This window comes from Bradyrhizobium sp. Ghvi, assembly GCF_900115265.1.
Classification (GTDB): domain Bacteria; phylum Pseudomonadota; class Alphaproteobacteria; order Rhizobiales; family Xanthobacteraceae; genus Bradyrhizobium.
The window spans coordinates 624,654-681,328 of the sequence record NZ_FOVU01000003.1 but is presented as its reverse complement, the minus strand read 5'-3'; the positions used below and the strand labels follow the sequence as shown (position 1 = coordinate 681,328).

General features: G+C 63.8%; 51 protein-coding genes and 2 pseudogenes (2 of these 53 cut by a window edge). 25 read left to right on the top strand and 28 right to left on the bottom strand.

Going from position 1 to position 56,675, the window contains the following annotated elements; genetic code table 11:
* The 3 genes in view from BM374_RS14475 to BM374_RS14465 are tightly spaced (at most 46 nt apart) and all read right to left on the bottom strand, a layout consistent with a single transcriptional unit that may run on beyond the window.
* A protein-coding gene (locus BM374_RS14475; protein ID WP_092293103.1) for a carbon-nitrogen hydrolase family protein crosses the window boundary here: on the bottom strand, positions 1-517 show its 5' portion. It extends 374 nt beyond the left edge of the window; 517 of the gene's 891 nt are visible here — the first part of the coding sequence; the start codon lies at positions 515-517; its stop codon lies beyond the left edge, outside the window.
* The gene (grxC, locus tag BM374_RS14470; protein WP_092293492.1) at positions 514-789 is read right to left on the bottom strand and encodes a glutaredoxin 3; all 276 of its coding nucleotides are present in this window, start codon (positions 787-789) and stop codon (positions 514-516) included. The genes BM374_RS14475 and grxC overlap by 4 nt, the downstream gene beginning before the upstream one ends.
* 46 nt (positions 790-835) lie before the next feature.
* Positions 836-1,633 carry a ComF family protein gene (locus BM374_RS14465; RefSeq protein ID WP_092293101.1) on the bottom strand — a complete coding sequence of 266 codons (798 nt, stop codon included), beginning with the start codon at positions 1,631-1,633 and terminating at the stop codon, positions 836-838.
* A 187-nt stretch (positions 1,634-1,820) separates the two neighbouring features.
* On the opposite strand from BM374_RS14465, the gene BM374_RS14460 reads away from it, so the two are divergent.
* Positions 1,821-2,699, top strand: coding sequence for a methyltransferase domain-containing protein (locus tag BM374_RS14460; protein ID WP_092293099.1), 879 nt, complete (start codon positions 1,821-1,823; stop codon positions 2,697-2,699).
* Between the two features lie 115 nt (positions 2,700-2,814).
* Here BM374_RS14460 and BM374_RS14455 read toward each other — a convergent pair whose 3' ends face one another.
* The 3 genes from BM374_RS14455 to BM374_RS14445 all read right to left on the bottom strand — a co-directional run bounded on the left by BM374_RS14455 (position 2,815) and on the right by BM374_RS14445 (position 5,510).
* Positions 2,815-3,225: a (deoxy)nucleoside triphosphate pyrophosphohydrolase gene (locus BM374_RS14455; RefSeq protein WP_092293097.1), complete on the bottom strand. Its 411-nt coding sequence runs from the start codon at positions 3,223-3,225 to the stop codon at positions 2,815-2,817.
* Positions 3,226-3,230: 5 nt separating this feature from the next.
* On the bottom strand, positions 3,231-4,472 hold the full coding sequence (argJ, locus tag BM374_RS14450) for a bifunctional glutamate N-acetyltransferase/amino-acid acetyltransferase ArgJ (protein WP_092293095.1): 1,242 nt from the start codon (positions 4,470-4,472) through the stop codon (positions 3,231-3,233).
* Between the two features lie 102 nt (positions 4,473-4,574).
* Positions 4,575-5,510 carry a peptidylprolyl isomerase gene (locus BM374_RS14445; RefSeq protein WP_092293093.1) on the bottom strand — a complete coding sequence of 312 codons (936 nt, stop codon included), beginning with the start codon at positions 5,508-5,510 and terminating at the stop codon, positions 4,575-4,577.
* Between the two features lie 353 nt (positions 5,511-5,863).
* On the opposite strand from BM374_RS14445, the gene secA reads away from it, so the two are divergent.
* On the top strand, positions 5,864-8,704 hold the full coding sequence (secA, locus tag BM374_RS14440; RefSeq protein ID WP_092293091.1) for a preprotein translocase subunit SecA: 2,841 nt from the start codon (positions 5,864-5,866) through the stop codon (positions 8,702-8,704).
* A 212-nt stretch (positions 8,705-8,916) separates the two neighbouring features.
* On the opposite strand, the gene BM374_RS14435 is transcribed toward secA, so the two are convergent.
* A complete protein-coding gene (locus tag BM374_RS14435) occupies positions 8,917-9,351 on the bottom strand; it encodes a MarR family winged helix-turn-helix transcriptional regulator (protein WP_092293089.1) in 435 nt (144 codons plus the stop codon).
* A gap of 179 nt (positions 9,352-9,530) precedes the next feature.
* Between BM374_RS14435 and BM374_RS14430 the strand changes: the two genes are divergently transcribed.
* From BM374_RS14430 to BM374_RS14400, 7 genes are all read left to right on the top strand, one after another.
* The gene (locus BM374_RS14430; protein ID WP_092293086.1) at positions 9,531-10,715 is read left to right on the top strand and encodes a substrate-binding domain-containing protein; all 1,185 of its coding nucleotides are present in this window, start codon (positions 9,531-9,533) and stop codon (positions 10,713-10,715) included.
* Positions 10,716-10,878: 163 nt separating this feature from the next.
* Positions 10,879-12,393, top strand: a complete 1,515-nt coding sequence (locus BM374_RS14425) for an amidase (RefSeq protein WP_092293490.1) — start codon at positions 10,879-10,881, stop codon at positions 12,391-12,393.
* Between the two features lie 98 nt (positions 12,394-12,491).
* Positions 12,492-13,349 carry a branched-chain amino acid ABC transporter permease gene (locus tag BM374_RS14420; RefSeq protein WP_092293084.1) on the top strand — a complete coding sequence of 286 codons (858 nt, stop codon included), beginning with the start codon at positions 12,492-12,494 and terminating at the stop codon, positions 13,347-13,349.
* A gap of 4 nt (positions 13,350-13,353) precedes the next feature.
* On the top strand, positions 13,354-14,568 hold the full coding sequence (locus tag BM374_RS14415) for a substrate-binding protein (protein ID WP_092293082.1): 1,215 nt from the start codon (positions 13,354-13,356) through the stop codon (positions 14,566-14,568).
* A 6-nt stretch (positions 14,569-14,574) separates the two neighbouring features.
* Positions 14,575-15,696 carry a branched-chain amino acid ABC transporter permease gene (locus BM374_RS14410; RefSeq protein ID WP_092293080.1) on the top strand — a complete coding sequence of 374 codons (1,122 nt, stop codon included), beginning with the start codon at positions 14,575-14,577 and terminating at the stop codon, positions 15,694-15,696.
* Positions 15,683-16,417, top strand: a complete 735-nt coding sequence (locus BM374_RS14405; RefSeq protein WP_092293078.1) for an ABC transporter ATP-binding protein — start codon at positions 15,683-15,685, stop codon at positions 16,415-16,417. Before BM374_RS14410 ends, BM374_RS14405 begins: the two co-directional genes overlap by 14 nt.
* Complete coding sequence (locus BM374_RS14400) at positions 16,410-17,105, top strand: ABC transporter ATP-binding protein (protein ID WP_092293076.1); 696 nt, start codon at positions 16,410-16,412, stop codon at positions 17,103-17,105. Before BM374_RS14405 ends, BM374_RS14400 begins: the two co-directional genes overlap by 8 nt.
* A gap of 172 nt (positions 17,106-17,277) precedes the next feature.
* Here the strand turns inward: BM374_RS14400 and BM374_RS14395 are convergent, their stop codons facing one another.
* The 4 genes from BM374_RS14395 to BM374_RS14380 form a co-directional block, all read right to left on the bottom strand.
* On the bottom strand, positions 17,278-18,801 hold the full coding sequence (locus tag BM374_RS14395; RefSeq protein WP_244552587.1) for a L,D-transpeptidase family protein: 1,524 nt from the start codon (positions 18,799-18,801) through the stop codon (positions 17,278-17,280).
* Positions 18,802-19,252: 451 nt separating this feature from the next.
* Positions 19,253-20,215, bottom strand: a complete 963-nt coding sequence (locus BM374_RS14390) for an acetyl-CoA carboxylase carboxyltransferase subunit alpha (RefSeq protein ID WP_092293072.1) — start codon at positions 20,213-20,215, stop codon at positions 19,253-19,255.
* 190 nt (positions 20,216-20,405) lie between these two features.
* The gene (gene xerD / locus BM374_RS14385) at positions 20,406-21,374 is read right to left on the bottom strand and encodes a site-specific tyrosine recombinase XerD (protein ID WP_092293070.1); all 969 of its coding nucleotides are present in this window, start codon (positions 21,372-21,374) and stop codon (positions 20,406-20,408) included.
* 17 nt (positions 21,375-21,391) lie between these two features.
* Positions 21,392-21,538, bottom strand: coding sequence for a hypothetical protein (locus BM374_RS14380; RefSeq protein WP_035669499.1), 147 nt, complete (start codon positions 21,536-21,538; stop codon positions 21,392-21,394).
* A gap of 171 nt (positions 21,539-21,709) precedes the next feature.
* On the opposite strand from BM374_RS14380, the gene BM374_RS14375 reads away from it, so the two are divergent.
* The 3 genes from BM374_RS14375 to BM374_RS14365 are packed head-to-tail and all read left to right on the top strand — an operon-like array spanning position 21,710 to position 24,825.
* A complete protein-coding gene (locus BM374_RS14375; RefSeq protein WP_177248290.1) occupies positions 21,710-22,333 on the top strand; it encodes a shikimate kinase in 624 nt (207 codons plus the stop codon).
* A complete protein-coding gene (gene aroB, locus BM374_RS14370) occupies positions 22,330-23,478 on the top strand; it encodes a 3-dehydroquinate synthase (RefSeq protein WP_092293066.1) in 1,149 nt (382 codons plus the stop codon). Before BM374_RS14375 ends, aroB begins: the two co-directional genes overlap by 4 nt.
* A 42-nt stretch (positions 23,479-23,520) precedes the next feature.
* Positions 23,521-24,825 (top strand): HlyC/CorC family transporter, encoded by a 1,305-nt coding sequence (locus BM374_RS14365; RefSeq protein WP_092293064.1) that lies wholly within the window; start codon positions 23,521-23,523, stop codon positions 24,823-24,825.
* Positions 24,826-24,857: 32 nt separating this feature from the next.
* On the opposite strand, the gene BM374_RS14360 is transcribed toward BM374_RS14365, so the two are convergent.
* Positions 24,858-25,136 carry a BolA family protein gene (locus BM374_RS14360; RefSeq protein ID WP_502689434.1) on the bottom strand — a complete coding sequence of 93 codons (279 nt, stop codon included), beginning with the start codon at positions 25,134-25,136 and terminating at the stop codon, positions 24,858-24,860.
* 96 nt (positions 25,137-25,232) lie between these two features.
* Here BM374_RS14360 and BM374_RS14355 point away from each other — a divergent pair, with 96 nt between their 5' ends.
* Positions 25,233-25,865, top strand: coding sequence for a J domain-containing protein (locus BM374_RS14355; protein WP_092293062.1), 633 nt, complete (start codon positions 25,233-25,235; stop codon positions 25,863-25,865).
* Position 25,866: 1 nt separating this feature from the next.
* Here the strand turns inward: BM374_RS14355 and BM374_RS14350 are convergent, their stop codons facing one another.
* Positions 25,867-26,907 (bottom strand): sensor histidine kinase, encoded by a 1,041-nt coding sequence (locus BM374_RS14350; protein WP_092293060.1) that lies wholly within the window; start codon positions 26,905-26,907, stop codon positions 25,867-25,869.
* 166 nt (positions 26,908-27,073) lie between these two features.
* Positions 27,074-28,168, bottom strand: coding sequence for a citrate synthase/methylcitrate synthase (locus BM374_RS14345; RefSeq protein ID WP_092293058.1), 1,095 nt, complete (start codon positions 28,166-28,168; stop codon positions 27,074-27,076).
* Positions 28,169-28,249: 81 nt separating this feature from the next.
* On the opposite strand from BM374_RS14345, the gene BM374_RS14340 reads away from it, so the two are divergent.
* A complete protein-coding gene (locus BM374_RS14340) occupies positions 28,250-29,467 on the top strand; it encodes a citrate/2-methylcitrate synthase (protein ID WP_092293056.1) in 1,218 nt (405 codons plus the stop codon).
* A 162-nt stretch (positions 29,468-29,629) separates the two neighbouring features.
* Here the strand turns inward: BM374_RS14340 and BM374_RS14335 are convergent, their stop codons facing one another.
* Complete coding sequence (locus tag BM374_RS14335; protein ID WP_092293054.1) at positions 29,630-30,292, bottom strand: DedA family protein; 663 nt, start codon at positions 30,290-30,292, stop codon at positions 29,630-29,632.
* A 296-nt stretch (positions 30,293-30,588) separates the two neighbouring features.
* On the opposite strand from BM374_RS14335, the gene cobS reads away from it, so the two are divergent.
* The 5 genes from cobS (at position 30,589) to BM374_RS14310 (ending at position 36,558) form a co-directional block, all read left to right on the top strand.
* Positions 30,589-31,587: a cobaltochelatase subunit CobS gene (cobS, locus tag BM374_RS14330; RefSeq protein WP_092293052.1), complete on the top strand. Its 999-nt coding sequence runs from the start codon at positions 30,589-30,591 to the stop codon at positions 31,585-31,587.
* 180 nt (positions 31,588-31,767) lie between these two features.
* Positions 31,768-33,672: a cobaltochelatase subunit CobT gene (gene cobT / locus BM374_RS14325; RefSeq protein ID WP_092293050.1), complete on the top strand. Its 1,905-nt coding sequence runs from the start codon at positions 31,768-31,770 to the stop codon at positions 33,670-33,672.
* Positions 33,669-34,739: an esterase-like activity of phytase family protein gene (locus BM374_RS14320; RefSeq protein WP_092293048.1), complete on the top strand. Its 1,071-nt coding sequence runs from the start codon at positions 33,669-33,671 to the stop codon at positions 34,737-34,739. Before cobT ends, BM374_RS14320 begins: the two co-directional genes overlap by 4 nt.
* Before the next feature lie 167 nt (positions 34,740-34,906).
* Positions 34,907-36,019, top strand: a complete 1,113-nt coding sequence (locus BM374_RS14315; RefSeq protein ID WP_092293046.1) for an NADH:flavin oxidoreductase/NADH oxidase — start codon at positions 34,907-34,909, stop codon at positions 36,017-36,019.
* A gap of 128 nt (positions 36,020-36,147) precedes the next feature.
* Positions 36,148-36,558, top strand: coding sequence for a hypothetical protein (locus tag BM374_RS14310; RefSeq protein ID WP_092293044.1), 411 nt, complete (start codon positions 36,148-36,150; stop codon positions 36,556-36,558).
* 252 nt (positions 36,559-36,810) lie between these two features.
* Here BM374_RS14310 and BM374_RS14305 read toward each other — a convergent pair whose 3' ends face one another.
* Both BM374_RS14305 and BM374_RS14300 read right to left on the bottom strand, forming a co-directional pair.
* Positions 36,811-37,062 carry a PilZ domain-containing protein gene (locus BM374_RS14305; RefSeq protein ID WP_083514210.1) on the bottom strand — a complete coding sequence of 84 codons (252 nt, stop codon included), beginning with the start codon at positions 37,060-37,062 and terminating at the stop codon, positions 36,811-36,813.
* Between the two features lie 235 nt (positions 37,063-37,297).
* Positions 37,298-38,626, bottom strand: a complete 1,329-nt coding sequence (locus BM374_RS14300; RefSeq protein ID WP_092293042.1) for a T6SS phospholipase effector Tle1-like catalytic domain-containing protein — start codon at positions 38,624-38,626, stop codon at positions 37,298-37,300.
* Between the two features lie 300 nt (positions 38,627-38,926).
* Between BM374_RS14300 and BM374_RS14295 the strand changes: the two genes are divergently transcribed.
* The gene (locus tag BM374_RS14295) at positions 38,927-39,475 is read left to right on the top strand and encodes a hypothetical protein (protein WP_244552586.1); all 549 of its coding nucleotides are present in this window, start codon (positions 38,927-38,929) and stop codon (positions 39,473-39,475) included.
* A 331-nt stretch (positions 39,476-39,806) separates the two neighbouring features.
* Here BM374_RS14295 and ftsZ read toward each other — a convergent pair whose 3' ends face one another.
* The 9 genes and pseudogenes from ftsZ to rpmB all read right to left on the bottom strand — a co-directional run bounded on the left by ftsZ (position 39,807) and on the right by rpmB (position 48,407).
* The gene (gene ftsZ, locus BM374_RS14290) at positions 39,807-41,063 is read right to left on the bottom strand and encodes a cell division protein FtsZ (protein ID WP_092293039.1); all 1,257 of its coding nucleotides are present in this window, start codon (positions 41,061-41,063) and stop codon (positions 39,807-39,809) included.
* Positions 41,064-41,212: 149 nt separating this feature from the next.
* Positions 41,213-41,728: a hypothetical protein gene (locus tag BM374_RS14285; protein WP_092293037.1), complete on the bottom strand. Its 516-nt coding sequence runs from the start codon at positions 41,726-41,728 to the stop codon at positions 41,213-41,215.
* Between the two features lie 149 nt (positions 41,729-41,877).
* A pseudogene (locus tag BM374_RS14280) lies at positions 41,878-42,048 on the bottom strand (phospholipase effector Tle1 domain-containing protein); the annotation flags it as partial.
* A gap of 99 nt (positions 42,049-42,147) precedes the next feature.
* Complete coding sequence (locus tag BM374_RS37870; RefSeq protein ID WP_143270190.1) at positions 42,148-43,434, bottom strand: Eco57I restriction-modification methylase domain-containing protein; 1,287 nt, start codon at positions 43,432-43,434, stop codon at positions 42,148-42,150.
* A gap of 191 nt (positions 43,435-43,625) precedes the next feature.
* Positions 43,626-44,387 (bottom strand): hypothetical protein, encoded by a 762-nt coding sequence (locus tag BM374_RS14270; protein ID WP_143270189.1) that lies wholly within the window; start codon positions 44,385-44,387, stop codon positions 43,626-43,628.
* 481 nt (positions 44,388-44,868) lie between these two features.
* On the bottom strand, positions 44,869-45,510 hold the full coding sequence (locus BM374_RS37865) for a hypothetical protein (RefSeq protein WP_143270188.1): 642 nt from the start codon (positions 45,508-45,510) through the stop codon (positions 44,869-44,871).
* A 3-nt stretch (positions 45,511-45,513) separates the two neighbouring features.
* The gene (locus tag BM374_RS14260) at positions 45,514-46,572 is read right to left on the bottom strand and encodes a sensor histidine kinase (protein ID WP_092293028.1); all 1,059 of its coding nucleotides are present in this window, start codon (positions 46,570-46,572) and stop codon (positions 45,514-45,516) included.
* The gene (locus tag BM374_RS40270; RefSeq protein ID WP_092293026.1) at positions 46,521-47,819 is read right to left on the bottom strand and encodes an ATP-binding protein; all 1,299 of its coding nucleotides are present in this window, start codon (positions 47,817-47,819) and stop codon (positions 46,521-46,523) included. The genes BM374_RS14260 and BM374_RS40270 overlap by 52 nt, the downstream gene beginning before the upstream one ends.
* 282 nt (positions 47,820-48,101) lie before the next feature.
* A complete protein-coding gene (gene rpmB / locus BM374_RS14250; protein WP_092293024.1) occupies positions 48,102-48,407 on the bottom strand; it encodes a 50S ribosomal protein L28 in 306 nt (101 codons plus the stop codon).
* Between the two features lie 538 nt (positions 48,408-48,945).
* Between rpmB and BM374_RS14245 the strand changes: the two genes are divergently transcribed.
* The 5 genes and pseudogenes from BM374_RS14245 to BM374_RS14220 all read left to right on the top strand — a co-directional run bounded on the left by BM374_RS14245 (position 48,946) and on the right by BM374_RS14220 (position 55,616).
* Complete coding sequence (locus tag BM374_RS14245) at positions 48,946-49,755, top strand: DUF3108 domain-containing protein (RefSeq protein WP_177248325.1); 810 nt, start codon at positions 48,946-48,948, stop codon at positions 49,753-49,755.
* A gap of 583 nt (positions 49,756-50,338) precedes the next feature.
* Positions 50,339-53,686 (top strand): helicase-related protein, encoded by a 3,348-nt coding sequence (locus BM374_RS14235; RefSeq protein WP_092293018.1) that lies wholly within the window; start codon positions 50,339-50,341, stop codon positions 53,684-53,686.
* A 12-nt stretch (positions 53,687-53,698) separates the two neighbouring features.
* Positions 53,699-53,968 (top strand): annotated as a pseudogene (locus BM374_RS14230) (RNA-binding S4 domain-containing protein); the annotation flags it as partial.
* Positions 53,969-54,100: 132 nt separating this feature from the next.
* Complete coding sequence (gene fdxA / locus BM374_RS14225; protein WP_092293014.1) at positions 54,101-54,439, top strand: ferredoxin FdxA; 339 nt, start codon at positions 54,101-54,103, stop codon at positions 54,437-54,439.
* Between the two features lie 346 nt (positions 54,440-54,785).
* The gene (locus BM374_RS14220; protein WP_177248289.1) at positions 54,786-55,616 is read left to right on the top strand and encodes a CarD family transcriptional regulator; all 831 of its coding nucleotides are present in this window, start codon (positions 54,786-54,788) and stop codon (positions 55,614-55,616) included.
* A 78-nt stretch (positions 55,617-55,694) separates the two neighbouring features.
* Here the strand turns inward: BM374_RS14220 and BM374_RS14215 are convergent, their stop codons facing one another.
* Positions 55,695-56,228: a response regulator transcription factor gene (locus BM374_RS14215; protein WP_092293009.1), complete on the bottom strand. Its 534-nt coding sequence runs from the start codon at positions 56,226-56,228 to the stop codon at positions 55,695-55,697.
* Positions 56,218-56,675, bottom strand: the end of a protein-coding gene (locus BM374_RS14210; RefSeq protein ID WP_092293007.1) for an ATP-binding protein. Its footprint extends 928 nt past the window's final position; only the last 458 of its 1,386 coding nucleotides appear in the window; its start codon lies beyond the right edge, outside the window; the stop codon is at positions 56,218-56,220. Before BM374_RS14210 ends, BM374_RS14215 begins: the two co-directional genes overlap by 11 nt.

Genomic DNA, 56,675 nt, shown 5'->3' with positions numbered 1-56,675 from the left:
GGTACAACGCGGGGAAGCGCACGTCGTAGCAGATCGTCAGGCCGACGCGGCCCCAGGGCAGGTCGGAGATCACTGCGGTCTCGCCCGGCTGGTAATTGGCGGATTCGCGATAGCTCTCGCCATCCGGCAGCTCGATGTCGAACATGTGGATTTTGTCGTAGCTCGCGAGCACTTGGCCCTCGGGCCCGATCAGGAAGGAGCGATTGACCGCCTTTTCCGGCGAAAAGCGCAGCGCCAGCGAGCCGACATGGATGTGGATCTTCAGCTCCGCCGCGAGCGCGCGATACGCCTTCAGCGAGGTGTCGTCCTCTTCGCTCTGCAGATGCTCGAACAGCGCCTTGCGGTTCAGCTGCATCATGTTGCTGACCTCAGGGGTCTGCACGTAGTCGGCGCCCTTGGCAGCGGCCTCCCGGATCAGCCTGGTGGCCTGCGCAAGGCTCGGCTCGGGCATCAAGCCGGTGCGCATCTGCACCATGGCGGCGGTGAAGGTCCTGTCTTGAGCTTGATCCTGGCTCATGAGACCGCCTTGACGCTTTCGAGCATGCCGTCGAGCTTACCCTCACGATCGAGCGCATAAAGATCGTCGCAGCCGCCAATATGAGTTCCGCCAATCCAGATCTGCGGGAAGGTCGAGCCCTGGCCGGCGCGGTCGTACATCTCCTCGCGCCAGGACGGGTTCTTGGCGACGTCGAATTCCGTGAAGGTCGCCTTCTTCCGGGTCAGAAGCGACCTCGCAGCGGAACAATAGCCGCATCCCGGTCTGGTATAAATTTCGACAGCAGCGGTCATGGCGTCCAGCGCTCTCATGCGTGAATTTGTTGAATTATATGGGAGTTTACCTGGTCTCGACAACCCGGGCAAAGACCAGGACGTCGACCTGGGCTGCCTTGGCGCGCAGCAGAGCGCGCGCACAAGCGTCCAAAGTCGCACCCGATGTCAGGACGTCGTCGACCAGAATGATGCGCCGGCCCTGGACCTCGGTCTGACGGTCGGCCGATACCTGGAACGCACCCTGCACATTGGTGGCGCGCTGCGCCCGCGACAGGCCGATCTGCTGCTCGGTGGCGCGCACCCGGCACAGCACCTCGCTCCGTACCTTCACCCCGCTCTGCCGCGCGATGATCCGCGCCAGCGCGCCTGATTGGTTGTAGCGGCGGCGCCAGGCCCTCCGCCAATGCAAGGGCACCGGCACCAGCATATCGGCGCCGGCGAGCAATTCGCTACCTGCACGCGCCATCCAGCGGCCCATGGCGGGCGCCAGATCCGTGCGGTCCTGATATTTCAACGCATGCACCAGCGTACGCGCGACGTCGTCATAACGCACTGCCGCGCGGGCCCGCTGGTAGGCCGGCGGGCTGGCGATCGCCTCCATCGACAGCATGTCGGGCCCGGGATCATAGACGAAGGGGATGCCGAGCCGCGGGCAGTAGGGGCGCTCGATGAACGACAGTTTTGCCCAGCACGCCGCGCACACGCCTTCGCCATCGACCGGCTCGCGGCAGGACACGCACAAGGTCGGCAGAGCGATGTCGAGCGCAAGTCGCGCCGCACGCCCGAGCACGTAACGGCCGGCCATCCAGGCGGCTCGCAACGATGCGGCGATGGAACGGGTGGGGACCGTTTCGGCTTCCATGAGGAGAGGCTAGCCTTCTCAGCCAACCCGCTCAAGCCATGCTCTCGTGCCCCGAACAACGTGCAATGCGCAGCAATTGCACGGCCGAGCCGGGGCCCAGAAAGCCAAGCGCGCAGGACCATGTCGTCCCGGCTCTGCGCAGCAGCGCTAAGAGCGCCGCAGCGCGTCCGGGACACGAGAGATTGCAATGACCGGCACGATCGGCGTAACCAGCGGCATGGCTCAGACCCCGCAAACGCCGCCCGCCTTGTTTGATCGCGCCTTGCTACATGGACGGCAGCGGCGCGCGCAGGCACAGGGTGCCGTGAGCTTCCTGCTCGACCGGGTCGCCGAGGACATGTCCGACCGGCTGGCTGCGGTGATGCGGGAGTTTCACGCGCCGGCCGATCTGTGGACACCAGGTGAGGGGCTCGCAGGTCTGCGCGCGCGGCTGCCGTCCATTCAACGGATCGCGCTCGATGCTGCAGGCTCGGAGAAATTGCCGTTCGCGCCAGAAAGCCTCGATCTCGTCGTCTCGGCGCTGGCGCTGCAATTCGTCAACGATCTGCCGGGCGTGCTTGCGCAAATTCGCCGGGCGCTGAAGCCGGATGGCTTGCTGCTGGCCGCGATGATCGGCGGCGACAGCCTGACCGAGCTCCGGCAGGCCTTTGCGGCGGCGGAAGCCGAATGCGAGAGTGGGGTCTCGCCGCGCGTCGCGCCGTTCGCTGATTTGCGCGATATCGGCGCGCTGTTGCAGCGGGCGGGCTTTGCGCTGCCGGTCACCGACGTCGATCGTGTCGTGGTGCGCTATGGCAATGCCTTCGCGCTGATGCAGGATCTCCGTCGCATGGGCGCGGCCAATGTACTGATCGAGCGCCGACGCACCCCGAGCCGGCGCGCGACGCTGCTGCGCATGGCCGAAATCTACGCCGAGCGCTTTGCCGATCCCGACGGTCGCATCCGCGCCACCTTCGACATCATCTGGCTGTCCGGCTGGGCGCCGCATGCAAGCCAGCAACAGCCGCTGAAGCCGGGTTCGGCGAAAGCGAGCCTTGCGGAGGCGGTGAAGAAGGCTGGGAAAGAGTGATTTGTGTCCCGGACGCGCTGCAGCGTGAAACGCTGCTGCGCAGGGCCGGGACCCAGTCTGTCGCCTCTGGGCCCGGCTCTGCAGCGCTTCGCGCTGCGTCCGGGGCACGGCATCGTCACATCAGCAAATCGATCAAATGCGGGATCAGCGGAATGTCCGCGGGTGGCATTGGATAGTCGCGCAATTTGTTGGCCCGGACCCAGGCCAGGGTCTGGCCTTCGCGGGCTTCGACGATCCCCTCCCAGCGCCGGCAGATATAGAGCGGCATCAACAGATGAAAGGTCTCGTAGCCGTAGCTCGCAAAAGTGAGCGGCGCGAGGCACGGCTCGGCGACCGTGATGCCGAGCTCCTCATGGAGCTCGCGGATCAAGCTCTGCTCCGGCCGCTCGCCAAGTTCGCACTTTCCGCCGGGAAATTCCCAGAGGCCGGCGAGGGTCTTGCCCTCCGGGCGCTGCGCGATCAGGACGCGCTTGTCGGCATCGACGAGCGCGCAGGCCACCACCAGTGTGAGCTTGAGATCGGCCATGATCCTTAAGACCGGTAATCCCCGTTGATCGCGACATACTCCTTGGTGAGGTCGCAGGTCAGTACGCGGTCGCGGCCCTTGCCGAGGCCGAGCGAGACCTTGATCGCGATCTCTGGCGCCTTCATTGCTTCCGACACCTGCGCCTCGTCATAATCAGGATCGCGCGCGCCGCTCTTGGCGACGCGGATGCCGTTGAAGGAGATCGACAGCTTGTCGCGATCGGCCGGCTCGCCGGCCTTGCCGACCGCCATGACCACGCGGCCCCAATTGGCGTCTTCGCCGGCGATCGCGGTCTTCACCAGCGGCGAATTCGCGATCGACATCGCGATTCTGCGTGCGGAGACCTTGGTCTTGGCGCCTTCGACGGTGATCTCGACCAGCTTGCGTGCGCCTTCGCCGTCGCGGGCGACCTGCTCGGAGAGATTGGCGAGGATCTGGTTGAAGGCTTTCACGAAGGCCTTCAGGCGCGGATCGCTGGCGCGGCTGATCTTGGGTGCGCCGTGGGCGGCGGCAGCGCCGGTGGCGAAGGCCAGCAGCGTGTCCGAGGTCGAGGTGTCGCCGTCGATCGTCACCGCGTTGAAGGTGTCCTCGACGCCGGCCTTGAGCAGCGCCTGGAGCGCGGCGGGCGCGATCGGTGCGTCGGTGAAGATGAAGGACAGCATCGTCGCCATATCGGGAGCGATCATGCCGGCGCCCTTGGCCATGCCGTTGATGGTGACCTTGGCCTTGCCGAGCTTCACCGTTGCGGTCGCGACCTTGGGGAAAGTGTCAGTGGTCATGATCGCCTTGGCGGCGGCGAGGTAATCGCCCGGCTCCGCGGTCTCGGCGAGTCGCCCCAGCACGCCGTCGAACTTGGTCGCGTCCAGCGGCTCGCCGATCACGCCGGTCGAAGCCAGAAAGATTTCGTTCTCGCTGCAGCCGACCGCCTTGGCCGCGATCTTCGCGGTCAGCGCGGTCGAGCCGCGGCCGGTCTTGCCGGTGAAGGCATTGGCATTGCCGGAGTTGACGACCAACGCACGGGCTTTGCCGCCCTTCAGTTTGGCGCGACACCATTCGACCGGCGCGGACGGGCACTTCGACTTGGTGAAGACGCCGGCGACTGCGGTGCCCTTGTCCATGATCGCCAGCAGCACGTCGGTGCGGTTCTTGTAGCGGATGCCGGCCTCGGCCGTCGCAAGACGGACGCCCGCGATCACGGGCATATCAGGAACGTTCTTCGGGGCGAGAGGAGAGACGGCTGAGGACATCGTTGGGCGCCTTGGTGAGGTCTGGATATGCAGATGGCCGGGCGATGCCCGGCCATTGCGATGCTTAGATACCCTTGGCGTCAGCGAAGTGACAGCAAATTCTTACTTCTTGGCGGGAGGCGCCATCTTGCTGTCGGCAGGCTTGGCATCGGCGGGCTTGGCCGCGTCGGCCGGCTTGGCGTCCTTGGACGCGTCCGCCTGGTCCATCCGCTCGACCTTGGCATCCGCGCGGAGCTTGGCGACGTAGTCGGCCTGGGCCTTGCGGGTGACGTACTGCTCGATCTGGGGCTTGACCTGCTCGAAGTCAGGCGCCTTGCGGTTGCGCTTTTCCTCGACCTTGATGACATGCCAGCCGAACTGCGACTTCACGGGGTCGGAGATCTTGCCCGGCTCGAGTGCGAAGGCCACGGCCGAGAATTCCGGCACCATCTGCTCCTTGGTGAAGAAGCCGAGATCACCGCCGTCGGCCGAGCCCGGATCCTTCGACTTCTTCTTGGCGAGCTCGGCGAAATCGGCGCCCTTGTCGAGCTCGGCCTTCACCGCCTTGGCCTCGTCTTCGGTCTCGACCAGGATGTGGCGGGCGCGCACTTCCTGCTCGCCGGTGATCTGCTTGGAAGCCTCCTCATAGACCTTCTTCATGGCCTCGGGGCTGGTGGCGGCCTTGCCCTCGTTGGCGAGCAGGCTGTCCATCAGCAGGCGGTTGCGGGCGAACGCCATCCGCTTCTTGAACTCGTCGCTGTCGGCGACCTTCTTGTCCTCGGCGGCCTTGGCGACGATCTTCATGTCGATCAGGAACGACAGGACGTTCTCGTCCTTGGTCGCCGGATCCATCTGGGCGAGGCTCGGTCCGAGCTCCTCCTCGGCCATGGTGACGTCGCTTTTCTTGATTTCAGCGCCATTGACCTTGGCCAGAACGGGATCGTCGGCCGCCCGGAGCGGGCCCGCGAACGCCAGGGACAGCGCCAGGGCCAGGGAGCCAGCCAGGGCGGACGCATGGCGAAAACGCTGGCCGGTGGTTACCGGGAACGAGGTGGTCATGGAAAATCCTTATGTTGAAGCAGGGGCTGCTTAAGCGGGGCGGACACTCGCCCAATTCAGGGGGGCTTGGCAACGCGAAAAGTCTGTCAAAATGATGAATTAGCGGCAATGCGCCCGCCGTTGACAAGGCCTTGACCGGGCCATATCTCTGCGCGGTCGCGACCATGGCGATGGCGTTTATTTTGCTGCGTTTTTGGCCGTTGAACCCAGACTAGCCCACTTCCCACCCATGTGGCGGATGAGCCCCGAAAGTCCGGGCTCTGGCGCCAAACGGCGTCACGGTGAGTTGATAGGCCGGAGGGTGACGACTTCTTGGCTGCAACGCGGTTAAATCGCGAACACAGGAACTAGGCATGATCGGCGCGCTCGCCCGCAAGTTTTTCGGCTCCGCCAACGACCGGCGGGTGAAGGGATATCAGTCCCGCATCAACGCGATCAACGCGCTGGAGCCCGAGCTCGCCAAACTCTCCGACGAAGCGCTCAAGGCCCGCACCGGCGAGTTCAAGAAGCAGCTTGCCGAAGGCAAGACGCTGGATGACCTCCTGGTGCCCGCCTTCGCCACCGTGCGCGAGGCGGCCAAGCGCACGCTCGGCCAGCGCCATTTCGACGTCCAGCTGATCGGCGGCATGGTGCTTCATGAGGGCGACATCGCCGAGATGAAGACCGGCGAAGGCAAGACGCTGGTCGCAACGCTCGCGGTCTACCTCAACGCTCTTGCGGGTAAAGGCGTCCATGTCGTCACCGTCAACGACTATCTCGCCCGCCGCGACTCCGGCTGGATGGGGCAGATCTACGGCTTCCTCGGCATGACTACGGGCGTGATCGTCCACGGCCTCGACGACGCCGAGCGCAAGGCCGCCTATGCCTGCGACATCACCTACGGCACCAACAACGAATACGGCTTCGACTATCTGCGCGACAACATGAAGTACCGGCTCGAGGACATGGTCCAGCGGCCGCACTTCTTCGCCATCGTCGACGAGGTCGACTCCATCCTGATCGACGAAGCGCGCACGCCGCTGATCATCTCCGGCCCGCTCGACGATCGTTCGGATTTCTACAACACCATCGATTCGTTCCTGCCCAAGCTCGACAAGACCGATTACGAGGTCGACGAGAAGCAGCGCACCGTGACGCTCACTGAAGGCGGCATGGAGAAGATCGAGACCTTGCTGCGCGATGCCGGCCAGCTCAAGGGCGAGTCGCTCTACGACGTCGAGAACGTCTCCGTCGTGCACCACATCAATCAGGCGCTGCGCGCCCACACGCTGTTCACCCGTGACAAGGACTACATCGTCCGCGACGACGAGGTCGTCATCATCGACGAGTTCACGGGACGCATGATGCCGGGCCGCCGCTATTCGGAAGGTCTGCACCAGGCGCTGGAGGCGAAGGAGCACGTCCAGGTCCAGCCCGAGAACCAGACGCTGGCCTCGATCACCTTCCAGAACTACTTCCGCATGTACGAGAAGCTTGCGGGCATGACCGGCACGGCCGCGACCGAAGCGGACGAACTGTTCGACATCTACAAGCTCGAGGTCGTGGAGATCCCGACCAACCTGGCGATCGCGCGTCTCGACGAGGACGATGAGGTCTACCGGACGCAAAAGGAAAAATACCAGGCGATCCTCGCGGAGATCGAGCGCGCGAACGCGCGGCTCCAGCCGGTGCTGGTCGGTACCGCCTCGATCGAGAAATCGGAAGTGCTGGCCGAGTTCCTGAAGCAGAACGGTTACAAGCAGATCGACTTCGGCAAGGAGAATGCGCTCGACAAGCTCTACGCCGCCGCGCGGGCCGGCAAGCCGGCAAAGCTGTTCGCGGTGCTGAACGCGCGCTTCCACGAGCAGGAAGCTTATATCGTGGCGGAGGCCGGCGTGCCCGGCGCGATCACGATCGCGACCAACATGGCCGGCCGCGGTACCGACATCAAGCTCGGCGGCTCGCTCGAGATGCGCATCCAGCAGGAGACTGCGGGCATCGAGGACGAGGCCGAGAAGGCCAAAAAGATCGAGCAGATCAAGGCCGACATCGCGCATTTCCGCGACATCGTGCTGAAGGCGGAGGAGACCGTCGAGATCGAGCCGGCCAAGGGGAGCAAGCCCGCCAAGACCGTGAAGAAGCCCGGCGGGCTCTACATCATCGGCTCCGAGCGGCATGAATCCCGTCGTATCGACAACCAGCTCCGCGGCCGTTCCGGTCGTCAGGGCGACCCCGGCCGCTCGAAATTCTTCCTGTCGCTGGAAGACGATCTGATGCGCATCTTCGGCTCGGATCGCCTCGACAGCATGCTGCAGCGTCTCGGCCTGCAGGAGGGCGAGGCGATCATCCATCCCTGGATCAACAAGGCCTTGGAGAAAGCGCAGCAGAAGGTCGAAGCCCGCAACTTCGACATCCGCAAGAACCTCTTGAAGTTCGACAACGTCCAGAACGACCAGCGCAAGGTGATCTTCGACCAGCGCGTCGACCTGATGAAGGACGACAGCGTCGCCGAGACCGTCGCCGACATGCGTCACGCCTTCATCGAGGATCTCGTCGTCAAGCACGTGCCCGAGCATGCCTATGCCGAACAATGGGATGTCGCCGGGCTGAAGGACGAGCTGAGGCGCGTGCTCGATCTCGACCTGCCGGTCGACGACTGGGCCAAGGAAGAGGGCATCGCCGACGAGGAGCTGCTCAAGCGCATCGAGACCAGGGCCGACGAGCACATGGCCGCCAAGGTCGCGCAATGGGGCCCGGACGTGATGCGTTACGTCGAGAAGACCATCCTGCTCCAGACGCTCGACCATCTCTGGCGCGAGCACCTGATCATGCTCGACCATCTGCGTCAGGTCATCGGCCTGCGCGGCTACGGCCAGCGCGATCCGCTGCAGGAGTACAAGACCGAAGCCTTCAACCTCTTCCAGGAGATGAGCGCGCATCTGCGCGAGGCCGTCACCGCCCAGCTGATGCGGGTCGAGATCGTCCCGCCGGAGCAGGAGGCTCCGGTGCTGCCGCAGATGGAAGCGCACAAGTTCGACCCGAACACCGGCGAAGACGAAATGGCCCTCGCCAGCGTCACGCTGGCCCCGCAGCACACCGATGCCGCGCTGCGCGACCCGAAGAACCCGGCAAGCTGGGGCAAGGTCGGCCGCAACGAGGATTGCCCGTGCGGCTCAGGCAAGAAGTTCAAGCACTGCCACGGCCGGTATGCGTAAGGCCCGAATGTCTTCGTGAGTCGCTAAGCGTTCGTCGCCCGGCCAGTGCACAATTGCGCACCAGGACCGGGCGACCCAGTACGCCGCGGCTTCTCGGTTCAATCACCGTCGTCTCTGGATGACTGGATCGCCCGATTAGATCGGGCGATGACGGCCAAGTATATGGCGCGAGACTCTCTGCGCTTCGTCCCGGCGAAAGCCAGGGCCGCCCCTCAATTCGAACTGTCGATCAAGCTCTCCAGCAGCCGCTTCAGCTCGCTGGTCGACTTGTCGCCGTAGCTCTCCAGGATGTGCTCTTCCTGATCCACTGCGAGCGAGTTGAGCTTCTTGGACAGCACCTTGCCGCGGTCGGAGATGAACATCAGCACCTTGCGGCGGTCGTTGGGGTCCTGCACGCGATAGACCAGCGCGTCGGAGACCATGCGGTCGATCATCTTCGTTAGGGTCGGATGGTTGAGCAGCACCGCGTCTGCAAGCTCGCCCATCGAATGGCCATCGCCGTCCGACAGCACTTTCAGGATGCGCCACTGCTCGACGGGAACTCCCTCCTTGCTCAAGCGCAGTTCCAGCTGCCGGTTGATCTCCCGGTTGGCTTGCGCGAGCAGGTAGGCGAGGTGTTCTGTGATGGGAGCGTTCGATTTTGCCACGGCTAAGACTTCGTCTTGACCCAAATGAGTGAATGTCTTGCAATCAATGCTGCATCTATATGCACTTCAATTGTTGAATATTCAATATTTTCAAAATAGGATCATTGCCCAACAAAAGGGCGGATGCCGCGGCCGCCTGCTCAACGTGCTTTCAGGTCTGGTGCCAGACAGGAGTTGGCGTGCGCACGACGGTAAATTTCCCGGCTCACGGCGGTCCGGCGTTGCCGCCGTCCCTGCTGTTCAGGAATCTGTCGTCATTGGCGGCTGATGGCGCGCTGTTGCCGAACGATCATGCTCTCTTCAAACGGCGTGGCACCAACAAGCTGCGCGTCGGCGGCTTCATTTGCTGCACCGGCTCGCCCGGGATCTGGGGGCCCTGCGCCACCAACAGCGCGCAACTCGCGGTCGCGGAGATCAACAAGCGTGGCGGCATTCTTGGCCGCGAGATCGAACTGTCCATCTATGACGCCGGCGGGCCGCTCGACGAAGTCCTGGACCGCGCCGAGCAGGCCATCGCGTTCGACGAGGTCGACCTGATCCTGGGCCTGCACACCAGTGCGGTCCGCGTCGGCCTGCGCGACGTCACCAGGCGCCATCGCATCCCCTATATCTACACGCCGGTCTATGAGGGCGGCGAGCGCACGCCGGGTGTGATGGCGATCGGCGAGACGCCGCGCTGGCAGAGCCGGCCGTCGATCCACTGGCTCGCCGACGTCAAGAAGGCGCAGCGCTGGTACCTGATCGGCAGCGATTACGTCTGGCCCTGGCAATCGCATCGGGCCGTGAAGAATTACATCAGGGAGACCGGCGGCCACGTTGTCGGCGAGGAGTTCGTTCCGCTCGGCGAGGACAATCACGAGCCGCATCTGGCGCGCATCCGTGCCGCGCGACCCGACGTGGTGCTGATCTCCCTGATCGGCACCGACAGCAGCACCTTCAACCGCGCCTTCGGCGAATGCGGCTTGGGTGCCACCACGCTGCGGCTGGCAGGTGCCATGGACGACACCGTGCTGCTCGGCATCGGCGCCGACAACAGCGAGAACATGTTCTGCGCCTCCGGCTATTTCACCGGCACGGGCACGCGCGCCAATGACGACTTCCAGAGCCGCTACCGCGCGATGTTCGGCCCGAATGCGCCGCCGATCGGCTCGGTCGGACAGTCCGCTTACGAAGGCCTGCGCTTTCTCGAAGCGGTCGCCAACAAGGCCGGCACATTGGCGATGGCGCCGATGCTCGCAGCCGGCCGCAACATTGTCTACAGCGGCGCCCGCGGCGCGGTCACCGTTCGGAATGGACGCGCGCGGATGCCAATGCATCTCGCCGAGGCCGATGGACTCGACTTCAGGCTGATCAAGCCGATCTGACGCGCGAGGCGGCTCGCGCAGGCACCTTTGCAAAATAATACTTGAAAAGGAAAATATTTCCGTTTTGAATGTATGCGCGGGGCCGGTGAGTGCGCGCGTCGTGCCGCAGCGACCGCGCCCAACGTTTCCAAGGGATCGTTTCAAGAAACTTCAGGAGAGCGCCGTGACAGTTGTCCTTCCCACGCCAGCCCAGCTTCGCAGCGTCGCCGAGCAGTGCGACCTTTCGCTGACCGACGACGACGTTGCCTCGTTCCGGGGCCTGATGCAGGGCTCGATCGAGGCCTACAATCTCATTGCCGCGATGCCGGACGAGGTCCCGGAGGTGAAATATCCGCGCACGCCGGGCCATCGGCCGTCGGCCGAAGAGAACCCGCGCAATGCCTGGTACCGCAAGTCCACGGTGAAGGGCGCGACGAGCGGCAAGCTCAAAGGCAAGACCGTCGCGTTGAAGGACAACATCATGCTTGCCGGCGTGCCCATGACCAACGGATCATCGACGCTGGAAGGCTATGTGCCCGATTTCGACGCCACCATCGTCACGCGCATGCTGGACGCCGGTGCCGAGATCGTCGGCAAAACCCATTGCGAGCACTTCTGCCTCTCCGGCGGCAGCCACACCGGCTCCTATGGGCCGGTGCACAATCCGCACAAGATGGGATACTCGGCCGGCGGCTCGTCGTCAGGTTCGGGTGTCGTCGTCGCGCTCGGCGAGGTCGACATGGCGATCGGCGGCGATCAGGGCGGCTCGATCCGCATGCCCTCCTCGTTCTGCGGCATCTATGGCATGAAACCGACCTGGGGCCTCGTGCCCTATACCGGCATCATGCCGATCGAGATCTACGTCGATCATACCGGCCCGATGACGGCGACGGTCGCCGACAACGCACTGCTGCTCGAAGTGCTCGCGGGCGACGACGGCTACGATCCCCGCATCAAGGCACCCAAGGTCGAGGAATACACCAAGGCACTGGGCCAGGGCGTCAAGGGCATGAAGATCGGCATCCTCAAGGAGGGCTTTGAGCAGCCGGGCGCAGAGGCTGCGGTGAACGAAAGCGTGCGCGAAGCAGCGAAGCGATTCAAGGATCTCGGCGCGAGCGTGGAGACGGTGTCGGTCCCGATGCATCTCCTGGGCGGTGCGATCTGGACTCCGATCGGCACCGAAGGACTGACCCAGACCATGATGTTCGGTGACGGCTACGGCCTTTCCCGCGGCGATCTCTATTCGACTTCGCTGATGGATTTCCATCGCGGCTGGCGCCGGCAGGCCGATTCGCTGTCCGAGACCACGAAACTGTTCATGATGCTCGGCACCTACATCAACAACACTTTTGGTCCGCGCTTCTACGGCAAGGCGCTGAACATCTCGCGGCGGCTAACGGCCGCCTACGACAAGGCGCTCGGCGATTACGACCTCCTCTTGCTGCCGACGACGCCCATGAAGGCGACCAAGCTGCCGGAGCCGACCGCCAGCCGCGAGGAGTATGTCGCGCGCGCGCTGGAGATGATCTCCAACACCGCGCCGTTCGACATCACCCATCATCCTGCGATGTCGCTGCCCTGCGGCATGGTCGATGGCCTGCCTGCCGGCTTGATGCTGGTCGGTCGCATGTTCGAGGAAACCACTATCTACCGCGCCGCGCATGCCTTCGAGCAGATCGGCGACTGGAAGAAGATGTGAGCGAGTGTTGATGCAGACGGGCGGAACGCGAAAGCGCTTTCGAGCGAAGTGGATACCGGTTCACGTGAAGAAAACGCGTCAAAAAATGAATCTGTCGCATGGCTAACGCGTTCGTCGCGGCGTTCGAGATCCTGAGCTTCGGCGCGATCATCGTCCTGATCGTGCTGGGGCTCGGAATCATCGCCAGCATGATGGGCATCTTCAACTTTGCGCAGGGCGAGTTCGTCCTGCTCGGGGCCTACATCACCTATCTCGCCTACGCCAACGGCCTGCCGATCTGGGCCGGCATGATCGCCGCGCCCTTCCTGGTCGGTGCGCTCGGCTTCGTGCTGGAGGCGCTGATCATCCGCCGCTTCTACGCCGCGCCGATCGTCGCCATGCTCGGCACCTATGCGCTTGGCCTGATCATCCGCGAATCCGTGCGAGGGCTGATCGGCGGCTTCTATCTCACCGTGCCCGAGCCGATCGGCGGCTCGATCGACATCGGCACCATGCACATCTCGGCGTGGCGTTTCACCATCATCGTCATCACGCTCCTTGTGATGGCGGGCTGCTATCTCTTGCTGTCGCGCACGAGCTTTGGCCTGCGCATGCGCGCCACGCTGGAAAACCCGTCGCTGGCGCGGGCCTCGGGCATCTCCACGCCTCTGATGTACGGCGCCACCTTTGCGTTCGGCTCCGCGCTCGCCGGTCTTGCCGGCGCGCTGATCGTGCCGGTGTTCAGCCTCTATGCGGATCTCGGCATCCGCTTCCTGATCCAGGGCTTTGTCGCGGTCATGGTCGGTGGCGTCGGCTCCTTCATCGGCCCCGTCGCCGGCGCCGGGGTGATCGGCACGCTCAGCGCCGCGCTGCCCTGGCTCATGGCGCCCGTGGTTGCCGATGTCCTCGTCTTCGTTCTTGCCATTGCCTTCATCAAATTACGGCCGCAGGGCCTCATCGCTGGAAAAGGGGTTTAGTCATATGTTGGATCGTCAGCTTTCGCGTCGCCGGTTCCTGTCCAATTTCGCCTTCGCGTCCGGCGCGGTCGCGACCGGGGTCGGCAGCTGGGTGATCCCGGCGCCATGGGCCAATGCGGCCGAAGCTCCGATCAAGGTCGGCATCGCCACCGACCTCACCGGCCCGATTGCCTATGCCGGCAATGCCGACGCCAATGTCGCCAAGATGGTGATCAAGGAGATCAATGCCTCAGGCGGCCTGCTCGGTCGTCCGCTGGAGCTCTACATCGAGGACACCGCGTCGAACGAATCGGTGGCGGTCGGCAACGTGCGCAAGCTGATCCAGCGCGACAAGGTCGACATGGTGCTCGGCGGCATCACCTCGTCGATGCGCAATGCGATCAAGGACCCGATCGTGGCGCGCGGCAAGACGCTCTACATCTATCCGCAGCTCTACGAAGGCAAGGAGTGCACCCCGTATCTATTCTGCACCGGGCCGACGCCGGCGCAGCAATGCGACGAGTTCATCCCCTGGCTGATCAAGAATGGCGGCAAGAAGTTCGCGCTGCCGAGCGCCAATTACGTCTGGCCCCACACGCTCAACGTCTATGCCCGCAAGGTGATCGAAGCCAACGGCGGCGAGGTCGTGTTCGAGGAATACTATCCGCTCGACCAGATCGACTTCTCCTCGACCGTCAACCGCATCATCTCCAACAAGGTCGACGTCGTCTTCAACACGGTCATCCCGCCCGGCGTCGGCCCGTTCTTCAAGCAGCTCTATGAAGCCGGATTCCTCAAGAACGGCGGGCGGCTGGCCTGCGTCTACTATGACGAGAACACGCTGAACATCAATCAGGCCAACGAGATCGAAGGGCTCGCCAGCTGCCTCGACTATTTCAAGGTGCTCACCAAGGAGAACCCGTTCGACGCGAAAATCCAGGCGGCTTACGAGAAGGATTTTCCGGGCAACTTCCTGTTCGCCGCCGGCAGCGCTGCGACCGGCACCTATCGCGGCCTCAAGCTGTGGGAAGCCGCCGTCAAGGAGGCCGGCAAGATCGACCGCGAGTCCGTCGCCGCCGCGCTCGACCATGCCAAGATCGCAGAGGGCCCGGGCGGGCCTGCCGAGATGGTGCCCGGCAAGCGGCACTGCAAGATGAAGATGTACACCGCGGTCGCCAAGGGCGGGAATTACGAGATCGTCGCGCGCAGCGAGGGTCTGGTCGATCCCAAGGAATGCTGAGGCGGAATGCCGAAGTCGATGAGTGTGACAAGAGAGGCGATCGCCGGCGACGAAGCGGACGAGGCGACGGCTGAACGTGTGGCGGCGGGACAGGTCAAGGAACTCGTCAAGCAACACGTCAAGGAACACGTCAAGGCAGGACGAAAAGTCCTGCCGATCGTGGAGGGTGCGGCGCTCGTCGCCGCGCTGGCCGCCCCGCTGCTGCTGCAGGACTATCTCACCGTGTTCGCGACGCGTGTGATCATCCTCGCGCTGTTCGCGCTGTCGTTCGACCTCGTCTGGGGTTATGCCGGCATCATGAGCTTTGGTCAGGCCCTGTTCTTCGGTTCGGCCGGCTACGGCGTCGCGCTGCTCGCGCGCGATCTCGACATCACCAACATCTTCCTGGTGCTGCCCGCGGGCACCCTGATCGGCCTCACCTTCGCGCTGCTGCTCGGCGGCTTCCTGCTGCTGGGCCGGCACCCCTCCAGCGTGATCTTCGTGTCGCTGGGCACGCTGACCGGCTCCTATGCCGCCGACCGCCTCGCGCGCGGCTGGTATTATCTCGGCGGTCAGAACGGAATCCCCTCGATCGCGCCGATGACAGCAGGTGGTTACGAATTCTCGGAAGGGCCGGCGTTCTATTATCTCGTGCTCGGCATTCTCGTCGTCGTCTACCTGCTTTGCCGCTTTCTGGTGCGCTCGCAGTTCGGGCTCGCGCTGGCGGGCTTGCGCGAGAACGAGCAGCGCATCGCCTTCTTCGGTTACAAGGCGCAGCATCTGAAAGCGATCATCTTCGCGATCGGCGGCGCCATCGCAGGTCTCGCCGGCAGCCTCTATGCCTTCCACGAAGGTTTTGTCTGGCCCAACATGGTCGGCGTCGTCGTCTCGACCCAGGTGGTGCTCTACGTGCTCTTCGGCGGCTCCGGCACGCTGATCGGTGCCGTCATCGGCACGGTCATTGTCGAGGGCGTCAGCTTCTGGCTCTCGGACAATTACCGCGACATCTGGCCGATCATTCTGGGCGTGTTATTGCTGCTCGTGATCCTGTTCAGGCCGCTCGGCCTGATCAGCTTTGTGCTTGGCGAACGCGAGCGGGTCGGTAGCTTCGGTGCCAAGGTCAAGGAGAAGCAAAATGCCGCTCCTTGAAGCCGCGGGCGTCTCGAAGATCTTTGGCAAGCTCACTGCCCTCGACGGCGCCGCGCTCACCGTCGGCGAGAACGAGTTTCACGGGCTGATCGGTCCGAACGGCTCCGGCAAGAGCACGCTGATGAAGTGCATTGCCGGCGCCGAAGTACCGACGCAGGGCAGGGTCAGCTTCGTCAACACCGACATCACCGCGTTCACGCCGACCGAGCGGGCGCGGGCCGGCATGAGCCTGAAATTCCAGATCACGTCAGTGCTGCCGTCGCTGACGCTCTACGACAACATCCTGCTGGCGCTGCAGGCGCAGTCCTCGCTGCTCGATCTCGTGTTCTCGCGCACCAGGGGCGCGCTGCATGATCAGGTCATGACCATGCTGACGCAATTCCGGCTCGCCGACCGCGCCTTCGAAGCGGCAGCCGCGCTCTCGCATGGCCAGCAGCAATGGCTGGAGATCGCGATGGCGCTCGCGGGCAAGCCGAAGCTGTTGCTGCTGGACGAGCCGACCGGCGGCATGAGCCTCGAGGAGCGCCGTGTCACCGGCGAACTGCTCCAGCCGATCAAGAAACATTGCTCGCTGGTCATCGTCGAGCACGACCTCGATTTCATCCGCGACATCTGTGACCGATTGACCGTGCTCGACCAGGGCAAGGTGCTGGCATCGGGCACCGTGTCGGAGATCCAGGCCAATCAATCCGTCCAGGAGATCTATCTGCGCCGTGCCTGAATTTTTGGACATCAAGCATCTCGACGCCGGCTATGGCCGCAGCCAGGTCCTGTTCGACGTCACCGTCGGTATCCCCTGGCGCGGCGGCGTTGCCGTGCTCGGGCGCAACGGCGCCGGCAAGACCACGCTGATGAAGACCATCGTCGGCGAGCTGCCGGCGTGGAAGGGCGAGGTTGGCTTCGACGGCCGCGACATCAGCCGCCGCCGGCCCGAGGAACGCGTCCGCGCCGGCATCGGCTATGTGCCGCAGGAGCATTCGGTGTTCGCGCGCCTCTCGGTACGCGACAATCTCGCGGTCGGTTCACTCTTCAACAAGGATGCCAATGCAGTCGACCGCGTGCTGACAATCTTTCCGAAACTCGGCCAGCGCCTCGACCAGCCCGCCGGCACGCTCTCCGGCGGCGAGCGCAAGATGCTCGCCATCGGCCGCGCCATGCTGGGTGATCCCAAATTGCTGCTGCTCGACGAGCCGACCGAAGGCGTCTGGATCGGCGTGATCGAGGAGATCACCGAGCGCCTGATCGAGCTCGCCAAGAACATTGCCGTCGTCATCGTCGAGCAGCACCTCGACCTCGCGCTCCGCGTTGCGGACTACGCCTATGTGCTGGATCGTGGCCGCGTCGCGCTTCAGGGCGAAGCGGGCGAGGTCAGGGGCAATCCGGAGCTGATGCGGTATCTGGCGCCGTAGCATTTTGCGAAGCCGTCGCTCTTGCCCAGAACTCAACTGTCGTGCCCCGGCTTGACCGGGGGCATCCAGCACGTCGCGGCTGATCGCTTCAACAACTGCTGTCTCTGGAATACTGGATCGCCCGCCTTCGCGGGCGATGACAGCGGAGCGCGTTTCGACGGCGAACCCGCGCTTACTTCACCGCGCCAAAGCGGCTGTCGAACGAGTTCGACGACACGACAGGTGCGGCGCCAGCGAGCTGGCCACCGCCGCTACCCGCTACATTACCCGCACCCTCATTCACCGACGGCTTCAGCGAAGGCCGCGTTGCTGCGAGCTTGGTTTCGGCGGGCTTGGCCGGCTCGGCGGGCTTCGCGGCGACGGCCGGCTTGTCCTTTGCGGATTCGCGATGGACGAGGTGGGTCACCGCGGCCTTCAGCTTGGAGGCCGCGCTCGGCGCTGCGGGCGCGGGAGCAACCGACGCGGTCGCTTGCGGCGGCGGCGTGGCCGCTGTCGCGTCGGCGGTGCCGAGGCCCATCTTACGGCCGAGATTGGAGAAGAAGCCGCCGGATTTCTCCGCAGTCGCGACACGCGTGTTTGTCGCGGGCGCGCTGACGGCGACGACCGGCTCTTCCTGCGACGTGGTTGCGGTCGGCTCGAGGTTCGGCTTCGGCGGATTGACGGTGCCGGGGATGGTGCCCGGTGCCTTCGACATCGCCAGCATCTGTAGCGTATTGCCTTCGGCGCTCTCCGACAGGCCGGTGGAGCCTTCCGGAATCTTCGCCGCGAAAATCTTGTTCATGCCGCCGTCGATGCCGGTGTTCAGGCGCGCCACAGGCGTGCCCTTGGCGACGAGCTTGTTGTACTCGGCCTCGTCGCGCTGCTCCTTCTCACGCACGGCGCTGGCGATCTCCTCGGGGATCACATAGGCCGGGCACTTGGCGGACGCGTCGAAGACGGGATCGCGCTTGGCGTCGGGCGCCTTGGCCGCGTCGAACACGTATTTCTTCTCGCAGAAATCGACCTTCGGCTCCCGCCGCGTCACCTCGAAATGATCATAGCCTTCCTTGATCATCCGCCAGAACGGCATGTTCGGGTTGTTGCGGTGCTTGGCCATGTTCACCGGCGTCATCCGGAACGGATAGGCCTGGAACTGGAACGCCTTCTGGCCGCCGAAGAAGGACTCGCGGCCGAGCGAATAGATCTCCGCGATCTGCTCGTCCGTCATCGCGTAGCAGCCGCGCGAGGAGCAATCGCCGTGCACCATCAGCTGCGAGCCGGTGCGGCCCAGCGCCTTGTCGAAGGCATTCGGGAAGCCGGTGTTGAACGAGAGGTAATACGCCGATTGCGGATTCATCTGGCTCGGATTGATCGAGTAGAATCCTTCCGGCGCCTGGCGATCGCCTTCGCGCACCTTGGGGCCGAGATCGCCCGACCAGCGGCAGATCGGATAGGTCTTGAGCAGCGCGAACTGGCCGTTGCGGGTCTGCTTCCAGACCTCGAGCTCGGCCTCCTGCTTGAACAGGCGGATCAGGATCGGCGATTGCAGGTCCATGTCCTTCTCGGCCATCGCGGCGACGAGCTTGGGCGAGACCGGCTGGTTGGCCTTGGCGTTGGTCGCCAGCGACACCTGATCGGTGTCACAGCCGGCCAGCACAACGCTGGCGGCAAGCGCAACCGAAGCCAAGAGCGCGCGAGCAAGCGAACGAGAATTCAAGATGGACCCCACAACGTGCCGGGCGGAAGCGCGAACCCCGATTTCTTGGAGCATGGCCTGACCGGAAAGCCGGACTTTTTCAGACCAAGCCCCAGCGCTTATGCCCTGAAGCCATTGATTAAAATTCTAACCTCCGCACCCCGGGGTCGCAACCCGAGCAGACATCACGAGCCCGTTGGCCCAAAGGCGTGGTCAACAGAGACTTAAAACTGGCCGGAACTTGGACTTTGCCGCGGAACCGGTACTGAGATCGCCGATTTGGGCAAAAAAAGGGTTAATGCGGGGTTACCGGGGCGGCCTGGAGCAGGTGCAGTGCCGTAGGGTGGCTTAGCCCTGCAGATGCGCAAAGCGCATCTGTTCGGCGTAACCCACCTCTTTGGTCCCCGCGGAGGCAGACCGTGGCGGGTTACGCCTTCGGCTAACCCACCCTACACACCGGAATCAGTCCGAATCAGCCCAGTTTCCGGCCGATATCGAGGAATTTCTGCCGGCGCTGCTTGCGGATGGCATCGCCGTCCATGCCGCGGAGCTCGTCGAACGCCTTGGCGATGGCTTCCCCGGTCGTGGCGATCATGGCAGCGGGGTCGCGGTGGGCGCCGCCGACCGGCTCCTTCAGGATCGCGTCGATCACCCCGAAGCGCAGCATGTCTTGCGCCGTGATCTTCATGTTGTTGGCGGCTTCCTGCGCCTTGCTGCCGTCGCGCCAGAGGATGGAGGAGGCGGCTTCCGGCGAGATCACGCTGTAGATCGCGTGCTCCAGCATCAAGACCTTGTTGGCGGTGGTGATCGCAATCGCTCCCCCCGACATGCCCTCGCCGGTGATGATGGCGACGTTCGGCACGGTCAGCGCCATGCAGGCGTCGGTCGAGCGCGCGATGGCTTCGGCTTGTCCCCGCTCCTCGGCGCCGATGCCGGGATAGGCGCCGGCGGAGTCAGCGAGCGACAGCACGGGCAGGCCGAATCGCTCGGCCATCTCCATCAGCCGCACGCATTTGCGATAGCCTTCCGGCCGCGCCATGCCGAAATTGTGCTTGATGCGGCTCTCGGTGGAATCGCCCTTTTCCTGGCCCATCACGCAGATCGGTTCGCCGCGGAAACGGCCGAAGCCCGCGACCAGCGCCTCGTCCTCGCCGAACTTGCGGTCGCCGGCCAGCGGAGTGAATTCGGTGATCAGGCCCTTGATGAAGTCATTGAAATGCGGCCGCTGCGGATGCCGGGCCACCAGCGTCTTCTGCCACGGCGTCAGATTGAGATAGAGATCGGCCAGCGCCTGCGCCGCCTTGTCCTCGATCCGGCCGATCTCCTCGGCGATGTCCGTGCCGGAAGCGGCCAGCATCCGCAGCTCGTCAACCTTGGAATCGAGCTCGGCGACCGGCTTTTCGAAGTCGAGATAGCTGCGCATCTGATCTGGCATCGTTTCAATATAGGGGGACCGGGACGACGAGGCGAAGCGAGGTTTGGGGTCGCGGAAAGAAGTGTAGCGTCTTCAATGAGTTGGCTTGTGTGCTGTGAACAGCCCGCCAAATCAATCGTGAAGCCCCGGCTCTTTCTGCGGAGATGTGGCCGAAGTCAAGGCGGTTTCGGCCGCCGCCGCGCGGCGGCGGCTACTTCTCCGCCAGCGGGTGCAGGTCACGCACCAGGCTCTTCAGCCGCTCCTCGACCACGTGGGTGTAGATCTGGGTGGTCGAGATGTCGGTATGGCCGAGCAGGGTCTGCACGATGCGCAAATCGGCACCATTGTGGAGCAAGTGGCTGGCGAAGGCGTGCCGCAGCACGTGCGGGGAAACCAGCCGGGCCTGCAGACCTGAGGCGACCGCGAGCTCCTTCAAATCGCGGGCGAAATGCTGCCGCGTCAGATGTCCACTCTCGCCGAAGGAGGGAAACAGCCATTTCGAGGCGGCGAGGCTGCCCTTCTTTTCGCCTTTCGCGGCTTCCGTCGCGGCGAGATAGTCCGTCATCGCCTGGCGCGAGGCCTCGTTCAGCGGCACCAGACGTTCCTTGTCGCCCTTGCCGCGCACCACGATCATGCGGGCGTCGCGCTTGGCTGCCGAGCGCGGCAGCGACACCAGCTCGGAGACGCGCAGGCCCGTGGCGTAGAGCACCTCGAGCAGACAATAGAGCCGCAAGGCCCGCAGCCGCTGCGACGGCGAGGCGTCCGCCGCCTCGCTCATTTCCTTGGCGCGGCGGAGCATGCGGTCGACATCTGATATCGACAGCACCTTCGGCAGGCCGCGGCCGCGCTTGGGGCCTGACAGGATCGCGGCGGGATCTTCGGTCCGGATGCGCTCGTTCAGCAGAAAGCGGAACAGATGCCGCATCGCCGACAGCCGCCGCGCGACGCTGGAGGATTTGAAGCCGCGCGCATCGAGATCGCCAAGATAATCGCGCAGGATTTGCGTTTCGGCGTCCACAAAGCTGTGGCCGACACGGCCGAGAAACTCGGAGAAATCGGTGAGGTCGCGCCTGTAGGCATCGAGCGTGTTGGGCCCGGCGCCCTGTTCCGCCGCGAGCATGTCGAGGAACAGGCCGGTGAGCCTGGCGTCTGAGGGCTTGCTGGCGGAGGATTTGCGCATGCCCTTCAGGCTATCTCCTATTTCTTGAGAAACTTATCCGGCGGGATCGTCACCGTCATTTCCCGCGGCTTCGGATTGACGAAGTTGGCCAGCGCGAACACCACGCCATAGACGATGCCGGCGATCACGGCGACGACCGTCAGGAAGCGGAACAGGCTGGGCATCGGGCAAGGTCTCGACGAGAGGCTGGAACAAGCAAATTAACCAATGAAATCATCCAACATGTTCGCCTGATCATAGCAAGAGTCCTCTGGCGAGGGCCCCGAGGGGGTCGTATAGGTGGCCGGGATGCCGCCTTTGGCGGCAGATCGAGCGAGATCCAATCGAGCGAAATGATGCCCGACGCCGCGTTGCCAGCACAAGCGAGCCCCGAGGCCGACATCCTGTCGGCGCTCGGCAAGCGTTCGATCGTGCTGGTCGGAATGATGGGCGTCGGCAAATCGACCATCGGCCGCCGCATGGCGGCACGGCTCAAGCTGCCCTTCGTCGACGCCGATACCGAGATCGAGGCGGCGGCCGGCATGACCATACCGGAGATTTTCGAGCGCCATGGCGAGCCGCATTTCCGGGATGGCGAGGCGCGGGTGATCGCGCGCCTCCTCGATGGCGGACCGGTGGTGCTGGCGACCGGCGGCGGCGCCTTCATGCGTGAGGAGACGCGAAGCCGCATCGCGGCCAAGGCGATCTCGATCTGGCTCAAGGCCGACCATGACGTCATCATGCGCCGAGTCCGCCGCCGCGCCGACCGTCCGCTGCTGCAGACCGCCGATCCCGAGGGAACCGTGACGCGCCTGCTCACCGAGCGCGAGCCGGTCTACAGCCATGCCGACCTCACCATCGCCTCGCGCGACGTGCCGCACGACAGGATCGTCGACGAGACCATCGCGACGCTGCACGCGTATCTCTGCGGCGAGCCGGCCGCTCAACCTCCTGCCGACGTTGCGAGTGCCGTTCGATGACCGCGCCCTTGAAGCATTCCGATCCTGTCAATGTCGACGTCGCGCTCGGTGACCGCGCCTACGACATCGTCATCGGCCGTGGTGTGCTGGCTTCGCTCGGCGAACGGGTTGCCGCGTTGCGCCCCGGTGTGCGCACCGCCATCGTCACCGACCGCACCGTTGCCAAATACTGGCTCGAGCCAACGGAAGCCTCGCTCGCGGCCGCCGGCATTCCGACCTCGCGCGTCGTCGTCGAGGAAGGCGAGATTTCCAAGACCTATGCGGGCCTTGAAAAGGTCAGCGAAGCCCTGATTGCCGCCAGGATCGAGCGCAACGATCTCGTCATCGCGCTCGGCGGCGGGGTCGTCGGCGATCTCGCCGGTTTTGCCGCTGCGATCCTGCGTCGCGGCGTCGATTTCGTGCAGGTACCGACCTCGCTGCTGGCGCAGGTCGATTCATCCGTCGGCGGCAAGACCGGCATCAACTCGCCGCAGGGCAAGAATTTGCTCGGGGCCTTCCATCAGCCGGTGCTTGTCATTGCGGACACCGCCGTGCTCGACACGTTGTCGCCGCGGCAATTCCGTGCCGGCTATGCCGAGGTCGCCAAGTACGGCGTGCTCGGCGACGAGGCCTTCTTCAGCTGGCTGGAGAAGAACCATTCGGACATCTTCAAGGGCGGCTCTGCGCGCGAGCATGCGATCGCGACCTCCTGCCGCGCCAAGGCTGGCGTCGTCTCGCGCGACGAGCGCGAGACCGGCGAGCGCGCGCTACTCAATCTCGGTCACACCTTCGGACACGCGCTGGAAGCCGCAACCGGATTCTCCGACCGCCTGTTCCACGGCGAGGGCGTCGCGATCGGCATGACCCTGGCGGCGCAGTTTTCCGCAAAACTCGGCATGATCGGCGAGGCTGATGCCATCCGTGTCGAGCGTCACCTCATCGACGCCGGTCTTCCGACGCGCCTGCAGGATATCGCCGGTTTCGCGCAGGAGGGCCTTGCGGATGCCGATGCGCTGATGACGCTGATGGCGCAGGACAAGAAGGTCAAGCGCGGCAAGCTCACCTTCATCCTGCTCGAAGCCGTGGGGCGCGCCGTCATCGCCAGGGATGTCGAGCCGACCCCGGTGCGCGACTTCCTGAAGGACAAGCTCGCCCTCAAGGCGTGAGGCGCGGCGGAACGGCGTCAAAACAAGAAACCAGAGTGGTTCATGGATTGGCTCGGCTTCACCATCGTAATCATCTGCCTGCTGGTGTCCGGCTTCTTCGCCGCGAGCGAGACCGCGCTGACCGGCGCTTCGCGCGCCAGCATGCTGCGGCTGTCCAAGCAGGGTAATCGCGACGCCGACGTCGTGTCGCAACTGCTCGACATGCGCGAGCGCCTGATCGGCGCGCTGCTGCTCGGCAACAACATCGCCAATATCACGGCCTCCGCGCTCGCGACCTCCATCTTCACCGCCTGGTTCGGCGATGTCGGCGTGCTCTATGCTACCGGCGTGATGACGGCGCTGGTCGTGATCTTCGCCGAAGTGCTGCCCAAGACCATCGCCATCAACGCGCCCGATCGCATGGCGCTCGCGGTCGCGCGTCCGATGCGGCTGACCATGTACGTGCTGGGGCCGCTGCTGCGCGTGGTGGAAGTCATCGTGCGCCTGTTGATGCGCGGTTTCGGCCTCGCCGGCGAGCACCAGGCGATCCTGTCGCCGACCGAGCGCCTGCGCGGTGCGGTCGACCTCCTGCATCACGAGGGCAAGGTCGAGAAGCTGGACCGAGACATGCTCGGCGGTCTGCTCGATCTGCGCGAGCTCCAGGTCTCCGACGTCATGATCCATCGCACCGAGATGATGATGATCAACGCTGATCTGCCGCCGGAGGAACTGGTGCGCGAAGTGCTGGCGACCGAATACACCCGCATTCCGCTCTGGCGCGAGAAGCCGGAAAACATCATCGGCGTGCTCCACGCCAAGGACCTTCTGCGCGCGATCCGCGCGTCCGACGGCGACACCTCGCGCATCGACGTCTCCACCATCGCGCTGCCGCCGTGGTTCGTACCGGAGATGCGCCCCGTATCCGAGCAGCTGAAGGCATTCCGCCGCCGCAAGACACATTTCGCGCTGGTCGTCGACGAGTACGGCGAGGTCGAAGGTCTCGTGACGCTGGAAGACATTCTGGAAGAGATCGTCGGTGACATCTCCGACGAGCACGACGTCGTGGTCGCGGGCGTGCGCGCCCAGCCTGATGGCTCCGTCGTGGTCGACGGCTCGGTGCCGATCCGCGACCTCAACCGCGCCATGGACTGGCGTCTGCCCGATGAAGAGGCCACCACGGTCGCCGGCCTCGTCATTCACGAAGCACGCTCGATCCCGGACCGCGGCCAGAGCTTCACCTTCCACGGCTTCCGCTTCCGCGTCCTCCGCCGCGAGCGCAACCGCATCACCGCGCTCCGTATTTCACCGGTCCCGCGTGAGGCCGAGACGGAAGGGGCAAAGCCGAGACGGGCGGGGACGTCGTTCTGATTCTTACCCTCCCCTGGGTAGGGTAAGCGAAGTTACCTTTCCCCCGGCGCCAGCGCATGGATCGCCAGCGCATGTACGCTGCCGGAGAGTTCCGTAGCCAGCGCGGAATTTATCATGCGATGGCGATCGACCCGGCTCTTCCCTTCGAAGGCCTCAGATACAATATAAACGCGGAAGTGCGTCTCGCCGCCCGGCCGATGGCCGGCATGGCCCTCATGCAAATGTGACTCGTCGACGACTTGCAGGCTTTCCGGAGTGAAAGCTTCCTGCAACTTGTTGCTGATAGTGTCTCGCATAGCCATTTGTGCCATTCGGGTGCAGAGATCGCTCCCCGTTATTTGCCGGGTTTGCCGCTAATTGCAATGTCAAGACTTGAAGGTTTTTGCATTGCGTAGTCAAAGTCAGCCATGCCGATCGATTCATCAAAGTTCTTCGACTCCATCCGCGTGAAGCCGCGAGGCAAGCAGCCGGAAGCGAAGCCGCGTGAGACCGTGGTCGCCTGCGAGTGGGCCGGGTGTCAGAACAAGGGCGCGCACCGTGCGCCGAAGGGACGCGAGAATCAACGCGAGTACTGGCACTTCTGCCTGGAGCATGTGCGCGAGTACAACCAGAACTACAATTTCTTCTCCGGCATGAATGCCGATGCCGTCGCGCGCTACCAGAAGGACGCGCTGACCGGCCATCGTCCGACCTGGAAGATGGGTGCTAATGGCGGCAAGAAGGGTGCGGAAGCCGAGATCGATATGGCGTCCGATCCGTTCAGCATGTTCTCTGAGATCAACGGCCGTGCCAGCTGGCGCAAGGGCCCCGAAGCTGAGCCCAAGGCCGAAACGCGCAAGGTCATGAACGCCGAGCGCAAGGCGCTCCAGGTCATGGGCCTCGGCCCCAGTGCCACGCTCGCCGACGTCAAGACCAAGTACAAGGCGCTGGTCAAGCAGCACCACCCCGACGCCAATGGCGGCGACCGCTCCACCGAGGATCGCCTGATCGAGATCATCAAGGCGTACAATTATCTGAAGACGGTGGTGCGGGAGGCGTAGTCTACGCCTTCGGGAAGGACAACTCGCAGACCAGTCCTTCCGGCCGCCACTGGCGGGTCACCTTTCCCCGCAACGTTCGGATGATGCCGTCGACTGCGCCGATTCCAAAGCCCTTGCGCTTCGGCGGCTCGTTGACCCGGGGACCGCCGCTCTCCGACCAGTGCAGCATGAGGGGCTCCGCGCCATCGGTGTCCCATCGGATCTCGAGCCGGCCCGAAGGGATCGACAGCGCGCCATATTTGGCGGCGTTTGTCGCCAGCTCGTGCAGGGCGACTGCGATCGACTGGGCCAGCGTCGGCGGCAGATGGACGTCCTCTCCCGCGATCCTGATCCGCTCGCCGTCCGGGCTTGCGTAGGGCCTGAGCTCTTCTTCCACGATGGTCTTCAGGTTCGCGCCGGTCCAGCGCGAGGCCGAGAATAGTCTCTGCACGTTGGCAAGCGCGCTGAGCCGGCCCGCAAACACGGCCTGAAACTCTTCTGCGGTATCCGCCTTCGTCAGCCGCAGCATGGCCTGAGACACCGCAAGCAGATTGTTCGCGCGATGGTCGACCTCCGATGTGAGCAGCATCATGCGCTGCTCGGCCTCCTTGCGGGCGGTGATGTCGACCAGCATGTTCACCGCACCAACCAGTCGGCCGTGCCCGTCGCGCAGCGGGGTCGGATACGGCATGAAGTAGATGCGGGAGCCGTCCGGCCGTTCGGCCACGGCCTCGGTGTCGCGCACCGGCCGGTTCTCCTTGAGTGCGATAGCCATCGGGCATTCTTCGTGGGGAAGGGGCGTGCCGTCAGGCCAATACAGCTTCCACGTCACGCACCACATCTCGCCGATTTCCGGCGTGCGTCCGGCAAAGTGGATGCAGGCTTGATTGAAGAAAGTGATGCGGCCGGTTGCGTCGGTCGTGTAGATCGCGGCGGGTAATGCCTGGAGCAAGTCCCGGAACCGCCTCTCGGTATCCGACCCCAGCTCGGCCCGGCTTGCCGCATAGCCGGCGGCGATCTCACCGATCCTGGCCTCGTCCGCGTGTCCACACAAGTCCAGCATTGCGTTCCTCTACGGGGCCAGATCAGCCAATGCGCTGGACGCGCGTATGTTCCAGAGTGCTCGTCGAAGACGTACCGGCTCCTTCAGCTGTCGTAGATCAGGATTTCGCGTGCGACAGCGGAGCGCAGCTCCGCCGTCGCCCTTGCCCTTCGTTCCCCAGGCAGCCTCACGCCTCCGGCATCGCCCCGACATAGGACGAGCTCGGCCGGATCAGCCGCCCCGTCCGCTGCTGCTCGCGCGCATGTGCGGTCCAGCCTGCGGCGCGCGCCACCGCGAAGATCGGCGTGAACGCCTGGCGCGGGATCGCCAGCGCATCGAGCAGGATCGCGGTGAAGAACTCCACGTTCGTTTCCAGCGGCCGCTCCGGATTCTTCTTGCGCAAGGCGGCGCGGATATAGGCCTCGACCTCGCCGGCAAACGGCAAATCGGTGCCGTTGGACGCGAGCGCCTCGACCGCGGTCTTGAGCACGTCGGCGCGTGGATCGCGCACGCGATAGACGCGATGACCAAAACCCATCATGCGCTCGCCGCGCGCCAGCGCCGCATCGACCCAGGGCTGGATGCGCTCGCGCGAGCCGATGGCGTCCAACATTTCCAGCACCGGCTCCGGCGCGCCGCCATGCAGGGGACCAGTGAGCGCACAATAGCCGGCGGTGACGGCGGCGAACAGATCGGCTTGCGTCGAAGCCACCACGCGCGCGGTGAAGGTCGAGGCGTTCATGCCGTGGTCGCTGGCGGTGACGAGATAGGCATCGAGCGCGGTCACCTCGCGCGCGGCCGGTGCGCGCCCGTGCAGCATACGCAGCGTATCGGCGGCATGGCTGATGGTCGGATCGGGCGCGACCGGGTCGAGCCCTTTTGCGCGCCGGACCAGCGCGCCCGCGATCACCGGGAACGCGCCGACAATCGTCGCCTCGTGCTCGAGCCCGGGCTCGGCGCGAAGTCCCGCGACGGCCGCACGAAACCCCTCCACGATGCCCATGCCTTGGGACGCTGCCAGCAACTGGGGCAGCCGCGCGAATGCGCGGTCCCGCGCCGCGCCCAGGCTCGCCCGCACATTGGCTTCGCTCAAATTGGTCTTGCTGGCGCCGTTCCAGAGCCGGGCGGTGACGCCCTCAAAGCTCGACATGGCGGCGAGGCGGCCGACATGCTCGCCGGCGATGATCAGCTCGCCGCGCTCGCCGTCGACATGGCTCAGCACGGTCTCGGCCGCGGGAACGCCGTCCAGCCCGATCTGGCTTTTGGTGAGGTGGATGTTCATGGCCAATCTCCCTTTTTGCACTGCACCGAGGGAAGATCAGGCCTCTCGACAGCTTGATCAATCTTGATTACGTAAATCAATATGAAAAATTCGGAAGGCCTCTACCTCTCCGCCCGGGAAGCCGCGGCCGAGCTCGCGATCTCGCCGGCCACGCTCTACGCCTATGTCAGCCGCGGCCTGATCCGCTCCGAGCCGACGCCGGACTCACGCAGGAACCGTTACCGCGCCGAGGACGTCCGCGCCCTGAAGGAACGCCGCGTGCCGTCGCCGGAGCCCCGCGGCCTGCGCAGCTTCGATGCCGACCTCCCCGTCATGGACACGGAGATCTCGACCATCACCGAGGAGGGCGCGATCTACCGCGGCGTCAATTGCGTCGATCTCGCCGAGAACGACACGCTGGAGCACACCGCAACGCTGCTCTGGGACGTCGCCGACGTCGATCCCTTCGCGTCCGACAATCAGCCAAAGATCTCCGACGAGATGCGCGCGATCGCGCAAGCCGCGCGCCGCGCAGCGCCGATCGATCGTGCCATTGCCGTGCTGGCGCTCGCGACCAGCGCCGATTCCCGCGCCTTCACCCGCGCACATGATGGCCGTGCAATGGTCGGCGGGCGCATCATCCGGCTGCTTGTCGCCACGATGCTCAATTCCGAGCCGTCATCCGATCCGCTGCATCAGCAAATCGCGCGCGCATGGGCGCCTGACAACAAGCACGCGCCGGATCTGATCCGCCGCGCGCTGGTGCTGCTGGCCGATCATGAATTGAACGCCTCGACATTCACCGCGCGCTGCGCGGCTTCGACCGGGCTCAGCCTCTACGATGCCGTCATCGCCGGCCTCGCCGCGTTGAAGGGGCCGAAACATGGTGGCGCCGGCGTGCTGGCCTCGCAGCTCGTCAAGACGCTGGTCGACCGCGACGTCGAGCCGATGGTGCGCGAACGCGTGGCGCTGGGCGAGCGCTTTCCGGGCTTCGGTCACGGCGTCTACAAGCGCGGCGATCCTCGCGCGCAATCGCTGCTGAACGCCCTGGCGCGTGCCGGCGCGCCGCGCAAGTTCACCAAGGAAGTGCCGGAGCGGATCGCGGAAGCGACCGGCGAGTTCGTCAATATCGACTACGTGCTCGCCGTGCTCGTGCACGCGCTGCGCCTGCCCCTCGGCAGCGAACTCGCGCTGTTCGCGATGGCCCGCAGCGTCGGCTGGATCGCGCATGCGAGCGAGCAATTGCAGTTCGGCAAGCTGATCCGACCAAGGGCGCGCTATGTGGGACCGGCGCCGGGGCGGAGGGCTGGGGCGGGTTAGAAACGCGGAGCGCGCGCTGCATCTCTGCTGTCGTCCTGGCGAAGGCCAAGACCCCTAACCACCGAGTTCAGTTTGGCGAAGATTGGTGATTGGCAACAGCGCGCAACAACTTCTCCCTGGGTAACGGGTCCTGGTTTTCGCCAGGACGACTTGGGAAGAGTTCTAAGCTCGCGGCTTCGCTTCCGCGACAACGCTACCGTTCTGCCGGCGGCGGTAGAGCCAGATCGCGAGGCCGCCGATGATCGCCGCCGCCACCACGGTCAAAATCCAGATGTGCTTGAATGGATGCCCATGGTGCGGCAGTCCGAAATATTGGTGGAAGGCCGAGACCGCCAGCACGCCCGGCAGGACGTGGGCCGGCGCCCACACCAGGATCGCCGGGATGTTGACCGCGTAGAATTTCGTGGGCGTCATCCCCAGCGCGCCGGCGGTGACAGGCACGAAGGCGCGGATCGGCGGCACGAAGCGGGCGAAGAACACGGCCCAGGTGCCGAAGCGGTGGAAGAAGCTTTCGCTCTCCTCGACCACGCGCGGATAGTTGGTCAGGGGCCAGGTGTTGAGGATCTTGCGCTGCTGCCGGTGCCCGAGCCAGTAGGCCGAACCGTCGCCCAGCACGGCGCCCACGGCGGCGGCGAGCAGCACCCATTGCAGTCTCAGGTCGCCGCCTGGAACCAGCGCGCTCAGCGCCAGGATGATGGTCGAGCCGGGGATCACCGAGCCCACCACCGGGACCGCTTCGAGCAGCGCCGCCAGGAAGAGGGTCAGATAAGCCAGCCACGCATGGACTGAAACGAACGAGATCAGGGGATCAAGAAAGGACGTCACGAGGTCTCTGTAGCGGGCTGGGGCATTTGGGTTCAGACCCTACATAAGTAAGATTGGGCGATGAAAGTGCCATTCGCTCGGTCAGGAGGGCGCTCCGGGGCCAAATTTGGGCGAGATTTGCAGGGCAGCCTTCCCAAAATCGCGTTCCTTGCCTATCTAAATGAAAAGACAACGGAACTTTGATTGGGGGGCAGGCTTCTGCCGGCACGTTGTCTCTGATAGGTTCGCAGCCGCACCCAGCCGCAGCCAACGTGCAAATAACTGGTCTCGGGATCGCCCGGGACCTCGGAGGATTGATGACGACCGCCGCCATGTCCAAAGTTGAGGAAGTTTCCGGTTTGCCCGACATGAAGGTGTCGGTGCGTCAGGTGTTCGGGATCGACAGCGATCTCGAAGTGCCGGCCTATTCCGAAGTCGACCCTCACGTCCCTGAAGTCGATTCCGACTACCGCTTCGACCGCGCCACCACGCTCGCCATTCTCGCCGGCTTCGCCAGGAACCGCCGCGTGATGGTGACCGGCTATCACGGCACCGGTAAATCCACCCATATCGAGCAGGTCGCCGCCCGCCTGAACTGGCCCTGCGTGCGCGTCAACCTCGACAGCCACATCAGCCGTATCGACCTCGTCGGCAAGGATTCCATCGTGGTCCGCGACGGCAAGCAGGTCACCGAATTCCGAGACGGCATCCTGCCCTGGGCGCTGCAGCACAACGTGGCGCTGGTGTTCGACGAATACGACGCCGGCCGCCCGGACGTGATGTTCGTGATCCAGCGCGTGCTGGAAGTCTCGGGGCGCCTGACGCTGCTCGACCAGAACAAGGTGATCAAGCCGCACCCGGCCTTCCGTCTGTTTGCGACCGCCAATACGGTTGGCCTCGGCGACACCTCGGGCCTCTATCACGGCACCCAGCAGATCAACCAGGGCCAGATGGACCGCTGGTCGATCGTCACCACGCTGAACTATCTCAGCCATGACGAGGAAGTGGAGATCGTGCTGGCCAAGGCCAAGCACTATCGCACCCAGGAAGGCCGCGACATCGTCAACAAGATGGTGCGCCTTGCCGATCTCACCCGCAACGCGTTCGCCAATGGCGATCTGTCGACGGTGATGAGCCCGCGCACGGTGATCACTTGGGCCGAGAATTCCGACATCTTCGGCGATATCGGTTTCGCCTTCCGCGTCACCTTCCTCAACAAGTGCGACGAGCTCGAGCGTCCCCTGGTCGCCGAGTTCTACCAGCGCTGCTTCAACGCGGAGCTGCCGGAATCGGCAGTCAACGTGGCGCTGAGCTGAGCTCATGCAGCATGTCGTCCCGGACAAGCGGAGCGCAGATCCGGGACCCATAACCACAGGCTGTGGTTGTTGCGTGAGCTATCAGTTGCCACCCTCCGCCAAATGACGTCCTGTGGTTATGGGTCCCCGCGTTCGCGGGGACGACAGGTCAAGCTGAGCTTGGGACGACGGTGAGATCAGATGAGCACCACCTCCAACTCCAAATTCCGCAGCACCAAGGAAGCGCCGACCGAGCCGTTCAAGCGCTCGGTGGCGTCCTGCCTGAAGGCGATCGCGAAGACGCCCGAACTCGACGTGTCGTTCGCGGCGGAGCGCCCGGGCCTCGCGCCGGGCAAGGCTCGCTTGCCCGAGCCCGCGCGCAAGATGACCAAGCGTGATGCCGCGATCGTGCGCGGCCACGCCGATTCCATCGCGCTCAAGATCGCCTGTCACGATCCCAAGGTGCATCGCAAGCTGATGCCCGCCAATCCGCAGGCGCGCGGCGTGTTCGAGGCGGTGGAGCAGGCGAGGGTCGAGGCGATCGGCGCGCGCCGCATGGCGGGCGTTGCGAAGAATCTCACCGCCATGCTCGACGACCATTTCCATCGCGGCAAGTTCGACGAGATCACCGACCGCGCCGACGCCCCGCTCGCCGATGCCTTGGCGATGCTGGTGCGCGAGCGCCTGACCGGTCTCGCGCCGCCCGCCGCCGCCAGGAAGATGGTCGATCTCTGGCGCCCCATTCTCGAAGACAAGATCGGCAAGCGGCTCGACCGGCTCGACGGCGTGGTCGAGGACCAGACCAGGTTCGGCGACGCCGTGCATGACCTCCTGACCGCGCTCGAGCTCGGCGACGAGCGCAGCGCCGACAGCGAGGACAACGACGACAACGACGAGAACCAGGACGGCGACAACGATCAGTCCGGTGCCGAGGGCTCGCCCGATTCCGACGCCGCGCAGGAGATGAGCGCCGACCAGGCGCAGGCCTCAGCTGAGGAGATGAGCGAGAGCGCGATGGAAAGCGCGCAGGCCTCGACCTCGGACACCTTCGACGACGGCGAGCTCGGCGACGACGAGACGCCGGGCGAGGCGACGCGTCCGAACCAGCACGGCAAGAACGAGCCGCGCGGGCCGGAATACCACGCCTTCGCGCCGAAGTTCGACGAGATCATCGCTGCCGAAGATCTCTGCGATCATGACGAGCTGGAGCGCCTGCGCGCCTATCTCGACAAGCAGCTCGCGCATCTGCAAGGCATCGTCGCCCGCCTCGCCAACCGGCTGCAGCGCCGGCTGATGGCGCAGCAGAACCGCGCCTGGGAGTTCGACCTCGAAGAGGGTATCCTCGACCCCGCGCGGCTGTCGCGCGTGGTCACCGATCCCTATCACCCGCTGTCCTTCATGCACGAGAAGGAGGCGACGTTCCGCGACACCGTCGTCACGCTGCTGCTCGACAATTCCGGCTCGATGCGCGGACGCCCCATCACGGTCGCCGCGACCTGCGCCGACATTCTCGCCCGCACGCTGGAGCGTTGCGGCGTCAAGGTCGAGATCCTGGGATTCACCACGCGGGCCTGGAAGGGCGGGCAATCGCGCGAGGCGTGGCTGGCCGCCGGCAAGCCGGCCAATCCCGGCCGCCTCAACGATCTCCGCCACATCATTTACAAATCCGCCGACGCCCCCTGGCGCCGTGCGCGAAAGAATCTCGGCCTGATGATGCGCGAGGGCCTCTTGAAGGAGAACATCGACGGCGAGGCGCTGGACTGGGCGCACAAGCGCCTGCTGGCGAGGGCCGAGCAACGCAAGATCCTGATGATGATCTCGGATGGCGCGCCGGTCGACGATTCCACGCTGTCGGTCAATCCCGGCAATTATCTCGAGCGGCACCTGCGCCACATCATCGAGGAGATCGAGACCCGCTCGCCGGTCGAGCTGATCGCGATCGGCATCGGCCATGACGTCACGCGCTACTACCGCCGCGCGGTGACGATCGTGGATGCCGAAGAGCTCGGCGGCGCCATCACCGAGAAGCTCGCCGAACTCTTCAGCGAGACCAACGCGGCACCGACGCCAGCCCCCAGCCGCCCGCGACGCAAATTGCATTCGTGAGCACGCATCAATCCCGCCGCTTCTTTCTCGGTCACGCGGCGGCGGGATTTTCCACTCTCGCTCTGGCTCGCTATGCACAGGCGCAAGCGGCGCCAAATCAGGCGCAGGCAGAGCACACCGTCACCGAGCCCGTCGGCATCGAGGTCAATGCCCGGCCGATTCCCAACTTCGAGCCGCGCGACCGCGCGCGCGTGCGCTTCGGCGCCTTGCAATATCGCAGCGGTCTGGTCCTGACCTCGCCGCATCGCGGCTTCGGCGGCCTGTCCGCGTTCCGCTTTCTCGATACCAAGGGCGAGCGCTTTCTCTCACTGTCGGATCAAGGCACCTGGTTCACCGGCGCGATCCGCTACGCCAATGGCAGGATGGTCGGGCTCGCCGACGTCGAGGCCGCGCCGATCCTGAACAGCGAGGGACGGCCGATCACGGAAAAGCGGCTGTGGTACGACACCGAGTCGCTCGCGCGCGATGGCTCGATCGTTTATGTCGGGCTCGAGCGCGTCAACCAGATCATGCGCTTCGATTTCGGACGCGGCGGCACGCGCGCCCGCGGCGAAGTGCTGCCGACGCCGTCTGCCATCCGTAAGCTGCCCTACAACAAGGGGCTGGAGGCGCTGGTGTTCGTGCCCCGGGACATGAAAGGCCAGCCGCTCGCGGGCACGCTGATCGCGATGTCGGAAGGCGGCTTCGACGCCGACGGCAATCTGATCGGCTTCCTCATCGGCGGCTCCTCGCCGGGCCAGTTCAGCGTCAAGCGCACCGACAAGCAGTTCATCAGCGATGCCGTGCTGTTGCCCACGGGCGAGCTCTTGATCCTGGAGCGCAAATTCTCCTGGTTCACCGGCATCAACATTCGCATCCGCTCGATCCCGCTGAAATCCATCGCGCCGGGCGCAGTGGTCGACGGCCCCGTGCTGTTCGAGGCCGATCTCGGCCACGAGGTCGACAACATGGAAGGCATCGACGCCCACCTCACGGCCGAGGGCGAGACCGTGCTGACGATGGTCTCGGACGATAATTTCTCCATGCTCCAGCGCACGCTGCTGCTGCAGTTCACGCTGGTGGATTAACCACCGCCGTCCTCCCGGGGCGCGCAAAGCGCGAGCCCCGGGATGACAGCGCAGCCGCAATGCATGGCCCCGCCATCCGCCATGCTCCGCGCGCACCTCGCAATTCGCGCTTCGCCCACTAAACTTCATGCAATCGCTTCCATTCCTCCCAGCCGGATTTCTCCCGCATGAGCGCCCTGTTTTCCCCGATCAAGCTGCGCGGCCTTAACCTGAAGAACCGCGTCGTGGTGTCGCCGATGTGCCAGTATTCGGCCGAAGACGGCGTTCCCACCGACTGGCATTTCACCCACATCAACAACCTGGCGCTGTCGGGCGCGGCGATGTTCTGCATCGAGGCGACCCATGTCGAGGCGATCGGCCGCATCACGGCGGGCTGCCTCGGCCTCTACAGCGATGCCTCGGAAGCCGCCCTGAAGCAGATCCTCACCTCGGTGCGCAAGCATTCCTCCACCGCGATCGCGATGCAGCTCGCTCACGCGGGCCGCAAAGCCTCCAGCGCGCGGCCCTGGGACGGCGGCCAGCTCATTCCGATCAGCGCAGGCGGCTGGCAGACCGTGGCGCCGTCGGCGATCCCGCACAAGGAAGGCGAGGCCGCGCCAACAGCGCTCGATGCGAGCGGCTTGAAGCGCATCCGCGAGGCCTTCGTTGACGCTGCGAAGCGCGCGGAGCGCATCGGCATCGACGCGATCGAGCTGCATGGCGCGCACGGCTATCTCCTGCATCAATTCCTGTCGCCGCTCTCCAACAAGCGCACCGACGAATATGGCGGCAGCCTGCACAACCGCATGCGCTTCCCGCTGGAAGTGTACGACGCCGTGCGCGCGGCGTTCCCGCAACAAAAGCCGATCGGCATGCGCGTGTCGTCGACCGACTGGGTCGAGGGCGGCTGGGATCTCGCGCAGACCATCGAATTCGCAAGCGCGCTGAAGGCGCGCGGCATCGACTGGATCGATGCCTCCTCCGGCGGCGTCTCCCCGCTGCAGAAGATCGCGCTCGGCCCCGGCTATCAGGTGCAGTTTGCGGACGCGATCAAGCGCGAGACCGGCTTGCCTGTTATGGCCGTCGGCCTGATCACGGAGCCCAAGCAGGCCGAGGAGATCGTGGCATCAGGCAAGGCCGACATGGTCGCGCTCGCCCGCGGCATGCTCTACGATCCTCGCTGGGGCTGGCACGCCGCCGCCGAACTCGGCGGCGAAGTCGAGGCACCGCCGCAATACTGGCGCTCGCAGCCGTCCACGCAGAAGGCGCTGTTCGGCAAGACCACGTTCGGGGCGCGGTGATTTCTCCTTCATCTCTCCCGGCAAGCGGGAGAGGGAGCAATAAAGACCTCACGCATCCGTAACATCCCCCAGCTTCCGCCCGGGCCGAAATGGGCCTAACCTCCGTGCATTCATCGCGGAGATCCGCCATGCGGTTTCGTGTTCGCAAGACTGCGCATTTGCTCGAGCGCCTCGGCCTCGCCATGGCGGGCGCCGCGTGCGGGCTGTTCGTCGGCGCCTATGTCGGCTCGACGTTTCCCGTGCTCACCACGCAGGGCTTTCTGCTGCTCATGATGCTGCTCGGCGTGATCGGCTTCTATCTCGGCATCGACACGCCGCAGCTGCCCTTCGACGATGCGCACAGCCGGATCGACGCCGCGGAATTCCTGAGCTCCGCCGGAACGCTGTGCGCCACGCTCACCGCGCTCGTCTCCGTCGCCGTCATCGTGCTTCGCCTCGAGCCCCACGACGCGCTGACCGCCCTGGTGTTTGTCGGCTGGATCGCGGGAGTGGCCATGCAGATCGTCGCCGGTGCAAAGGCGCGGATGCGGAAGGCGTAGCGATTGTTTGCTGCGCGAGCTCGCGCAACAGGCACACTGCGTTCCCTCCCCCCTTGTGGGGGAGGGCTAGGGAGAGGGGTACCACACGACGTGCTCTCTCCTATCAAGCGAGATTCCGTTGCCCCAAATCAGCACCATTTTCTGAGCACCCCTCTCCCCAACCCTCCCCCACAAGGGGGGAGGGAGCCGAGCGGAGTGCTGGCTACGTCTCTCGACTCACGATGATGAAAGTTAGTCCCGCGACCGCCGCCCTCAGAACACCACGCCTACCCGCGTGCCGCGCTTCCAGGCGATCCGGCAGCGTTTCTTCGTGTTCACGTGTAGCAGCTCGAAGCGGTCGGGAATCTTCACTTGCCCGCCGAGATCGACGCAGGCCCCGCCGGGCGAATAGTCGATCAGCGTGCAGGGGATGACCGGCGCGCGCGGGTCGGTGATGATCTTGGCCTGACGCGACACCAGGCCTGAGGGTTTCACGCGGGCAAATCTGCGGGGAAATTGCGGCACGTCTCCTCCAACTCCGCTGGTCTTCTCTCCGGTCGGGTTCCCATCATGCCCACGAGGTGATGCGATCACGCTAAAGCGGGCGGGAGAATTTTAATGAAAAGTAGCGGCCGGCGGAGAAGGTGGAGGTAGCAGGGTGAGGGCGGCGGTGGTGAGGGGCTCTGCCGCAGCCTCAAACGCAGCCGTCGTTTCTGCGAACGCAGGGATGACAGCGGTTGTGTGGCGCGAGCGCGCTGCATCACGCCGTCACGACCGCCTCCCCGCCCGCCGCCAGGTCCACCCCCGGCGGCACTGGCATCGGCACGGTCACGTACGTCTTCGGCATGTTCACCGGCCGATAGCTCGCATCCACCGCCATCCGCTTCAACACACTCTCATGCACATGCGCGCCTTCGCCGATGACGCGCGGCTCGCAATCCGGGATGTAGAAACCCGCCACCACCTTCCTGTCAGGCCATTCCTTGTACTTTGCGCTCTTCGGCAAATATTCCAGCACGCGCCAGGCCGCGCTCATCGAATCGTGCAAGCGCCCCGCCTCGCCGGTGTAGGCAGGCGCGACATATTGAAACGGCGAGTTCTTGCGCTGGATGCCCCAGGCGAGCTGCTTCACGGTTGCCGGGTTGAAGTTCAGCCCCGCTTTGGTCGCCTCCTCGATCATCCAGATCAGCGGATATTTCGACTCCGCGCTCTCGGCTTCCGGATAGCCGCCGCCGACGTCGCAATGCACGCCGGCGAACCAAACCTGCAGAATGTCCTGCGCCACCTTCTTCTCGTCGGGCACATAGCGGTTGCTCCAGTATTCCTGCGGCTCTTCATACGCTTTCAGGCGGAACATGCAGCGCCGCTCGTCGATCGCGATCGCCTGGCGGAAGATGTTGACGCTGGGATTGCGCAGCGTGAAGGCGAGCTCCTCCAGGCTGAACACCAGGAAGAACACGTCGCGCCGCGGCACGATCACGCTCGCCACCGTGTCCCAGACGCCGATGAAGTGGATGGTCGGCCAGCGCGTCGAGGTGATGCGCGCGAACTGCGCGGCGAGATCGAATGCGTCCTTGGGCAGCGGCCCCTGCTCGTCGACGGCGATATCCTTGAGGTCCTCGATGTCGTTGCCATGCCCGGTGCCGGAATATTGCTTGTAGGCGACAAGGCCCGAGCCTGCGAGGTTCACCTGCTCCGGCGAGATCAGGCCCACCTTGTGGATCAGCCCCGCCAGCACGCGCACGGTGTAGGCCCCGCGCGAAAACCCGAACAGGTAGATCTTGTCGCCGGGCGCATAATGCTCGACCAGGAAGCAATAGGCCGACAGCACGTTGTCATCGAGCCCGTAGCCGGTGGCGAGCCCCAGCACCAGGCGGATGTTGGCCTTCCACCTGTTCCAGGTCGACGGCTCCGTCACCGTGCCGACCCCGGGATCGTAAAACACCATCTGCCGCGGCTGCGTCTTCTCGGACTTGCGCAGGCAGCGATAGAGCTTCAGGACGTTGGAGATGTTCTCCGAGATCTCGTTGCCGGTGCCGTCACAGCAGATGACGAGGTTCTTGGGTTCGGCTTTGGCTGCGTGCTCCATGGGATGCGCCTCCGGGTGATGCTACCGGGGCGAGTATAGCGGAAATGGATGGCAGCGCGGAGACGAAGGCGGCACCGGCGGCGTGATGCCCCCAGTGGCAGTACGGTTGTTGATATTAACCATCCGTTAACCATGCGGTCGCCTAATGTTGACGATGGGGGGATCACCATGTCGGCCCATGTGACGCGACTGAAGTTGATGCCTGTTTCGGCTGATCCGGTTATCCGGTCGGTAGCCAAGCTGGCGGTACGCGCCAGGGCCGTCCTACAGGGCAAAACGCCTGTCCTACGGAGCAAAGCCATGTTCGGAAAGGACGACTTAGTGGACCATCTCAGCCGCGATCTCGATCGCGCGCGCGGAAGACGCGATGCACTCGCATCCGAAGCCACGACCCTGGCGGCCCAGATCGCCGAAATCGAAGCGCGCCTCATCGAGGAGAAGAAACGGCGGGAGCGTGAGCGCATCCTGGGCGAGATCGAAGCGATCAAGACCCGAATCAGGCAAGCCGCCGGCGCGTTTGCCCCTGTCGTCGACGGTCTCTCCAGGGCGATCGACCAGGCGACGGCCGTGGTGCCCGAGGCGCGCGAGCTCAATAGTTTCCTGGTCTCGGTGGCGAGCGAGATCGACAGCGTGCTCGATCCCCTGTTGCGCGAACTGGATCAGCGCGCGGATACGGTGCGAGCAGGACAGGCCGTGTTGGACCTGCCGAGTCCGCCCAATGAAGCGCCGCCTGTCGAGCTGCCGAAAGACACCAACGAGCGCCTGCTTCGCTTCCCGGCATGGCTGTCCCGTGACAAGGAGGCGGACAAGAAGGAAGCCGCCGAGAGCCCGCGCAGCACGGCGGCATGAAGCAGCGGCGCGCTGCGCAGCTCTAAAGCGGGATGGCTTTTGGCTGAATCGATGCGAGCCGAGAACTCAGATCACCTCTCCCGTAGGGAGAGGTCGGATCGCATCGAAAGATGCGATCCGGGTGAGGGGCTACAGTCTCACTGGGCGCTGCGGCTCCTCACCCGGATTGCTTTGGACGATGCTTCGCATCGCCAAGCGCAGTCCGACCTCTCCCCGCTGGGGAGAGGTGAACCAGAGACGGCCGACCGAACCTGATTTCATCACATTTTGGAGTCGCGTCGCGGCGGTCCATGTCCGGCATCGGGGCCGGGCGACCCCGGCTCCTGCCCCCTCAATTGGCGGCGCGGCGCAGGAAGGCCGGGATATCGAGAACGGCCTCGTCGGGCGCATTGCGCGCAGGGGCGCGGCCGTAGGGATCGAGCGGCTGGATCGCCGCGTGGCGCGCAGTGTCCAGGCCCGGCCTTGCCGGTGGACCCACGGGGTGACGCGGTTGCGGGCGGAGCGGCGGGCTTTCCACTTGCGGAAGGGGTGCGCTGCGCTCGATGCGATCGGCGATGCGCCGGCCGTCAGTGCGCAGCCTTCCGGCGAGCTGGGCGAGGGCGGTTTCCACCGGCTGCGCCTGCGCCGCGTCGAGATTGTCGATCCCGGTCGCCACCACGGAGACGCGGACGATGCCCTCTAAGCTTTCGTCAAACGACGCGCCGACGATGATGTTGGCGTCCGGGTCGGCCTCGTCGCGAATCCGGGTCGCGGCTTCGTCGACTTCGTACAGCATGAGATCCTTGCCGCCGGTGATGGAGATGATGAGGCCGCTGGCGCGCTTGATCGAGGGATTCTCGATCAGCGGATTGGAGATCGCGGCCACGGCGGCGGCGAGCACGCGCTTCTCGCCCGAAGCCTCGCCCCGTCCCATCATGGCCTTGCCCTTCTCCTTCATGACGGAGAGGACGTCGGCAAAATCGAGATTGATCAGGCCTTCCTTGACGATGAGGTCGCTGATGCAGGCGACGCCCGAATACAGCACCTGGTCGGCCAGGGCGAAGGCATCGGCGAATGTGGTCTTTTCGCTGGCCACCCGGAACAGGTTCTGGTTCGGGATGATCAGGAGGGTGTCGACCGTCTTCAGCAGCTCCTCGATGCCGGCTTCGGCAAAGCGCATGCGGCGCTGGCCCTCGAAGTAGAACGGCTTGGTGACCACGCCGATGGTGAGAATGCCGAGCTCGCGCGCGATCCTGGCGACGACGGGTGCGGCCCCGGTGCCGGTGCCGCCCCCCATGCCGGCCGTCACGAACACCATGTGTGCCCCACGCAATTGATCGCGGATCGTATCGATCGCCTCTTCGGCCGCGGCGCGTCCCAGTTCCGGCTGCGAGCCGGCGCCGAGGCCCGCGGTCACCTTGGTGCCGAGCTGGATCAGTCGCCGCGCCTTCGACATCGCCAGCGCCTGCGCGTCGGTATTGGCGACGACGAACTCGACGCCCTCGAGCCCGGCCGTGATCATGTTGTTCACGGCATTGCCGCCGGCGCCGCCGACGCCGAACACGACGATGCGGGCTTTCATTTCGTGAATGTCGGTATTCCCAGCCATGTTTCCCTCGCGTTTAGTCCGGCAAGCCGGGGATTGAAGAAAGTCTCGAGTGCTAACTGCAAGCATGATCCGGAAAAGTGCGAAGCGGTTTTCCGAAAAGATCATGCTCGAACAAAAAACCTAGAGCGCGATGACGATTCATCCTGATCTCATCGCGCTCTAGCCGCGCGGTCCGCTTTGACGATGGCAGCGGCCAGATGTCCCAGGCGACGCGCGGCGTATCCCGCGAGCGAGCCGCCCGGGCGGCGATCGGTCCGCAGCGCCGCCATGTCGTCTTCCAGCCGTGCCGCCCACGCAGTGGCGGCCGTCGCCTCGGCGCTCGCCTGCTGCAGCTCGACCGCGAGGCGCTCGGCGCGCTCACGCTCGCGCTCGAACACGGCCCTGTAGGCGGTTGCGACGTCTTCGAGCCGCGCGATCTCCGCCTTGAAGGCCTCGGTCTTGATGGCCTCGATCCTTGCGATGGAAACATCGATGGGGTTTGCCCGGCGGCCCGTTCGCGGGCGGGGCGTGTAGCGCAGCTCGGAGAAATCAACCCTCACCAGGGCCTTGCCGTCATCCGAGCGCGAGCGCGGCAGGCGGCGACGTCTCGCCAGCGACCGCGCGGCCTCGCGCGAGATATTGAGGCGGGCACCCAGATCGGCATACGTCAACAACGCAACAGGCATCGGCGCTTCTCCTGGAGCGAACCGGGAAGGGCATTTCGGGCTAATGATGGCTGGACGATGACAGCAGGCTAGGCTGCGTTGGTTAATGCATGGTTAACATGCGATGGGTATGTTTACGGATAGCGTCACCCTGCCGATCCCGGGATCGGAGAGCCGACCCGGGGATCGGAGGGCACCATCTGCCGCAGCTGCGTCTTCTCGGTCTTGCGCAGGCAGCGATACAGCTTCAGGACGTTGGAAATGTTCTCGGAAATCTCGTAGCCGGTGCCGTCACAACAGATGACGAGGTTTTTGGGGGCCAGGCTGGCTGAATGCTCCATGGGATGCCCCTCCGGGTGATGCTACCGGGGCGAGTATAGCGGAAAATGCGTGAGCTGATAGCAGCAACTAGCCCGCGAGAGTGCTTCCCGTGTCTTTGCCTACTTAATGTATCGATCTGCTATCGACTGCGCAGTTTTCTCGTCCCCCTTTAATAGAGCTGCGATGGCTTCGCGATAAACTCCCCAGGAAACGGTGTTGTAGTCCAATGTAGGGACCTCGATTTCGAGTAAATCGCACGGTTCATGCTTCAGTAAGCCGGCGGCATACGAGCGGCCGCGATGGCGCAACTGATTTCTGGCACTTGACGTAATCATAGACATTCCGATCGCGATCTTCCTTTTTTCGTCGAGATCCCGGTCGACAAACTTCACCGTATACAGGGTATTGGTAGCGGTTAGCGCTGCCATCTCTCGAAATGAGAGCCAAGGCAAGGAAGTTGACATCCCACTCAAGAAGGCGTCGCAATTGGTCGGGGCCGAGAGTTTGTGCCACGAACGTCGCGTGGAGATCTTGTGATTCGTCATATTGCAGCCGCCCTTCCGGCCGTAGCTCAGGTACGCCTTGACGGCTGGAGTTTTCATAGCTTGAGCTGTTGGCGTAAAAAGCCAAACCCGCTCGTCAGAATTCCTTAGCTTTTCCCACTGAGCCTTCGTCATTCTTGATGTTACTAAGTGCCGCGCACGAGAGAGTACGGGGGTGACTGACGATCGAGGCAACCCAAGCTCTCTCCGGCGACTTTCCGTGAGAAGGAAGTACGACGTATCGCCGGTGACTACACCGAGGCGAATCGCAATTAGGTCCCCCAGACGGCAGCGCTGGTGAGAATCCTCGCCCGAAGCGGTGGTTGCATCGGATTGCAAGTGCAGCGTCTCGCCTCGATCTGGCGAAGCTAAGACGTTGATCAACTCGTCCGTAGACGCAACCTCAGCTCGGGATGTAGTTCCGTTTGCTTGCCGTTGCCGGCGGCCTCTAGCAATAAGGACGATCGACCCATCTTGAACATCCTCCGCGCGGAAGATCGGATCTTTCGTTCTATAGATTTCTACTGCCGAAAAGTATGCAGATATTGAGCGTCGAAGTGGCGCTGCATAGTTAGCGAAGTCCCACGCTGCCGGAAGAAGGAAGCAAAGACTCCCATTCGGCTTCAGGAGAGTGATTGCGGCACATAAAAACGCATACCAAGCGTTTCCGTTCGCAGTAATTTGCACATCATGATCTAGCGCCGTTGATAGGGCCGCACTCTTGATTTCCGGATGAAGCCGCTCGATCGCGATATATGGCGGGTTGGCCACAATTCTATCAAAGCGTTGCGAGGTCGAGCGAGCCCACGAGAGAAATTCGACACCGCGGCTTATCTGCCCAAGATGATCTGAAGGACCCTGCATCGAATCGATGTCCAGTCCGACGATGTCGCTCCTGCTTACACCGAGACTCGAAACTGCGCGCAAAAGAGATCCCTGCCCAACGCAGGGCTCGAGCCAACGGGCTCCCTCGAATTGCCCTAGTGCCGTGACCATAGCGCTCGCAACGGCAGGCGGCGTTTGAACGACGCAAGAACTTGGGACACTGATTCCGCTCATTTCTTCTTACCCGGAATGAACAGGTCGGTGTCTGGTTGCCCTTTTTTAAGCGACGACCAAGGTGTGCCAACGCTCCCCTTCAGCAAGCTCTTCTTCCAATCAAGTAGGCGGTTAAATCGCTCGTGTTGAATAGGAGCCCAACGGTTTAGATGCGGAACCGTTCTCGCTGTGTGCGGTTCCCATTGATCCTGAAAGAGTTCTCCCAGCATGAACTCCGCCACTGCAAGAGGCGTCATTACCAGAATAGGTAACCGAGGCACCGGTAGCGACTTTGGAAACGGTGGGTCGTCGGACTGCCCGAGGATCTGCGTGTGGAAGTAACAACCAGGAGATTTGCTGTCTCCCAATTCCATGCGCCACATCGCTATTTCCTTCGGAGCCTCGGTATTCGAGCCTGTTGTTCTGATCCGGACTCTTGTCGAGGCAAGACCAAGGAGTTGGAAATGTTGCGACGCCATGCTTTTCTTTTTGGGAGCTTCCTTCTTAATTCGCCATTTTGAAGTTATCTCGCCCACCAGCAAGGCCGCTCCTCCTCCTCCGGGCTCATAATCCTTCGTGGGAATTGTTTGCAGTGGATTGATCTCCTCGATCTCCCAGTCGAATCCGCTCGCTGTTGTGCTGTTGCGATAGCCTTCCAGTTGGCTTCGGAATTGAAAAAGAAGCAAACTTGATTGAGGGGTGATGAAGCCGTTCGCCAGTCCCGCGAACGAACTAATTTCATCTAGCATTTCTTGAAATGAAAATCGAAGTCCACTCATTGGAGCGCAGCTACAGCCTGTTTTGTTGGCTTTGTGGTACTATGGCTACGAAGTTGGGTTCGTCTGCCGAGGCAGCCGATACCCAAGCGCTGTCTGCGAATGGAGGCCATCCGTCTGGTTTGGCTTCGATTGCGGATTGGAGGCTAATAAGCACGTCGCAAGGACGAAGCTGATCGTCTATTGAAACGACTGGGTCGCGCAAATCGGTGAATGTTGCTTTGGAAGAGAGGCGCGAACGAACAAGTTTCTCGATGGCGTCGCGATCAAACGGACGCCCTCCAGTGTTCTCCCACAGGAAGTATTCTAGCCCCGCTCTCCACCATCGAATCCCCGCAAAATCTGAGAGGATGCCGCGATATTCGTATGGGCTTAGGGCTTTTCGAATCCTTACGCCGGTCGGGCCTGCGAGTAGCTCGGAGAGCGAGTTCGGTTCTATCAACAGGCGGGCAGAAAGATATCTCTGATCGAGCAAGAAGGTTGGCTAGGGCAAGATGACATGCAGTAGCCATCGAAGGACAGCGATGCCCGAGCTATTTCCGATCAAGATTTCATGTGGAGGGTGGGAACGGTCGATTGCATCAATCGCTGATTGCCTCCATCTCACCCTGGTTGAGAGTGAAAGGAGCTTTAGAATTTGGTCCTTAGTCTTGCTTGCTGCCGGCCACTTCGCAGGCAATGCAGCAACCGCTTCGGTCAATGATTTCACACCACGCGCAAATTGGGGGCGGTTGGATGTTTTCGCAAAAACCCACTCTAGGTCGATTGATTTGGCGATCGCATGCTCTCGTCCTTCCCATTCTCCACCGTTCGACAGATCGCTCAAAAGGCCGGAGTTTAGTGCGAAGGCTGTGGGTGCGGCTCTCAATCGGGATAAGTTAGATCGAAGTACGGCAATCAGTGCTATGCCGGTTTGAGGCATCAGCGAGGGAGTGCTTTGATCGTTACGCTCGGGCCATTCGTCGAGCTTGAAGTCAACAAGGACGAGATTGCACCGCTTCAAGTCCCCTTCTGTCACGTCATTCGGATGACGTACGATCACATTCACCAAACCTTCCAAGTGGCGCTTTGTTGTTATTCCGTTTTGATCGTCGATTACCAAAACGAAGCTTTTTCTTGAGGCCATAGATTACTCCGGGAAAACGATCTCTAGCGCTGTTGCGAAGCCGCTCGTTGGTTCTACGAAGCGAATCGTCGCTCCATATTCTTCCAGCATTGCGCGGGTGATCGTGAGGCCAAGTCCCATGCCTTGACCAAGAACTGTGTCGACCGTTGTTGTGGTAGACTCGAACGGTTGAAAGAAACGTTCGCGGTCGCGCACTTTGACCGCGATTCCCGTGTTCTCTACTCGAAGATGAATCGATCCGCTGGCGGCCTTCCGTGCTGTTGCCCGTATGGTACCTTTTGAGCCCGCTGCCTTCACCGCGTTGGAAAGCAGATTCGAAAAAATGGTTGTTAGCTCAGCCGCAAACATCGGAGGTGAACGAAGATCAGAGGGAATCTTGTTGATGATCTTGATGCTCTGGCGGTCTGCGCTGTTAGCTACGAGCTTCACGCCTGTATCGAATCGGTCCGAAAGGATTTGGCGACTGCGACGACGCTTTGCGTCGGGCGTAACAACGTCGACCAAGTAGGAAGCTTGACGCTCGATGGCGCGCTTTAAATCACCGACGTCTCGTTGCATGGACGAGAGCTTCTGCCGGTGCTCCTTTGGAAGGCCTTGCATCTCGAGAATGGTACGAAGTGTCTTTTCGACTGCTGCAGCCATGTCCAGCAGCGAATTTATTTCATGAATGAATGAGGCTACCTGTGTCCCAACCGAGGCCAAAACTCGAAACATTGCGATTTCATGGGAGGCTTGGTCGGCGTGAGCGGCGATGTTATCGACTTGAGATAATGCAGCCATGAATTCGGTATTGGCAGACTCGATCTGACCCGATGACACCAAAGCCCGTGCGTTCGCCGCATGAGTCTTCGCCTCGCGCACGAGCAATTCTGTTGTTTGCGTCGCAGACGCAAATTCCGGTTTGCGATCGGTCGCCTCGCGGCGCTGCGTTCTGCGATCAGTTCTGCGCTTTGCGCTCGCGGCCATCTGGACGCGAGTGGATAGGTCGATACCGGTTCTGACGATGGCAGTTAGATCGGCGAATGCCTGGTTAGGTATGAACCCTTCACGATTAACGAGCATGCGCAAATTCGACGCGTTGCGTTCTGTAAGAAACACGGAGCAAAATAGTGCTTATTCGGAAGGTGATTTAGGCCCGCATCGGGCCCGCGTTCAGCGGCGCTCAACTGTGAACCGATGTCAGACTCGGGATCGATGTACCACCGGCCGCGCTCAGCTGTGTCCCGATCGAGCTGAAGCCAATCATCCGTGGGTTCGCCGTATGGAAGGACGCGAAAGCCTTCCATAAAGATACGTACCCCGCTGGATCGGCCTGCCCACTTTTTCAGTCGTTCGTCTCCTCTAACTACGACTCCGGTGCGCTTTAGGATTCTTGCTTGGAAGAACGGGCCCTCTTTGGGAGAGGGATGGGGCATGGAGAATTCTCGCGGAACAGCGTCCGACAGTTCCTCGCTCGTTGATGACGTCGGAGAGACTAGGAATTTCACTTCCTTTGTTCGGCTGCTTGCGTCGATCTCAACGATCCAATGCGCCGCCTCGACCATGGCAGTCCAATAATCGTCCGGAGGAGCGAGATCCCCGGCGAGCTCGACTGAAAAGTGAACGCCCTCTTTTGCAGATACATCTCGCACTCGAGGTGCATCGAATAGCAGTCGGGAAGAGACATTCCGCGGCAGAGGCCGGACTAGGGGAGGTGGAGGTTGAAAGGCCTGTAGCTCCTCTAGGAAACGACCATGTTCGGTAGGAGTCCAGCGACGGCGGAGGCGGCGGAGCGTTATGGTCGTTCCAGCGTTGCGGCCGCCGTCAGCGTCCGAGATAGCGATGGCGTCGGTATGATCGACCTCGTCTAGGGTGCGGCTTGCTTCGACCGCATCCCAATCAATTTTTACTTCGATACCGGTGCCCCGGGCAGGTAGTTGATCCGCCCCGTTGGGAGGCGTCCCGGACCACCGAGCGGAAATGACCTCAAGCATGCGTGCTAGCTTGTGCGCGGCAAGGCGGCCCACGCCTTTTTGTCCCGTGTATCGACGCTCAAAGACTTTCGAGCGCCTTGTCGCGTCGTCTTTCACTCGCGAGGCGATCGTGAGAAATCCTCTTTCGAATTCCGAGCGCGACATCCCGATTCCGTTGTCGCTGATGGTAATGAAGCCCCTGTCTGGATGCGAAAGGGACTGCCCATAGACAACGACGCGCGTCGCGTCAGCGTCATATGCATTCTTGATAAGCTCGACTAGGGCCGTTGAATCGCGACCAACTAACAGCTCCCCGAGCTCACGGAAGAGGTGTGTGTCGACTGAAAATGTTGTCATGAGAGGTCGCTCTCGACTCGGCGTCGAAATTAGTGTGTCTTAAACACATTAACGCCCCGTGTGGGGTCGGAGTTGATGAATTCCAGCTTGGAGATCGGGAGTTGATCCACTTTTCCGAAACATAGCTGCGGCGGGCAGCGCGACCAAACGTTCTTTGCGCGGCTCAGACTCCCCCACAAACAAAAACGGCCGGATCTTCCGATCCGGCCGTTACACAAACTCTACTCGGCTAAGCCTACGCCACGCGACGCAACTTAGCCCCCGCCCATTTCTGAAATTGGCTTAGCTGGCCTTCTTGACCGGCGCGTCGCCGACCTTCTTTTCGATGGCGCGCTTCAGCTCGACCGCGCGCGGCGACAGGGTGTCGGTCTTGGCCTTGAGCAGGTAGGCGTCTAAGCCGCCATTGTGGTCGACGCTCTTCACCGCGTTGGTGGAGACGCGCAGGCGCACGTTGCGGCCCAGCGCTTCCGAGATGAAGGTCACGTTGACCAGGTTCGGCAGGAAGCGGCGCTTGGTCTTGATGTTGGAGTGGCTGACCTTGTGGCCGACGAGGGGGCCCTTGGCCGTCAGTTCGCAGCGGCGAGACATGGCAAAAATCCTTATCCTGTCCCCCAAGTCTGCGGCGGCCATTCGGGGCGCCACGGGGGAGCAAATTCTCTGTCCTTGCAGGGAGCGGGCGGACGTATAGGGGCAGAGGAGCGGGTAGTCAAGGTTTTGGGCTGGGATCGTGCTCCGGAGGCGGTGCCACACCTCTCCCATCGGGAGAGGTCGGCGCGTAGCGCCGGGTGAGGGGTTTCGCGCCATCGTGGGACCTGAGCCCCTCACCCGCGCACGGGACGATGCTTCGCATCGCCCGGGGCGCGACCTCTCCCGATGGGAGAGGTAAGGGAGCCCGCCGCCCGGGCCCGGCCAATCACCAAAACGGCAATGTTTAAAATGCCTTACCATCACATAAAGGGCGCAATCGCCGCCGAAGAGTCCGGTGGGTTCCCGCGTTTCGCGCCCCTTTTGCATTGCTTGGCGCCGTAACAGGCTTAAGTAACAACCGCTTCTTTTCCTGATGGATCGTCTCGTGCCCACGACCCCCCTCATTCCGCCCCGGCTGCGGTCAGCCGGCAGGCTGGCGCTGGCCGCTCTCGGCGGCCTGGTGCTGGCGTGGGGGGCGCAGCCGGCCGCGGCGCAGGGCAAGCTCGAGGCGCAATATGAGGCGACGCTATCAGGCATTCCGGTCGGCCGCGGCGCCTGGAACATCGATATCCAGGACGAGGTGTTCTCGGCGGCGGCCTCCGGCGGCACCACCGGCATCCTGAAATCCTTCGCGGGCGGCTCCGGCACCGGCGCCTCGCAGGGCCGCGTCGTCAATGGCGCGCTGGTTGCGACCGCCTACCAGGCCTCCACCACCACCTCGAAGAAGACCGAAGAGATCCACATCACCCTCGACAAGGGCAATGTGAAGGAGTTCGGCATCATTCCGGAGCCGCCTGTCGATCCCGATCGCATCGTCGTCACCGACGCGCATCGCCGCGGCGTGTTCGATCCGATGACGGCCTCGCTGGTGCGCGTGCCCGGCACGGGCGATCCGCTGTCGCCGGAGGCCTGCCACGGCGGCGCGCCCATCTTCGACGGCCGCATGCGCTACGAGCTCAAGCTCGATTTCAAGCGCATGGAGACGGTGAAGGCCGAGAAGGGCTACAGGGGCCCGGTCGTGGTCTGCGCGCTCTATTTCGTCCCCGTCGCCGGCTACATCCCCGATCGCCCCGTGATCAAATACCTCGCCGCCCAGCGCAACATCGAGATCGCCCTCGCCCCGGTCGCGGGCACGCGCATCCTGGTTCCCTTCTGGCTGAAAGTGCCGACGCCGCTGGGGCCGGCGATGCTGGAAGCCACCAGCTTCATCACCACAGCCCAGCCGCCACGGGTGGCGAAGACGCAGTAGGGCGCCTTCTTACCCTCCCCTGGAGGGGGAGGGTCGATCGCGCGCAGCGCGAGCGGGGTGGGGTGACCTCTCCCCGCGGGCAGTCTCCCGTGCGGAGAGATCACCCCACCCCGTCGCCCATTTCGCTGTGCTCAACGGTCGCCGACCCTCCCCCTCCAGGGGAGGGTAGGTGGTGCAAGCAATATCAACGACTTAGCTACTGTGCATGGGGTTGTTTCACGAAATCGAGTCCAGCTGCCCGCATTTCCCGGAATCCATTTGACTCCTCCCCGATTCTGATTCGACTCATGCCCATCCCCAACTTAACGAAATCCGCCCTCATATCGTCGCTTGTGCGATCGCTCAAAACTCCATCTAGTGCACACGCAAAACGAGTCCCGCGACATGTTGCGTGAACGGAACGGGACTCCCAGGGGAGTCAGCGATTCGGCCGCGATTCGTTCTGGAGTCGTTCCGAAGCTTAAGGGGATGAGGAAAAGCGTCGCAAAGTGAGACAGTTGCGCGGGTGTCGAGCGCCTGCACCCCCCGCCGCCCCAGATAGCCCTGACATTCGCCCCATTAGCCATTACCTAATCACCTAGACATGGCCTTTCCTCCCTCCCCCTTCGCTTCCGAGCGGGTGCCCGGCGCCGGCGTCACTGCGGTGCTCGGGCCGACCAACACCGGCAAGACCCATCTCGCCATCGAACGGATGCTCGCGCATTCGAGCGGCATGATCGGCCTGCCGCTGCGGCTGCTCGCGCGCGAGGTCTACAACAAGATCGTCGGCCGCGTCGGCGCTGAGGCCGTCGCGCTGGTGACGGGCGAGGAGAAGATCAAGCCGAAGCATCCGCGCTACTGGGTCTCGACCGTCGAGGCGATGCCGCGCGACATCGACGTCTCCTTCCTCGCCGTCGACGAGATCCAGATCGCGGCCGACCTCGAACGCGGCCACGTCTTCACCGACCGCATCCTCAACCGCCGCGGCCGCGACGAGACGCTGCTGCTGGGCGCCGCCACGATGCGCCCGATCATCGAGCGGCTGCTGCCGGGCGTCTCGATGATCACGCGGCCCCGCCTGTCGCAGCTCGAATTTGCCGGCGACCGCAAGATCACGCGCCAGCCGCGCCGGACTGCGATCGTCGCCTTCTCGGCCGACGAGGTCTACGCCATCGCCGAGCTAATCAAGCGCCAGCACGGCGGTGCAGCCGTGGTGCTGGGCTCGCTCAGCCCACGCACGCGCAATGCGCAGGTGGAGATGTTCCAGAGCGGCGACGTCGATTATCTCGTCGCCACCGATGCCGTCGGCATGGGCCTCAATCTCGACGTCGATCACGTCGCCTTCGCCTCCGACCGCAAGTTCGACGGTTTTCAGTTCCGCCGCCTGACGCCGGCCGAGTTCGCGCAAGTCGCCGGCCGCGCCGGCCGCGCCACCCGCAACGGCACTTTCGGCACCACGGGCCGCTGCGCCCCGTTCGAGCCCGAGCTGGTGAATGCGCTGCAGAACCACATCTTCGATCCCGTGAAGATGCTGCAATGGCGCAACTCGAAGCTGGATTTCTCCTCGCTCGGCGCGCTCCAGGTTTCGCTCAACCTGCCCCCGGGCCACGAGACCTTGACGCGGGCGCCGATCGCCGAAGACATGCGCGTGCTCGACCACGCCGCCCGCGACGTCGAGGTGCGCGATATCGCGCACGGCAAGGCGGCAGTGGAGCGGCTCTGGGAGGCCTGCCAGGTCCCCGATTACCGGAAGCTGTCGCCGGCGGCCCATGCCGAGCTGGTGACGACGCTCTACGGCTTCCTGATGCAGAAGGGCTGCGTCCCCGATTCCTGGTTCGCCGCCCAGGTCGACCAGGCCGACCGCATCGATGGCGACATCGACACGCTGTCGGCCCGGATCGCGCAGATTCGTACCTGGACCTTCGTCGCCAACCGCCCGGACTGGCTGAAAGACCCCGATCGCTGGCAGGGCGTCACGCGGGAGGTCGAAAATAAATTGTCGGATGCGCTCCACGAACGCTTGACTGAGCGTTTCGTTGATCGCCGGACCAGTGTATTGATGCGCCGCCTGCGGGAGAACACGAGCTTGAATACGGAAATCGGCAAGACCGGCGAAGTTATCGTCGAAGGCCATGTCATCGGCCGCCTCGATGGCTTCACCTTTGCACCGGATGCGGCGGAAGCCGGTTCCGATGCGAAAGCCTTGCAGGCTGCCGCGCAAGCGGTGCTCGCCGGCGAGATCAATGCGCGCGCCGAAAAACTGGGCAATGCGCCGGACGATCAGTTCGTGCTGACCTCGGAAGGCATCATCCGCTGGACCGGCGATGCCGTGGCGCGGCTGTCCGCCGCAGACGACGCGCTGCATCCGCGCATTCGCATCATCTCGGACGAGCGATTGACGGGGGCGCCGCGCGAAAAGGTGCAGGCGCGGCTCGAGCTCTGGCTCAAGACCCATATCGAAAAGCTGCTCGGGCCGATGTTCGAGCTCTCGAAGGCCGAGGACGTCACCGGCATTGCCCGCGGCATCGCCTATCAGCTGGTCGAGGCGCTCGGCGTGCTCGAGCGGCCCAAGATTGCCAATGAGCTGAAGGATCTCGACCAGCCCTCGCGCGCGACGCTGCGTAAATACGGCGTCCGCTTCGGCGCCTATCATATCTATTTCCCCGGCATCCTGAAGCCCGCTGCGCGCGCGCTTGCCGCGCTGCTGTGGGCCTTGAAGCAGGACAATGTCGATCTCTCGGCGCTGTCGGGTGCGCAGCATCTGGCTTCGTCCGGCCGCACCTCGTTCCCGGTCGACAAGAGCCTGCCGCGCGATGCCTATCGCGTGCTCGGCTACAAGCAGGCCGGCGAGCGCGCCGTCCGCGTCGATATCCTGGAGCGCCTGGCCGATCTGATCCGCCCGGCGCTGGCCTGGCGCGAGAATTCGCCCGGCGAAAAGCCCGCCGGCGCGTTCGACGGCCGTGGTTTCGTGGTGACGCAGGCGATGACCTCGCTCACCGGCTCCGCCGGCGAGGATTTCGCCTCCGTGCTGCGCGCGCTCGGCTATCGCATGGAGAAGCGCGCGCCGTTGCCGCCCAAGCCCGCCGCGCCTGCTGCTGCGTTGACGCCCGCGGCGGAAGCGTCCGCCGAGACGCCAGCGATCGAGGAGTCCGCACCGCCCGCTGATGCCGCCATCGAAGCCGTCACCGTCGAAGACGCGCCCGGCATGGAGCCGCACGACGAGCCCGCTCGTGAAGAGCCGGCGCTCGAAGCCTCGCCAGAAGCGCCCGTCACACCCGAAGATGCCCCCGGCATCGCGCCGCCGGCGGAAGAGGCTGCTGCACCCGCCGAGGCTGCCGCTGAAGCCGCGCCCGCTGAGACCGCCGCAACGGAAGCCGCTGCCTCTCCCGATGCAGCTGCCCCTGTTGAAGCTGTTGCCGCGCCCGCCGAGCCGGAGCTCGTCGAGGTCTGGCGCCCCGGCGGCCGTCACGAGGATCGCAAGCCGCGCCACGAGCGCCACCGCCATCAGCGCCACAACAATCAGCGTCCGCAAGCGGGTGCTGAGGCCGGCGGTGCGCCCGTCGAGGGCGAGGCCGCGCAATCCGCCGATGGCGAGAAGCGCGGAGAGCGCCATCGTCACGGTGGTCATCGCCGCGATGGCGGCAGAGATTTCCGCAAGGGCCGCGAAGGTGCCGAGGGCGGTGAGCGCCGCGACGACCGCAATCGCAGTTTCCAGGGCAAGGACCGCGACAAGGATCGTAACCGCGACAAGAAGTTCGGTGGCGATCGGGATAATGGCCGCGACAACAGGGGCCGCGACCGCGACAAGGGCCGCGACCGCCAGGGTGGGCCGTCGCTGCGTCCCTACGCCTCGAGCGCCAACCCGCGTGAGCGTGATCGTCCGGCCGACCCGAACTCGCCGTTCGCAAAGCTCGCCGCGCTGAAAGAGCAGCTCGCCGGTCGGAAGGAGTAAGCCACGACCACCGAGCGGCAGCGTCTCGACAAATGGCTGTGGCACGCGCGGGTGGTGAAGGCGCGCACCTCCGCCGCTGAGCTCGTCGAGTCCGGCCATGTCCGCATCAACGGCACGCGCGAGACATCGCCGGGCCATGCGATCAAGGTCGGCGACGTCATCACGATCGCGCTCGATCGCAGTGTGCGCGTGCTGAAGGTGACCGGCTTCAACGAGCGCCGCGGCGATGCCGCCTCGGTGCGCGTGCTCTACGAGGAGCTCGGCGACTCAAAGCGCAATTAGTTGCGTCTGATATTCATTTCTTGGTCGATCAAACACATAAAGCCGTCATGATCGGGGCTTCCCGACCTTGCAGCGCGGAGCCATCCGCGCTACGCAAGCCGCGACTTTTAAAAGAGCTTTTCGGAGCGTTGGATGACTTACGTCGTCACTGAAAACTGCATCAAGTGCAAGTACACCGACTGCGTCGAGGTTTGCCCGGTCGATTGTTTCTACGAGGGTGACAACATGCTGGTCATCCATCCGGACGAGTGCATCGACTGCGGCGTGTGCGAGCCGGAATGCCCCGCTGACGCCATCAAGCCGGATACGGAACCGGGGTTGGAAAAGTGGCTCCAGGTCAATGCCGAGTACGCCAAGAGCTGGCCGAATATCACCCAGAAGAAAGAATCACCCGACGATGCGAAGGAGTTCGACGGGATGGAAGGTAAGTTCGAGAAATATTTTTCTCCGAACCCCGGCTCCGGAGACTAATTAAGGCCCAAACTTAACCCTAATAGCGGCGTTGCCGCCGGAAGCCAGACCTAAAGACCCCTAAATCATTGATTTTTGCGGGAAATGTGCTATATTGGGCACATTAAGCTGAACCCCGTCAGCCCGTTGGCCCCTCTGGGTTCCCGTGAAACCAAATGTCGAACAGGGGCGTGGCAGTTTCCGCGCGCAGGCTGTGTCACAGAAAACGCGTAAAAAGAGTACTTCAGCGAGGGCTTCCCATAAGGAGGCCAAAAAAGTCGCCGCGGCCAGCCGTAGCGCATCCAAGGGTCGGGCCGCTGCCAAGGCGCCGCCGGCTGCAAAGTCCTCGAAGAACAAAAGAAGCGCAATGCCTAACAAGACTGCCAAACCGGCCGCGAAAGCGACCGTTGCCAAGCCTGCTGCTGCAAAGCTTGCCAAGCCTGCTGCTGCTGCTGCGAAGGCTCACGCTGCCAAGCCCGTTGCTCCGAAGGCTCCCGTTGCTGCCGCCCCTGCCAAGGCCCCCATTGCTGCCAAGCCGGCCGTGAAGCCCGCTGCGGCTGCGCCGAAGGTCGAGGAAAAGAAGGTCGTGACCCAGCGCCAGGGCTTCAAGGCCAATGAATTCGTCGTCTATCCCGCTCACGGCGTCGGCCAGATCCTGGCCATCGAGGAGCAGGAGATCGCCGGTGCGAAGCTCGAGCTGTTCGTCATCAACTTCATCAAGGACAAGATGACGCTGCGCGTTCCGACCGCCAAGGTTGCCAATGTCGGCATGCGCAAGCTGTCCGAGCCTACGTTGGTGAAGAAGGCGCTCGAGACGCTCAAGGGCCGCGCCCGCGTCAAGCGCACCATGTGGTCGCGCCGCGCCCAGGAATACGAAGCGAAGATCAATTCGGGCGACATCGTCGCGATCGCAGAAGTCGTGCGCGATCTCTATCGCTCGGAGTCGCAGCCGGAGCAGTCGTACTCCGAACGCCAGCTCTATGAAGCGGCGCTGGATCGTCTGTCCCGCGAGATCGCGGTGGTGCAGCACTCGACCGAGACCGAAGCGGTCAAGGAGATCGAGGCCCAGCTCGCCAAGAGCCCGCGCCGCGCCAATGCCAAGGCGGAAGCCGCCGACGGCGAGGGCGAGGCGGATGCCGAGGGCGATACCGACGATACCGATGGCGACGACACCACCGTCGCCGACGAGGCCGCGTAAGCAGCTTCGTTCTGCGCAAGCAATCAAAAGCCCGGCCGAGCGGCCGGGCTTTTTGATTGGGTTCACCCTACGCTTTCATCACTTCAGCGGCCGCTTCTCGAGCTTCCTTGCCAGCGTGCGCCGGTGCATGCCGAGGCGCCTCGCCGCTTCCGAGATGTTGAAATCCGTCTCGATCAGGGTCTGGTGGATGCGCTCCCATTCCAGCGTCTTGATCGAGGTCGGCCGCACGTCCAGCGCGACGTCGGCGTTGCCTTCGGCCTTGTGGAAGGCGGCCTCGATATCGTCGGTGTTCGACGGTTTCGCCAGATAGTGGCAGGCCCCCAGCTTGATCGCCTCGACGGCGGTCGAGATGCTGGCGAAGCCCGTCAGCACCACGATCAGCATCTCCTCGTCGTGGCTATGCAGCAGCTCGACACAGGCAAGGCCCGAGGCTCCGCCGAGCTTGAGGTCGACCACGGCGTAGCCGAAGGATCTGCCCTGCAGGACTTTCCGGACCTCCTCGATCGACGCGGCGAGCACGACCTCGTAGCCGCGGCGCTCGAACGAGCGCTTCAGTGTGCGCGCAAAGCCTTCGTCGTCCTCGACGACAAGGAGCGAACGGTCAGGCGTCAAAGCTGCCTCCGATCGCGAGCGTTGCGAGTGGTAGCGTCAGGCGGACAGTAGCGCCGCGCTTCCTGTGGTTCTCGGCGGTCACGCCGCCCCCCAGCTTGCGCACCACGTTCACCACCAGGAACAGGCCGAGTCCGCCGCCGGCGCGGCCCTTGCTCGACTGATAGGGCTTTCCGAGCTGAGCCAGCATTTCCGGCGCAAAGCCGGGACCGCGATCGCTGATCGAGAGGACCAGATTGTCGCCCTCGCGTTCGGCCACGAGCTCGACCCACTCTCGCGAGACCTCATAGGCATTGTCGAGCACGTTGAAGATCACCTGCTTCAGTGCGATGTCGGAGACGATCGCGATGTCCTCACCAAAGGTGTTGACGAAATAGAGTGTCCGCGCCGAGCGCGCATTGCGCCATTCGTCGACCAGTGCGGTGACGAACGCCGTCACTGTCGTCGGCG

Bases quoted from the DNA above. Each gene is read 5' to 3' on its own strand.
- BM374_RS14315 (WP_092293046.1), top strand. From the start codon at position 34,907: ATGAGCGCCCTGTTTTCCCCGATCAAGCTGCGCGGCCTTAACCTGAAG.
- BM374_RS14310 (WP_092293044.1), top strand. From the start codon at position 36,148: ATGCGGTTTCGTGTTCGCAAGACTGCGCATTTGCTCGAGCGCCTCGGC.
- BM374_RS37865 (WP_143270188.1), bottom strand. From the start codon at position 45,510: ATGGCCTCAAGAAAAAGCTTCGTTTTGGTAATCGACGATCAAAACGGA.
- BM374_RS14460 (WP_092293099.1), top strand. From the start codon at position 1,821: ATGACCGGCACGATCGGCGTAACCAGCGGCATGGCTCAGACCCCGCAA.
- BM374_RS40270 (WP_092293026.1), bottom strand. From the start codon at position 47,819: ATGACAACATTTTCAGTCGACACACACCTCTTCCGTGAGCTCGGGGAG.
- BM374_RS14220 (WP_177248289.1), top strand. From the start codon at position 54,786: ATGCCTAACAAGACTGCCAAACCGGCCGCGAAAGCGACCGTTGCCAAG.
- rpmB (WP_092293024.1), bottom strand. From the start codon at position 48,407: ATGTCTCGCCGCTGCGAACTGACGGCCAAGGGCCCCCTCGTCGGCCAC.
- secA (WP_092293091.1), top strand. From the start codon at position 5,864: ATGATCGGCGCGCTCGCCCGCAAGTTTTTCGGCTCCGCCAACGACCGG.
- BM374_RS14270 (WP_143270189.1), bottom strand. From the start codon at position 44,387: ATGAGTGGACTTCGATTTTCATTTCAAGAAATGCTAGATGAAATTAGT.
- BM374_RS14375 (WP_177248290.1), top strand. From the start codon at position 21,710: ATGCCCGACGCCGCGTTGCCAGCACAAGCGAGCCCCGAGGCCGACATC.
- BM374_RS14420 (WP_092293084.1), top strand. From the start codon at position 12,492: ATGGCTAACGCGTTCGTCGCGGCGTTCGAGATCCTGAGCTTCGGCGCG.
- BM374_RS14410 (WP_092293080.1), top strand. From the start codon at position 14,575: ATGCCGAAGTCGATGAGTGTGACAAGAGAGGCGATCGCCGGCGACGAA.
- BM374_RS14350 (WP_092293060.1), bottom strand. From the start codon at position 26,907: ATGCTGGACTTGTGTGGACACGCGGACGAGGCCAGGATCGGTGAGATC.
- BM374_RS14285 (WP_092293037.1), bottom strand. From the start codon at position 41,728: ATGCCTGTTGCGTTGTTGACGTATGCCGATCTGGGTGCCCGCCTCAAT.
- BM374_RS14455 (WP_092293097.1), bottom strand. From the start codon at position 3,225: ATGGCCGATCTCAAGCTCACACTGGTGGTGGCCTGCGCGCTCGTCGAT.
- BM374_RS14340 (WP_092293056.1), top strand. From the start codon at position 28,250: ATGAAAAATTCGGAAGGCCTCTACCTCTCCGCCCGGGAAGCCGCGGCC.
- xerD (WP_092293070.1), bottom strand. From the start codon at position 21,374: ATGCGCAAATCCTCCGCCAGCAAGCCCTCAGACGCCAGGCTCACCGGC.
- grxC (WP_092293492.1), bottom strand. From the start codon at position 789: ATGACCGCTGCTGTCGAAATTTATACCAGACCGGGATGCGGCTATTGT.
- BM374_RS14415 (WP_092293082.1), top strand. From the start codon at position 13,354: ATGTTGGATCGTCAGCTTTCGCGTCGCCGGTTCCTGTCCAATTTCGCC.
- BM374_RS37870 (WP_143270190.1), bottom strand. From the start codon at position 43,434: ATGCAGGGTCCTTCAGATCATCTTGGGCAGATAAGCCGCGGTGTCGAA.
- BM374_RS14260 (WP_092293028.1), bottom strand. From the start codon at position 46,572: ATGCTCGTTAATCGTGAAGGGTTCATACCTAACCAGGCATTCGCCGAT.
- BM374_RS14390 (WP_092293072.1), bottom strand. From the start codon at position 20,215: ATGCCAGATCAGATGCGCAGCTATCTCGACTTCGAAAAGCCGGTCGCC.
- BM374_RS14295 (WP_244552586.1), top strand. From the start codon at position 38,927: ATGTTCGGAAAGGACGACTTAGTGGACCATCTCAGCCGCGATCTCGAT.
- cobT (WP_092293050.1), top strand. From the start codon at position 31,768: ATGAGCACCACCTCCAACTCCAAATTCCGCAGCACCAAGGAAGCGCCG.
- ftsZ (WP_092293039.1), bottom strand. From the start codon at position 41,063: ATGGCTGGGAATACCGACATTCACGAAATGAAAGCCCGCATCGTCGTG.
- BM374_RS14405 (WP_092293078.1), top strand. From the start codon at position 15,683: ATGCCGCTCCTTGAAGCCGCGGGCGTCTCGAAGATCTTTGGCAAGCTC.
- BM374_RS14445 (WP_092293093.1), bottom strand. From the start codon at position 5,510: ATGACCACCTCGTTCCCGGTAACCACCGGCCAGCGTTTTCGCCATGCG.
- BM374_RS14360 (WP_502689434.1), bottom strand. From the start codon at position 25,136: ATGGCACAAATGGCTATGCGAGACACTATCAGCAACAAGTTGCAGGAA.
- fdxA (WP_092293014.1), top strand. From the start codon at position 54,101: ATGACTTACGTCGTCACTGAAAACTGCATCAAGTGCAAGTACACCGAC.
- cobS (WP_092293052.1), top strand. From the start codon at position 30,589: ATGACGACCGCCGCCATGTCCAAAGTTGAGGAAGTTTCCGGTTTGCCC.
- aroB (WP_092293066.1), top strand. From the start codon at position 22,330: ATGACCGCGCCCTTGAAGCATTCCGATCCTGTCAATGTCGACGTCGCG.
- argJ (WP_092293095.1), bottom strand. From the start codon at position 4,472: ATGTCCTCAGCCGTCTCTCCTCTCGCCCCGAAGAACGTTCCTGATATG.
- BM374_RS14345 (WP_092293058.1), bottom strand. From the start codon at position 28,168: ATGAACATCCACCTCACCAAAAGCCAGATCGGGCTGGACGGCGTTCCC.
- BM374_RS14365 (WP_092293064.1), top strand. From the start codon at position 23,521: ATGGATTGGCTCGGCTTCACCATCGTAATCATCTGCCTGCTGGTGTCC.
- BM374_RS14235 (WP_092293018.1), top strand. From the start codon at position 50,339: ATGGCCTTTCCTCCCTCCCCCTTCGCTTCCGAGCGGGTGCCCGGCGCC.
- BM374_RS14465 (WP_092293101.1), bottom strand. From the start codon at position 1,633: ATGGAAGCCGAAACGGTCCCCACCCGTTCCATCGCCGCATCGTTGCGA.
- BM374_RS14300 (WP_092293042.1), bottom strand. From the start codon at position 38,626: ATGGAGCACGCAGCCAAAGCCGAACCCAAGAACCTCGTCATCTGCTGT.
- BM374_RS14355 (WP_092293062.1), top strand. From the start codon at position 25,233: ATGCCGATCGATTCATCAAAGTTCTTCGACTCCATCCGCGTGAAGCCG.
- BM374_RS14380 (WP_035669499.1), bottom strand. From the start codon at position 21,538: ATGCCCAGCCTGTTCCGCTTCCTGACGGTCGTCGCCGTGATCGCCGGC.